Origin of the sequence: Brevibacillus gelatini, from assembly GCF_003710935.1 — a bacterium.
Lineage (GTDB): Bacteria > Bacillota > Bacilli > Brevibacillales > Brevibacillaceae > Brevibacillus > Brevibacillus gelatini.
Genome location: NZ_RHHS01000020.1, coordinates 56,916 through 101,491, shown reverse-complemented (window position 1 = coordinate 101,491; position 44,576 = coordinate 56,916). Strand labels below are relative to the sequence as shown.

General features: G+C 47.5%; 41 protein-coding genes, 2 tRNA genes, 5 pseudogenes and 2 riboswitches (1 of these 50 only partly in view). Of the genes and pseudogenes, 43 read left to right on the top strand and 5 right to left on the bottom strand.

Annotation, left to right across the window (positions count from 1 at the left end):
* Positions 1-58 precede the first annotated feature (58 nt).
* The 7 genes and pseudogenes from EDM57_RS09535 to EDM57_RS09505 all read left to right on the top strand — a co-directional run.
* Positions 59-310 carry a transporter gene (locus EDM57_RS09535; RefSeq protein WP_170163420.1) on the top strand — a complete coding sequence of 84 codons (252 nt, stop codon included), beginning with the start codon at positions 59-61 and terminating at the stop codon, positions 308-310.
* Positions 307-609, top strand: a complete 303-nt coding sequence (gene merT, locus EDM57_RS09530) for a mercuric transport protein MerT (RefSeq protein WP_122904531.1) — start codon at positions 307-309, stop codon at positions 607-609. The genes EDM57_RS09535 and merT overlap by 4 nt, the downstream gene beginning before the upstream one ends.
* A 21-nt stretch (positions 610-630) precedes the next feature.
* Positions 631-981, top strand: a complete 351-nt coding sequence (locus EDM57_RS09525) for a heavy-metal-associated domain-containing protein (protein WP_122904530.1) — start codon at positions 631-633, stop codon at positions 979-981.
* A gap of 91 nt (positions 982-1,072) precedes the next feature.
* Positions 1,073-2,722, top strand: a complete 1,650-nt coding sequence (gene merA / locus EDM57_RS09520) for a mercury(II) reductase (RefSeq protein ID WP_122904529.1) — start codon at positions 1,073-1,075, stop codon at positions 2,720-2,722.
* Between the two features lie 24 nt (positions 2,723-2,746).
* A complete protein-coding gene (merB, locus tag EDM57_RS09515) occupies positions 2,747-3,394 on the top strand; it encodes an organomercurial lyase MerB (RefSeq protein WP_122904528.1) in 648 nt (215 codons plus the stop codon).
* Between the two features lie 58 nt (positions 3,395-3,452).
* Positions 3,453-3,902, top strand: a pseudogene (locus EDM57_RS09510) (mercury(II) reductase); the annotation flags it as partial.
* 80 nt (positions 3,903-3,982) lie between these two features.
* Positions 3,983-4,618, top strand: a pseudogene (locus EDM57_RS09505) (IS256 family transposase); the annotation flags it as partial.
* 169 nt (positions 4,619-4,787) lie between these two features.
* On the opposite strand, the gene EDM57_RS09500 reads toward EDM57_RS09505, so the two are convergent.
* On the bottom strand, positions 4,788-6,488 hold the full coding sequence (locus EDM57_RS09500) for a multicopper oxidase family protein (protein WP_122904527.1): 1,701 nt from the start codon (positions 6,486-6,488) through the stop codon (positions 4,788-4,790).
* A 271-nt stretch (positions 6,489-6,759) separates the two neighbouring features.
* Here EDM57_RS09500 and EDM57_RS09495 point away from each other — a divergent pair, with 271 nt between their 5' ends.
* The 9 genes and pseudogenes from EDM57_RS09495 to EDM57_RS23275 all read left to right on the top strand — a co-directional run bounded on the left by EDM57_RS09495 (position 6,760) and on the right by EDM57_RS23275 (position 15,016).
* Positions 6,760-7,815, top strand: coding sequence for a cell wall-binding repeat-containing protein (locus EDM57_RS09495; protein WP_170163419.1), 1,056 nt, complete (start codon positions 6,760-6,762; stop codon positions 7,813-7,815).
* Between the two features lie 250 nt (positions 7,816-8,065).
* Positions 8,066-9,136 (top strand): F510_1955 family glycosylhydrolase, encoded by a 1,071-nt coding sequence (locus tag EDM57_RS09490; protein ID WP_122904525.1) that lies wholly within the window; start codon positions 8,066-8,068, stop codon positions 9,134-9,136.
* A 6-nt stretch (positions 9,137-9,142) separates the two neighbouring features.
* Positions 9,143-9,667: a thiol-disulfide oxidoreductase ResA gene (resA, locus tag EDM57_RS09485; RefSeq protein ID WP_122904524.1), complete on the top strand. Its 525-nt coding sequence runs from the start codon at positions 9,143-9,145 to the stop codon at positions 9,665-9,667.
* Positions 9,668-9,679: 12 nt separating this feature from the next.
* Positions 9,680-11,311 (top strand): cytochrome c biogenesis protein ResB, encoded by a 1,632-nt coding sequence (gene resB, locus EDM57_RS09480; RefSeq protein WP_122904523.1) that lies wholly within the window; start codon positions 9,680-9,682, stop codon positions 11,309-11,311.
* 27 nt (positions 11,312-11,338) lie between these two features.
* A complete protein-coding gene (locus EDM57_RS09475) occupies positions 11,339-12,235 on the top strand; it encodes a cytochrome c biogenesis protein (protein WP_246005778.1) in 897 nt (298 codons plus the stop codon).
* A gap of 71 nt (positions 12,236-12,306) precedes the next feature.
* The gene (gene istA / locus EDM57_RS09470; protein WP_122904522.1) at positions 12,307-13,548 is read left to right on the top strand and encodes an IS21 family transposase; all 1,242 of its coding nucleotides are present in this window, start codon (positions 12,307-12,309) and stop codon (positions 13,546-13,548) included.
* Positions 13,545-14,330, top strand: a complete 786-nt coding sequence (gene istB / locus EDM57_RS09465) for an IS21-like element helper ATPase IstB (protein WP_029099487.1) — start codon at positions 13,545-13,547, stop codon at positions 14,328-14,330. Before istA ends, istB begins: the two co-directional genes overlap by 4 nt.
* Before the next feature lie 36 nt (positions 14,331-14,366).
* Positions 14,367-14,774 (top strand): annotated as a pseudogene (gene ccsA / locus EDM57_RS09460) (cytochrome c biogenesis protein CcsA); the annotation flags it as partial.
* A gap of 80 nt (positions 14,775-14,854) precedes the next feature.
* A complete protein-coding gene (locus EDM57_RS23275) occupies positions 14,855-15,016 on the top strand; it encodes a hypothetical protein (protein ID WP_170163418.1) in 162 nt (53 codons plus the stop codon).
* Between the two features lie 136 nt (positions 15,017-15,152).
* On the opposite strand, the gene EDM57_RS09455 is transcribed toward EDM57_RS23275, so the two are convergent.
* On the bottom strand, positions 15,153-15,923 hold the full coding sequence (locus EDM57_RS09455; protein WP_246005777.1) for a hypothetical protein: 771 nt from the start codon (positions 15,921-15,923) through the stop codon (positions 15,153-15,155).
* 428 nt (positions 15,924-16,351) lie between these two features.
* Here EDM57_RS09455 and EDM57_RS09450 point away from each other — a divergent pair, with 428 nt between their 5' ends.
* The 4 genes from EDM57_RS09450 (at position 16,352) to EDM57_RS09435 (ending at position 20,242) form a co-directional block, all read left to right on the top strand.
* Positions 16,352-18,769, top strand: a complete 2,418-nt coding sequence (locus EDM57_RS09450; RefSeq protein WP_122904521.1) for a heavy metal translocating P-type ATPase — start codon at positions 16,352-16,354, stop codon at positions 18,767-18,769.
* Between the two features lie 74 nt (positions 18,770-18,843).
* Positions 18,844-19,050 carry a copper chaperone CopZ gene (gene copZ, locus EDM57_RS09445; RefSeq protein WP_035301135.1) on the top strand — a complete coding sequence of 69 codons (207 nt, stop codon included), beginning with the start codon at positions 18,844-18,846 and terminating at the stop codon, positions 19,048-19,050.
* An 89-nt stretch (positions 19,051-19,139) separates the two neighbouring features.
* The gene (locus EDM57_RS09440; RefSeq protein ID WP_122904520.1) at positions 19,140-19,625 is read left to right on the top strand and encodes a putative iron-sulfur cluster-binding metallochaperone; all 486 of its coding nucleotides are present in this window, start codon (positions 19,140-19,142) and stop codon (positions 19,623-19,625) included.
* Complete coding sequence (locus tag EDM57_RS09435; RefSeq protein ID WP_122904519.1) at positions 19,622-20,242, top strand: NAD(P)/FAD-dependent oxidoreductase; 621 nt, start codon at positions 19,622-19,624, stop codon at positions 20,240-20,242. The genes EDM57_RS09440 and EDM57_RS09435 overlap by 4 nt, the downstream gene beginning before the upstream one ends.
* Before the next feature lie 383 nt (positions 20,243-20,625).
* Here EDM57_RS09435 and EDM57_RS24155 read toward each other — a convergent pair whose 3' ends face one another.
* The gene (locus tag EDM57_RS24155) at positions 20,626-20,964 is read right to left on the bottom strand and encodes a four-helix bundle copper-binding protein (RefSeq protein ID WP_122904518.1); all 339 of its coding nucleotides are present in this window, start codon (positions 20,962-20,964) and stop codon (positions 20,626-20,628) included.
* A 141-nt stretch (positions 20,965-21,105) separates the two neighbouring features.
* Between EDM57_RS24155 and EDM57_RS09425 the strand changes: the two genes are divergently transcribed.
* From EDM57_RS09425 to EDM57_RS09385, 8 genes are all read left to right on the top strand, one after another.
* Positions 21,106-21,855, top strand: coding sequence for a cytochrome c biogenesis CcdA family protein (locus EDM57_RS09425; RefSeq protein ID WP_122904517.1), 750 nt, complete (start codon positions 21,106-21,108; stop codon positions 21,853-21,855).
* A gap of 32 nt (positions 21,856-21,887) precedes the next feature.
* Positions 21,888-22,592: a response regulator transcription factor gene (locus EDM57_RS09420; RefSeq protein WP_122904516.1), complete on the top strand. Its 705-nt coding sequence runs from the start codon at positions 21,888-21,890 to the stop codon at positions 22,590-22,592.
* Positions 22,589-24,013: a sensor histidine kinase gene (locus EDM57_RS09415; RefSeq protein ID WP_122904515.1), complete on the top strand. Its 1,425-nt coding sequence runs from the start codon at positions 22,589-22,591 to the stop codon at positions 24,011-24,013. Before EDM57_RS09420 ends, EDM57_RS09415 begins: the two co-directional genes overlap by 4 nt.
* Entirely contained in the window at positions 24,010-24,219 is a 210-nt protein-coding gene (locus EDM57_RS09410) for a hypothetical protein (RefSeq protein WP_044900472.1), read from the top strand. Before EDM57_RS09415 ends, EDM57_RS09410 begins: the two co-directional genes overlap by 4 nt.
* A gap of 98 nt (positions 24,220-24,317) precedes the next feature.
* Entirely contained in the window at positions 24,318-24,572 is a 255-nt protein-coding gene (locus EDM57_RS09405; protein WP_122904514.1) for a hypothetical protein, read from the top strand.
* 227 nt (positions 24,573-24,799) lie between these two features.
* Positions 24,800-25,192: a rhodanese-like domain-containing protein gene (locus EDM57_RS09400; protein WP_122904513.1), complete on the top strand. Its 393-nt coding sequence runs from the start codon at positions 24,800-24,802 to the stop codon at positions 25,190-25,192.
* Between the two features lie 589 nt (positions 25,193-25,781).
* Positions 25,782-26,984, top strand: a complete 1,203-nt coding sequence (locus tag EDM57_RS09390; protein ID WP_122904512.1) for a multicopper oxidase family protein — start codon at positions 25,782-25,784, stop codon at positions 26,982-26,984.
* Positions 26,985-27,220: 236 nt separating this feature from the next.
* Entirely contained in the window at positions 27,221-27,520 is a 300-nt protein-coding gene (locus EDM57_RS09385; protein WP_122904511.1) for a DUF2933 domain-containing protein, read from the top strand.
* Positions 27,521-28,343: 823 nt separating this feature from the next.
* Here the strand turns inward: EDM57_RS09385 and EDM57_RS09380 are convergent.
* Together EDM57_RS09380 and EDM57_RS09375 are read right to left on the bottom strand one after the other, a co-directional pair.
* Positions 28,344-29,261, bottom strand: a pseudogene (locus tag EDM57_RS09380) (hypothetical protein).
* 500 nt (positions 29,262-29,761) lie between these two features.
* On the bottom strand, positions 29,762-30,247 hold the full coding sequence (locus EDM57_RS09375) for a helix-turn-helix domain-containing protein (protein WP_281274229.1): 486 nt from the start codon (positions 30,245-30,247) through the stop codon (positions 29,762-29,764).
* On the opposite strand from EDM57_RS09375, the pseudogene EDM57_RS23700 reads away from it, so the two are divergent.
* The 15 genes and pseudogenes from EDM57_RS23700 to purB form a co-directional block, all read left to right on the top strand.
* A pseudogene (locus EDM57_RS23700) lies at positions 30,163-30,351 on the top strand (ATP-binding protein); the annotation flags it as partial. The gene EDM57_RS09375 and the pseudogene EDM57_RS23700 sit on opposite strands and share 85 nt — an antisense overlap.
* Positions 30,352-30,354: 3 nt before the next feature.
* On the top strand, positions 30,355-30,711 hold the full coding sequence (locus EDM57_RS09370; protein WP_246005779.1) for a magnesium chelatase subunit ChlI family protein: 357 nt from the start codon (positions 30,355-30,357) through the stop codon (positions 30,709-30,711).
* A 530-nt stretch (positions 30,712-31,241) separates the two neighbouring features.
* The gene (locus EDM57_RS09360) at positions 31,242-31,583 is read left to right on the top strand and encodes a YolD-like family protein (protein ID WP_122904507.1); all 342 of its coding nucleotides are present in this window, start codon (positions 31,242-31,244) and stop codon (positions 31,581-31,583) included.
* A gap of 13 nt (positions 31,584-31,596) precedes the next feature.
* Positions 31,597-31,905 (top strand): hypothetical protein, encoded by a 309-nt coding sequence (locus tag EDM57_RS09355; protein WP_122904506.1) that lies wholly within the window; start codon positions 31,597-31,599, stop codon positions 31,903-31,905.
* A 374-nt stretch (positions 31,906-32,279) separates the two neighbouring features.
* A tRNA-Gly gene (locus tag EDM57_RS09350) sits at positions 32,280-32,355 on the top strand.
* A gap of 49 nt (positions 32,356-32,404) precedes the next feature.
* Positions 32,405-32,481: transfer RNA gene (locus EDM57_RS09345), tRNA-Arg, on the top strand.
* A gap of 230 nt (positions 32,482-32,711) precedes the next feature.
* Positions 32,712-33,665: an AAA family ATPase gene (locus EDM57_RS09340; RefSeq protein ID WP_122904505.1), complete on the top strand. Its 954-nt coding sequence runs from the start codon at positions 32,712-32,714 to the stop codon at positions 33,663-33,665.
* A 14-nt stretch (positions 33,666-33,679) separates the two neighbouring features.
* Positions 33,680-34,885, top strand: a complete 1,206-nt coding sequence (locus EDM57_RS09335; protein ID WP_122904504.1) for a DUF58 domain-containing protein — start codon at positions 33,680-33,682, stop codon at positions 34,883-34,885.
* Positions 34,886-34,889: 4 nt separating this feature from the next.
* Positions 34,890-37,124, top strand: coding sequence for a transglutaminase TgpA family protein (locus EDM57_RS09330; RefSeq protein ID WP_122904503.1), 2,235 nt, complete (start codon positions 34,890-34,892; stop codon positions 37,122-37,124).
* 20 nt (positions 37,125-37,144) lie between these two features.
* Positions 37,145-37,247: riboswitch (purine riboswitch) on the top strand.
* 227 nt (positions 37,248-37,474) lie between these two features.
* On the top strand, positions 37,475-39,013 hold the full coding sequence (guaA, locus tag EDM57_RS09325; protein ID WP_122904535.1) for a glutamine-hydrolyzing GMP synthase: 1,539 nt from the start codon (positions 37,475-37,477) through the stop codon (positions 39,011-39,013).
* A gap of 89 nt (positions 39,014-39,102) precedes the next feature.
* A riboswitch (purine riboswitch) is annotated at positions 39,103-39,205 on the top strand.
* 122 nt (positions 39,206-39,327) lie between these two features.
* A complete protein-coding gene (locus tag EDM57_RS09320; protein WP_122904502.1) occupies positions 39,328-40,704 on the top strand; it encodes an NCS2 family permease in 1,377 nt (458 codons plus the stop codon).
* 236 nt (positions 40,705-40,940) lie between these two features.
* On the top strand, positions 40,941-42,479 hold the full coding sequence (locus EDM57_RS09315; protein WP_122904501.1) for a M1 family metallopeptidase: 1,539 nt from the start codon (positions 40,941-40,943) through the stop codon (positions 42,477-42,479).
* Between the two features lie 182 nt (positions 42,480-42,661).
* The gene (gene purE / locus EDM57_RS09310) at positions 42,662-43,150 is read left to right on the top strand and encodes a 5-(carboxyamino)imidazole ribonucleotide mutase (RefSeq protein WP_005834709.1); all 489 of its coding nucleotides are present in this window, start codon (positions 42,662-42,664) and stop codon (positions 43,148-43,150) included.
* The gene (gene purK, locus EDM57_RS09305) at positions 43,147-44,304 is read left to right on the top strand and encodes a 5-(carboxyamino)imidazole ribonucleotide synthase (RefSeq protein WP_122904500.1); all 1,158 of its coding nucleotides are present in this window, start codon (positions 43,147-43,149) and stop codon (positions 44,302-44,304) included. The genes purE and purK overlap by 4 nt, the downstream gene beginning before the upstream one ends.
* A gap of 2 nt (positions 44,305-44,306) precedes the next feature.
* Positions 44,307-44,576: the beginning of an adenylosuccinate lyase gene (gene purB, locus EDM57_RS09300; protein ID WP_122904499.1), read on the top strand. It continues 1,026 nt past the right edge of the window; 270 of the gene's 1,296 nt are visible here — the first part of the coding sequence; its start codon is at positions 44,307-44,309; its stop codon lies beyond the right edge, outside the window.

The window sequence follows — 44,576 nt, the reverse complement described above, 5'->3', positions numbered from 1 at the left end:
AATTTAGTTTAGCAGTTACACATTGAAACATTATTGGAAAAATAAGGTGGTCAACATGATGAGAGACACATTGAAAGGTGTTGGTTGGTTTCTTGTCGCGTTAGTGACTTGTCCTTGTCATTTGGTTTTGATTCTTCCGTTACTGGCAGGTACAGCTTTGGGAGCCTATTTCATGGCTTATAAAACAGTAGCCATCATTGCTTTCATGTTGCTGTTTGCCTTTTCCCTGTATATGGGATGGAAACGAATGACTCAAGATCATTCGTCTGTGGATTGCTGTACTCCTAAACAGAGGGGTGAAGGCGAATGAAAGAAAAATGGAGCAGCCTAGTGTCCGTAGTGACTGCTTTTATCACTGCGGGTTGTTGCTTGGGACCGCTCATTTTGATCCCTCTCGGTCTATCCGGGTTTGCTGGAACGCTTGCCATTTTTGCGACAAAGTATCAAGGGATCCTGGTAGCGGTCACTCTGGGATTTCTCGCGTTTTCGTTTTACTTGGTCTATGGTCGTGGTTGCCGTAAAAGGAGTACCGTGATCACGCTATGGGTCTCCACCTTTTTTGTAATTTCTATGTTAACTTACACAGCAATTGTAAAAGATTGGTTTTAACTGATAATAGGAGGACCAACAATGATAAAAAAAGGCTCTCTCTTTTTTCTAGCTGTGCTGATTGGAATACTGGTTGTGTCCGGATGTTCTGCAACCCCATCTGCTTCAGGAAATTCTCAATCGACGCAAGTCACGAACAAAGGAAACCTAACTAAGACCACCTTGAAAGTCAACGAGTTGACCTGCGGAAGTTGTACGTTTACGATCCAAAGCGCCTTGGAAAGATTAAAAGGGGTGCAAAGTGTAAAATGGGGTGCGATCAATGGAACTGAAGGAACTGTGATTGTTATTTACGACAAAAATGTAGCTGATAAAGAAGAACTGAAGAAAACTGTTTTAGACTTGGGATACGGAGTCGAAAAAATCGAGTAAATAACTGTAAGGGAATTCAACTATTAGGAACGGGCAAACTTTTTTAATAAGTAATAAGCTCAACGAATGATGAGGAAAGAAGGAAAAACGAATGGCCAAAACAACAGTTCACATTCGTATACCGGTTCAGGGAATGACATGTACGGGTTGTGAAGAACATGTGATAAAAGCAATCAAAAAAGCTGGTGCCAAACATGTAACAGCCGATTTTAGAAAAGGAGAAGCGACTTTTCAAATCGATCTACAAAATGAAATTGAAAATGTGAAACAAGCGATTGCCAAAATCGGATACAAGCCGGGTGATCCGGAAATAGCTTACGTCGATACTCCTGAATCGACTAAAGAGGGAGATTATGATTTACTGATTATCGGATCAGGTGGTGCCGCGTTTTCCGCAGCTATTGAAGCTTCTAAACATGGAGTGAAGATTGCCATGGTCGAACGGGGCACGATCGGCGGTACTTGTGTCAATATTGGCTGTGTTCCTTCAAAAACCCTCTTGCGTGCTGGTGAAATCAATCACTTGGCTCATCAGAATCCGTTTGCAGGTCTTCAAACATCGGCAGGCCCTGTTAACTTAGGACAATTAATTGAACAGAAAAATGAACTGGTTTCCAAGTTGCGGGAACAAAAGTATGTGGACTTAATCGATGAGTATGGATTTGAGTTAATCCAAGGAGAAGCCCGGTTTGTAGATGAGAAAACGGTTGATGTAAATGGACGAAAAATTACAGCCAAGCGTTTTATAATATCTACAGGCGCTTCACCTTCTGTTCCCAATATTCCAGGTTTAAAAGAAGTCCATTACCTGACCAGTACGACGGTACTCGAATTAAAAGAAGTACCGAAACGCTTAGCAGTGATCGGATCAGGTTATATCGCTCTCGAACTCGGTCAATTCTTCCGCCACTTAGGAGCGGAAGTAACTTTAATGCAGAGAAGTTCCCGGATTTTAAAAACATATGAACCAGAAGTATCCGAAGCGGTTACTCGAATGTTAGCTGAGCAAGGAATCCGCTTGATTACCGGTGCTACCTTTGAACGCGTTGAAGAAAATAACGGCATAAAGTCTGTTCATCTTATTGTGAATGGCGAGAAACAAGCCGTCGAAGCGGAAGAAATCCTGGTAGCAACTGGGAGAACTCCGAATACCCAAGCATTGAACTTAGAAGCAGCGGGTGTTCAGCTTGGGTCCCGTGGAGAAATTGTGGTCGATGAATATCTGCGAACCAGCAATTCCAGAATCTATGCCGCCGGAGATGTAACTTTAGGACCCCAATTTGTGTACGTGGCCGCCTATGAGGGTGCCATTGCCGCAAGTAATGCATTAGGTGTATCTAGGCGGAAGGTTGACCTTCGAGTAGTCCCTGGTGTCACGTTTACAAATCCCTCTATTGCCACTGTTGGTTTAACAGAGGAAGAGGCGAAAGCCAAAGGGTTTGAAGTGAAAACATCGGTGTTACCGTTGGATGCGGTTCCACGGGCTCTGGTTAATTATGAGACAACGGGTGTATTCAAATTGGTGGCGGACGCCAAAACGCAAAAAGTACTGGGAGTCCATATTGTAGCGGAGAACGCGGGAGAAGTGATTTACGCAGCCACCTTAGCAATTAAATTTGGTTTAACGATCGAGGACTTACGGGAAACTCTTGCGCCTTATTTAACGGTGGCAGAAGGGCTGAAATTAGCCGCTTTGACCTTTGATAAAGACGTGTCCAAGCTTTCCTGTTGTGCCGGTTAAAAGACAAAGGAGGAAGATACAATTATGAAAAGTGACATTCAGCAACTAGCGAACCAGCTTAACAAACAGTTTGATCAAGGAGAGGCAAGTTCTATGAAGTGGCTTTTTCAGCCTTTATTAGAATTGTTGGCAAAGGGGGAACCTGTCAGCGTTGAAGACATTGTAGAGACAACTGGAAAGTCCGTCGAAGAGGTGGAGAATATTCTTTCGGAATTACCCAGTGTGGAACGTGATGAACAAGGTCGGGTAGTCGGTTATGGTCTTACCTTAATCCCTACCCCTCATCGTATTGAAGTAGATGGGAAGCCATTATATGCGTGGTGTGCTCTTGATACTCTTATGTTCCCGGAACTCATCGGGCGTACCGTTCACATCGAATCACCCTGCCATAGAACTGGAGAGATTGTAAAATTGACGGTGGAACCGGATCGGGTTGTGAGCGTGGAACCGTCGACGGCCGTTGTTTCAATCGTAACACCGGAACAGATGGCTTCCGTCAGGACGTCCTTTTGTAACGAAGTCCACTTCTTCAGCTCGGAAACTGCAGCTAAGGATTGGCTTGACAAACATCCGGAAGGAAAAGTAGTACCGGTTGAAGATGCCTTCAAACTTGGCCGTCTTTTAGGAGTACGTTACAAGGAATCCGGAAATGGTTCCTGCTGTGGTCTATAATTTTGGGTAACCTCATTTCTAATCTAATAATGTTATGGGGGCAGAGGAGGAGCACGTGGTTGATGAATATCTGCGAACGAGATTCCGAATCTATGCCGCAGGAGATGTAACCTTAGGACCCCAATTTGTGTACGTGGCCGCCTATGAGGGCGCCATTGCCGCAAGTAATGCATTAGGTGTATCTAGGCGGAAGGTTGACCCTCGAGTAGTCCCAAGTGTCACGTTTACGAATCCCTCTATTGCCACTGTTGGTTTAACAGAGGAAGAGGCGAAAGCCAAAGGGTTTGAAGTGAAAACATCGGTGTTACCGTTAGATGCAGTTCCACGGGCTCTGGTTAATTATGAGACAACGGGTGTATTCAAATTGGTGGCGGACGCCAAAACGCAAAAAGTACTGGGAGTCCATATTGTAGCGGAGAACGCGGGAGAAGTGATTTACGCAGCCACCTTAGCAGTTAAATTTGGTTTAACGATCGAGGACTTACGGGAAACTCTTGCTCCTTATTTAAGAGTCTATAAACTATTTTGTGTAAACTCCTAACCTTCAAAATAGGGTACAATGAATTCAAAGAAAGGTTGGGAGAGCCCATGAGCCTGATGTCCAAAGAGCAACTCAAGCAGTGGATCAAGGAAAAGAACATGCAATCGGTGGAAGACATCCAGTCGGCCTTGAAGGAGTTGTTTGCCGAGACCCTTCAGGAAATGCTGGAAGCCGAACTGGAGACGTCACTTGGCTACGCCAAGCACGACACGAAAAATAAGAAAACCACCAACAGCCGGAACGGCTACAGCAAGAAAAAGGTGCGTTCCGAGTACGGCGATGTGGACATTCAGGTTCCGCGTGATCGGGCCGGTGAGTTTGAGCCGACCATCGTCAAAAAGAACCAAACGAACGTGACGGGTATCGAAGACCAAATCATTGCCATGTATGCCAAGGGTGTTTCTACCCGCGACATTCAGGATCACCTGCAGCAGCTCTACGGCATCGAGGTTTCTCCTACCCTCATCTCCAACGTGACCAACAAGATCGTCCCGCTGATCAAAGAATGGCAAAACCGTCCCTTACAGGCGGTATACGCGGTGGTGTTCCTGGATGCGATTCACTTCAAGGTGAAACAAGACGGTGCCATCATCAACAAAGCCGCCTACATGGCCATTGGCATTGACTTGGAAGGCCACAAAGATGTGCTTGGCAACTGGATAGGGGGAAACGAATCGGTAAAGGTTTAGTTTAAACGAAAAAAGAACCGGGGAGTGCATTTATGGACAATTTTGACGGCTTCTCCAAAGCCCGGGGAAATTAATAAAAACGGGACCTTTACACCTATAGGTTATGTCCAAACCTCGTACATATACAAAAGGGCAGGAACAATTGTTTCTGCCCTTTTTCTTGTTATTCCGGCATATTGTTTGCTGTAGGGTCAACAGTAAAGTCAGGCTTAAATCCATCGTACTTCACTTCCGTTACCATCCCTTGGGAAGCGTGGCCCAAATCATGGCAGTGGAACATCCAGTTCCCCGGATTGTCAGCCTTGAAAGCAACGACGTATTCTTCACCTGGCAAGATGTTCAGTGTGTCCTTCACCAGTGGAGATCCCGAAACAGGTTTACCATTCTTACTCAATACCTGGAAGAAGTGGCCATGCAAATGCATCGGGTGAATGTCTTTTGGAGACTTGTTTACCAACTTTACTTTTACCAGGTCGCCTTCTTTCACGTTTAGGGGATCAGTATTCGGGAAAGTCTTACCATTGATCGTAAAAGCCATCTTGCCGTTACTCATATCCGTACCCAAGTCCATTGTATATTGGATGTCATACTTGTCTTCCAGAGAGAAATTGCTTTTTGCTGCTTCCCCGTATTTGGTGATATCAACCAAAGGCATATCGCCCGAATCTGTTTTCGGAGAAACATTTTCATATCCTTCATAGACGATGGGAACGGCCAAAGATTTTGCTCCAGGATTGGAGCTGTGTTCGTCCAATAGCCATTTGCCCGGATTATTTGCGACAAATTCGATATCATATCGCTCGCCGGGGGCGATGTTGAGTAATTGTCCATTTATCTTGGGCGGGTTGTTAATCGGCTGTCCATCCGTCGAGACGATTTTAAAGTCATGTCTCGGCAAATGCAGTTTATGGGAGAGGTAACCTGCGTTGATTAGACGGATCCTTACTTTTTCTCCCTCTTTTACTTTCAAGGGTTGGATAGCCGACCCTGTCTTCCCGTTTACAGAGAAGATGGTGTACATCAGCGGCATCATTTCGGCATCGCTCATATTTCTCATGTCCATACCAGAGCTGTTTGTGCTGCTTCCGTGGTTCATATTGCTCATGTCCATGCTGGAGCTGTTGGTGCTACTTCCGTGGTTCATGCTGCTCATATCCATACTTGAGTTACTGGAGTTACCACCATTCTTATCCATTCCTGCACCACCACCGCCGTGCATGTCAGCCATGCTGTCGTCCTTCATCCATTCATCCAAAACAAGGGTGAAGTCTTTGTCAAATGGTTCGGGATTCTTAGGCTCCACTACAATTGATCCATAAAGCCCTTTGTCCACTTGATCGACACTCTTCTGATGTGAATGGTACCAGTAGGTACCGGGTACTTCTACTTTAAACTGATACGTAAAGCTCTCCCCTGGTTTTACCGCATTTTGCGTTACTCCCGGAATTCCATCCATATTGTTCGGAACAGGCAACCCGTGCCAGTGAATGGTAACCGGTTCTGGTAGCTCGTTCTTTAAGACAACCTTGATGGTTTCACCTTGTTTGACACGCAACTGCGGCCCAGGTACGGTTCCGTTATACGTCCAAGCATTTTTCATTGTGTTGTCGTCGAGATGAAGCATACTTTCTTTGGCGGTAAGCGTAAACGTATTTCCAGTCAGCACCTCGATTGGTGAATCCGAAGAGGCAGACATTTGCTTTGGCTGCTGGTCACTTTCTGATTTCATGGAATTCATATTTTCCATATTTGACATGTCATGGCCTTGCATATTTTGGCCACCATTTGTGCAAGCGGAAAGCACAAGCACACCCGTCAGAACGATTGGTAGTGCAACCCACTTCTTCGTGCGTTTCTTAAGCATATTCACTCCTCCTCAACTGCTACTAGGGAAAGCATATCATACGATTATGGAGAAAAAATGAAGATGTAATCGGGCTATTCGTTTTATCAAAGGACCACAATTGATAAGTTACAGAATAAATCCGAGACTTTTCAGCAGGTCATGCGGAAGGGTGTTCTGGCTGTACTGCCAGCCACACAAATCATCCGGATGGATGACGACACGGCTATACCATTAAATGAGGAACTCTTTGTGGGTATCAACACATATGATGCTGGGGGAGGTGACCGAAATGTTCAGCGGAAATACCACTGATACCACGAGAGTTTGGGGAGAAGATGTGTTCTCCGTTATGTTAAATGCTTTTCAGATGGCTTATCCCGGATTCCCTACGGCTAAGGTGCCTTGGAAACCAAATGCAATCACGATGGTACCTTCCTCGCATTTTCCCTTCGCCTTTACCTCTGCTTCCCTGGTGCATGATCCAAATAACGCCCCAGTGATGCTTGTCCCCGAAAGGCTTACTGAGGAAATAAAAAACGAAATCCTTCGATTGTCTCCAGAGGGGAAGAACGTACCAGCCCAGATCTTTTTAGTTGGTCCTGTGAGTCAGTATTTTGAACGTGAGGTTCAGACAATAGGGTTTTCCACCATTCGAATCGGCAATCAAGATCCGTATTCTACTTCGGTGGAAGCCTCTCAATTTCGTTTGACATATCCGCCCCCGTCAGAACAGGGAAGAAAAAACGCCTTCCTCCTATCAGGAGAGACGTTCGAGGAAAGTATGTTCGTACCAAATTACGCCATGCATCAGGGGATTCCCGTGTTACTTACAGAAAAGGATCGGATACCGACTCCAGTACAGCAATTTATCTATTCCCGTCCGAAGATAAATATTTACATCGTCGGTTCTGAAGCAACCATTTCGCATGAGGTTGAGCGGACTTTGCATCGCTTGACTGATGGAAAAGTGGTCCGTATTTCAGGTACATCTTCATTTGATATTTCTGTCCAATTCTCTCAATTTTTTGACGCTGAAACACGTGTAGGGTGGAACCGGAATGAGAAGGGAAGAGGGGATGCATTTTCCTTCGTAAACAGAAGAGATTGGCGACTTGCCATTATATCGGGGCTCTTTTCTCATCTAGGGAAACATGCACCGTTATTGATAACCCGATCAGGTAGGCTGCCAAAAGAAATAAAAGATTATCTCCTATCCCTGCGACCTCCTATCAGAAGGCCACCACAACCTCCCTTCATGCATGGCTTTGTGTTCGGCAATTTTGACTCCATTGCATATCCAACACAAATAGAAATTGAAGAGAGTATTGTCTTTCCTCAGGGGTGATGACGTCGTAATAATCCGGCACCTTCTTAAAGGTGCATTTTTTACTGACTGAATAAGCGTTTTAACTTTCGCGAAGATTCATCATTCAGCACCAGCAATACCTTATTCATATGCATCAATCTATAGGAAATGATTCGACACAAGTCTTTCTTACTTTCATCATAATTTCTTCACAAGTGGCGGTTAGAATAATACAGATTCTTGATATCGTTTCCTGAAAAAGAGAGAAAAAGCGAAAGGAGTTTCATTCATGGGTCTTGCACTGGTAGGTACATCTTTAGTAACTCTTGTGCTGTTTGTTTGGTTTATCGTTACGAAAAGACAAATCCAAACGCTCAAAAATGTGAAGAAACAGGAAGACAGGGAAAAACGTCTGCAGTTGTCCAAAATGCTGCGCTATTTAAAATGGGGCTTGAGTGCAGCCGTCCTTATGGTGGTGACGACTGGAGTGCTTTCTATCTTCGGCATTAATGCGGATAGGGCGATTTATCTTGAGCACATACACGGATTGGGTTTTTCGACAGATGGCAAAAGGGTTTTGATTCCCGCTCACGATGGATTAAAGGCATATGAAGATGGGATTTGGAAAATACCAGAAGGTGAAAAGCACGATTATATGGGTTTCTCCCCGGTTGATAACGGTTTTTACAGCAGCGGTCATCCAGCAGTGGGATCTGATATGAAAAATCCATTCGGAATCGTTAAAAGTACTGATGAAGGAAAATCATTACAGACACTGGCTCTTGAAGGGGAAACAGACTTTCACAACATGGCAGTTGGTTATTCGTCTCATGTCATTTACGTGATGAACCCCCAGCCTAATTCTAAAATGAACACTCCGGGTCTTTACTATTCCATAGACGAAGGCGTTACATGGACAAAAAGTCAAATGAACGGCTTCGGTGAGGAACCGACTGCCATGGCTGTGCATCCTACGGAAGCATCAGTAATAGCTATTGGCACACCTAGCGCTGTCTACCTTTCCAAGGATTATGGCAACACTTTTGAAAAATTGGTTTCGGCTGGACAAGCTACAGCATTATTTTTTAATAATCACGGCGAGTTGTTCATCGGCGGTTACCAGAACAAGGCGTATCTGCAAAAAATGGATATGACGAGTAAGAAGGCAGAAAACCTGCTAATTCCTGCTCTGACCGAAGACGCAGTTGCCTATTTTGCCCAGAATCCTTCAGATGAAGACCAAATGTCATTTGCGACTTTCAAAAACGACGTCTATATCTCAAACGACCAAGGTTTGAAATGGAAAAAAATCGCTGATCAAGGGAAGAGCATTTCTGAAGGGAACGAGGAAGGAAAATAAGCGGCGATGAACACGAAAAACCGAACGTCCGTCCGAATTGCCATTCTCGGCATATTGCTTGTGGCGCTGGTTTTTGCAGTATATTCAAGCTTTGTTAAAGACCCAAATGTCATAAAAGTGGGACGAGACGCTCCCAACTTTAGCCTGGAGCAATTGAACGGAACACCTGTAACCCTTTCTGACCTTAGAGGAAAAGGTGTGGTTCTTAATTTTTGGGGGACCTGGTGTGAGCCTTGCAAAGCGGAAATGCCTGCCCTGCAAAAGCAATATGAAGCCTCTAAGGATAAAGGACTGGTGGTTTTGGGTGTTAATATTGGAGAATCAGCCATTACAGTAGAGCAATTCGTGAAACAGGTTGATGTAAACTTCCCGATTCTAATGGATCGTCAGTCCAATATAACCAAACTGTACCGTATCGGGCCCATACCAACCACTTTTTTTATCGATCCGGACGGAGAAGTACAGGAAATCTTTGTCGGGCAAATGACGGAATCCATTATTGCGGAAAACGTGGCCAAAATCTTACCGTAAGTGAGGAACACTATGGATCAACGTAAATGTGAATGCGGACATGCCAATCCGTTTGGAACGCTTTTGTGCGAATCGTGCGGAAAGCTTTTGGACACGAATCAGTCGATTCAACAGCCACAATTTCCAGATATACGTTATGAAGGCATGGCGCGGCGATCTCAAACATTTGCTTCCACACCGATTAACCTGGTGTGGAACTTCTTTTCATCTGTCAAAGTAGCCATCTATATCATCCTCGTCATCCTGGTTGCTTCTGCCATCGGGACAATCTTCCCTCAGCAGATGTACATTCCCGTTCCGGTGCCTACAGAAGCGGATGTTGCCCGATTTTACAGTGAAACGTATGGGATATGGGGACAACTTTTTTACCGGCTTGGCTTGCATAACCTCTATTCTTCCTGGTGGTTTGTCACGTTATTGGTTATGCTGGGGACCTCTTTGATCATCTGTAGTCTGGACCGGGTCATTCCGCTATACAAGGCTTTGAACAAACCTCGTGTTAACCAGCATCTTTCTTTCTTAAAAGGGCAGAAACTTTTCGGTGAGACAAATTTTGACGGCACGGCAGACTCTAGAGCGTTACTGGAACGTTCCGAGAAATTGCTCAAGAAAAAGGGTTATCGAATATTTCAGAGTGGTGAAGCAATCCTTGCAGAGAAAGGACGCTTCAGTCGTTGGGGCCCTTACGTTAATCACATCGGGTTGATTATTTTTCTCATCGGGGTATTGATGCGCAACATTCCCGGATTTTACCTGGACACGTATGTCTGGGTCAGGGAAGGAGAAACGGTGGCATTGCCGGACACGCCCTATTACATAAAAAACCTTGGTTACAAGACGGAGTATTGGAAGGAGGAAGAAATGGCGGAAAAGTTAGATTTGAAAGGCGGCACAATTCCAAAGAATTACCAAACAGACGCGGTACTTTACCTCAACAAGAACACCGAGCTTCCTGGGGCCAACCCTGATCTTGTAGAAATACAGAGAGGACCGATTGTAGTCAACCACCCTATGAAGTATGACGACATCTCTTTGTACCAATCTGGCGTGCAGGAGATGGAACTGGGCGCACTTAATTTCAGTTTGATCGATAAGCAGGCGGGAAACAAAAAGCTTGGCACAATCAAGTTGGACTTGTATGAGCCTAAACCTGAGCAATTGGTGACCGATGGGGTAAAAGTACGTGTTTTGGACTATTTTCCGAACTTTTATCTAGACAATAACGGTAAGCCGGCTACAAAGAGCAACCTGCCCAAAAATCCCATGTTTGCGATTGAGGTCCAATCCGTAAAAGAAAATATAAGGGAGAAAATGGCGTACCTTAGTGGACAGGTCATTTTGAAGGACAAGAATGGCCGTTTTGGTTTGGAAATCGAAATGCCTGATTTCGTAGATATTTCCGGTATCATGGTACGTAAAGACAGGGCTGTACCGCTGATATATTTCGGCGCGTTCATTTTCATGGTAGGGGTGGTCATGGGCTTTTTCTGGCAGCACCGCCGCATCTGGATCCAACTCGGGGACGGGCACCTGTACCTGGCAGGCCACACCAACAAAAACTGGTTCGGAATGCGCCGGGAAGTTCAGGCTTTCATGGAAGAGATGAAGCTGTCGATTTCATTAGAGGACAAAACAAAGATGTAGGGTAACTAAAGAAGGGAGATGGAGTTGATGCTCGTCCAAGTAAGTGACTGGCTATTGGATATCGCCTTCGCACTCTATGTGATCTCATCGGCTTGTTTCGCCTTTGTATTGACAGGAAAGAACTGGAAAGGAAGAGATCCAAAAGAACATGAACAGCGCATTGGCAGGCTGGCATACTGGATAGCTGTCGTCGGTTTTCTCGCACAGGGGGGATATATTGTTAGCCGGTGGATTGCAGGGGGACACAGCCCTACCAGTAATATGTTTGAATTTATGGCGTTTCTAGACTTTTGTATAATCCTCGCATACCTTATCATTTATCGGATTTATAAATTGACAGTCATTGGTGCATTCGTGCTTCCACTCGGCGTCATTATGCTGGGGTATGCATACGTGTTTCCGAAGGAAGTGACGCCACTTATTCCGGCGCTGCAAAGTTACTGGCTGCAAATTCATGTAACCACGGCTGCTCTAGGAGAAGGGATTCTGGCTGTCGGGTTTGCTGCAGGTTTGATGTATCTGATCCGAACCGTGCCCCAGGATACGGCGACCAAAGGGACACGATGGCTGGAGATCGTGCTGGCTGTCGTATTGATGTTGGTTGGGTTTATTATCATGGATTCAACATTTGTCCGTCTGGATCAAAAAACAGTGTTTGAAATGCCCAAGCAAGAAATGGACAATATGGGGCAACTGACGAATGTGACCGTGGAATATACGCTTCCAGCTATTGTGGCCCCGGCTAACTCCAAGATTGTCAAACCAGGTCCGTTGTCGCCATGGTTCGAGGCCCCCGCTTGGATGGATGGGAAAGACGCAGCGAGGAAACTGAACACGATGGTCTGGTCTATCCTGTCGGGCATAGTGCTCTACGGAGGGCTTCGGTTGTTCTTCCGTAGACGCTTGTGTGAAGATCAGCGATAAAATCCCCAATAGAATCGGTTGAAAATTCCCCATTTTCATCGCAGACTCTCTCCTTGGAGGAGAGAGAAATTATGGTAAAGAATGGGGAGTTTTACATGATTCACGAGATGAGGAAACGTGGCATGAGTATTACTCGGATCGCGCAGGAAATGGGGAGGGATCGAAAAACCATTCGTAAGTGGCTAAACAAGAAGGAACCTGAATCCTATCAGCGAAAGGTCACTCGTCTCGGCAAGCTGGATCCGTTCAAGGATTACGTTCGCCGCCGAATGGAGGAAGGTTGCCTGAATGCGAGAGTTATCCTGGAAGAAATCAAGGCAAAAGGGTATACCGGTGGGATTACCACTCTGCGAGTCTTCATGAAACCGTTCCGGCCCACCGTCATCAGCAAAACCACCGTCCGATTTGAAACAGATCCCGGATACCAAGCCCAAGTCGATTGGGGACGGTTTACGGTGGACTGGCACGGCAAACCAAAACGGCTCTATGCGTTTGTCATGGTCCTCAGCTATTCTCGCATGATGTATCTGGAGTTCACTGAAGATGAGAAGTTGGATACGCTCATCAGTTGTCACCATCGGGCTTTTGAGTATTTTGGAGGGGGTACGGAGGTGATGCTGTACGACAACATGAAGACCGTTGTGAAAGACAGAGATGAACAGGGCCATCCCGTCTGGAATGAGCGTTTTTCCCGATTTGCCAGCCACCACGGCTTCCTTCTTACGAGCTGCCGGCCCTATCGCGCTCGCACTAAAGGAAAGGTCGAAAACGGAATTGGCTATGTTCGCAAGAACTTTTGGCCGCGCGTTCGGGCATTTACCGGATTGGACGATCTGAATCGCCAAGCACGCGAGTGGTTGAATCAAGTAGCTAACGTGAGGATTCATGGAACCACGCACGTCAGGCCGGTTGACCGCTGGCATGAGGAAAAGCTGAAACCCATGAACCCAACGCCGTTTGCGGTCGTCGACCGTCATGCTCGGAAGGTATCAGCCGACTGCCTGGTATCGTTTGAGGCCAACCGTTACTCCGTTCCCTTCCGTTTTATGGGGCAAATCGTGCATGTCCAGGACGACAAGAACGGACGCATCCGGATTTACAGTGGAGACACACTCATCGCTGAACATCCCAAGGCCGTCCAAAAAGGGCAGCTGGTCATCAACAAAAAGCACTTCGAAGGACTGCGCCCAACCGGTCAACATCGAGTTCCTGCCCTAATGCCCAAACTTGTTGACCGACCAGCCCCTGAAGTGCTGGAACGAAACTTATCCGTGTATGAACAATTCCTCGACGAGGCGGTGAGGCTCCAATGATTGGGCTGCAAGAACGTCTTGAGGATGCCTTCCACCAATTCGGATGGACTCGCATTCCCGAGGTGCTTCACCACCACGCCGAAGAAGCTTCCAAACACAATATATCGTATCTGGAATTTCTGGACAAGCTGCTGCAGGAGGAGTTGGCGGCAAAATGGGATCGGTATATCCGGACCCGGACACGTCTAGCCAACTTGCCCTTTCACAAGACCCTGGATCAATTCGACTTTCGTTTCCAACCATCCATCGATGAACGGCGAATCCGGGATCTGGCGACCCTTCGGTTTATCGAGCACCAGGAGAATCTCATTTTCCTCGGCCCGCCCGGTGTGGGGAAAACACATTTGGCCGTTGCACTGGCTTTGGAGGCGATTAAGCAGCGGTATACGGTGTATTTTACAACCGCCCATGATCTCGTGCAAACGCTTCAGCAGGCCGATCAGAACCATACGATCAAACAAAAAATTCGCATGTACACCAAGCCGCGTCTGTTGATCATCGATGAGATCGGCTATCGCAAGATGGACGAACCGGCAGCCCATTTCTTCTTCCAAATCATCTCCGAACGATACGAGACCGGCTCTATCATCCTGACTTCCAACAAGTCGTATGGTTCATGGGGAGAAATCTTTGGAGACTCTATACTGGCCACAGCCATCCTGGATCGTTTGCTGCATCATTCCACCACAATCAATATCAAGGGGGAAAGTTACCGCATCAAAGAAAAGAAAAAGGCGGGTTTCTTCCGACCAGAAGGGCATGAAGAACACCCAAAGGAGTAGTCCTTGTTTCCGCCCCCTAAGGGGCGTATAAAATAACTCTTACTGGGGAATTTTCGATTGATTTTTTTGAGGAGCTTTCTTTTGATCTTGACATTGGGATCGGTGATGCAGCCTTCGCTTGCAGGTATTGATCCAGAATTACTGGATGAGATCAGTTACCGTGCTATCAGCATCGGTTACCCGGTGTTCACGCTCGGTGCTCTCATTTTCGCGATGATATGGGCAGAGGAAGCGTGGGGCCGTTTTTGGGGATGGGACCCCAAAGAAGTATGGGCTTTGATAGTATGGTTGTTTTACAGTGCCTACCTTCACTTGCGACTGTCCCGTGGCTGGATCGGAGCCAAATCAGCGTGGATGTCAGTCATTGGTTTCGTCATCATCCTAATCACCTTGGTGGTTGTCAATCTTGTCATTGCTGGCCTACACTCCTATGCGGGTATGTAGTGGAAACCAGTTCTTCATATTCTCTACACAATCTTTGGGTATGATTATCCCCAAGATTACTTTCCGAGGGGGATTACTGCATGAAAAAGGTTGTTTTTGCATCGCTTCTCATCCTTTCGCTAGTGGTAAGCGCGTGTTCAGCATCTGATAAGCAAAACGGGGATATGCAGAATATGGACCATTCCAACATGCAAAATATGGATCACTCCAACATGAACAACAATGATACCTCCAAGAAATGAGAAAAGGACTCCTCGGGTAAGGACCCGGGGAGTCTTCATTTTATCTACCATATTTGTTTTTGGAAGCACTTTTAATAACCAAGGACCGGCACCTCAGAACACGGACTCAGCAGAGTGTCAGTGATATGGGATATTTCTAGGGTACCTCCACTACAAATGGTACGACGAATACTTTGTTGTTTTGTTGAAACTGTCCCCAGATCTTATAGACGCCGGAGTTGGGAAACAAAGTTCCAAATTTGGCTTCAGGTCCCGTTGTGTTTTCTTCCAACGGATGATTATGGATGTACTTCTCCACATCGGAACTGATGATGACCACATGACCGATGGCTCCCAAATACGGTTGCAGATTGGTGATTGGCTGCTTGCTGGCTGCGTCTCTAAAAGAGAATGTCATCGTCGCTTCTTGTCCGGACTGCAATTTGTCAAAGGATAACGTAACTTCTTTTCCCTCTACGATTTTGGTCAGATTCATTTCCGGCTGAAGTGGACGAGGGGAGGGAGCTTGACCGGATACGGTAATCCACTGGCTCTCCGGTTTAGGTTCTCCGCCGCTCGGAATAAAGTCTGCGATCAGCTTGTAATCGCCACCCGTAGGGAAAGTCATCGTAACGGTGAACAATCCTTTCCCTCTGTTCTCGGAATGAAGATGTTGAAATGTGGATAGGTCTTTACTGACCACAATCAAATGCATCTCTTTTTCATGGTTAATCTCAAATTTTTCGATTGGTTTTCCCGTGTTGTCTTGTATCTGAATGGATATTCCTTCTTTCTGATTGCTTTGAAGTGATTGGTTGCTAAACTCAGACCGCCTGTACTTGTGAACTGTTGGTCGTCTCGTTACCCCCTGTTGCTGGTTGATTATGCTGGGCGTGGTCTTGTGCCGGTTGTTGCGGTTGGGCGGCATTGGGGGTACATGCGCCTAGGGCAAGCGCATAAGCATAGATGACAATACATGTGAATTTATTCATTGGACTCAACCTCCATACTTCACTTTCTTGTTCGCATTTAGCATGGTCGTATTCTGGTGTTTCATTCCCGGTTAGGGGGAGCAAGAGTGGATAAAACATGGAGGGATGGGAAAAGTAAAAGTAAAAATGGAGATGTTGCTGCTTGGATGAATTGTTGTATCTGATCGCATTAGTGGTCGGAAGCACAGTTACTTATTACATATATCGTTATCAAAAGGAAAAACGAATGAATGCGAAAGAAAAGGGTAAACGGTAGGTTGTAACCCCAGATAAAAAAATTAAAAGAACTTATGGTATTGAATACCCTACTGGGGTATTGTATTATTAAGGCACAATCGTTTTGCCAATGGAGGTGTTGACCTGTATGAGCACGGCAACCACGGCCAAAGAGGCGAATGAAAGAAGTGCAACATTGAATATCGAGGGAATGACCTGCGCTTCCTGCGCAATCCGAATTGAAAAAGGGCTTGCCAAGATGGAAGGAGTCAAGCAAGCAAACGTCAACTACGCAATGGAAAGAGCAACAGTCACGTACGATCCGTCAAAGGTAGACGTGACCGCCCTACAAGCAAAAGTGAATGACCTCGGGTATAAAGTATCGACTGAGAGAGTGGATTTGGATGTTACAGGCATGACCTGTGCGGCATGTGCAGCTCGTATTGAGAAAGGCTTAAAGAAGCTACCTGGCGTGATCGATGCAAACGTCAACTTAACGATGGAAAGGGCGACAGTCCACTACAATCCGGGTGAAATCAGTCCCGGACAGATGATCGAAAAAATCAAGGATTTGGGGTACGGAGCCAGTCAGCGTGAAGAAACAGGCATAAAAGAAGACGAACGGGGAAAAGAAATCAAGATTCAAAAGACGCGCTTCTTTGTCTCGGCTGCATTGTCTTTGCCGCTTCTCTATACCATGGTAGCTCATCTAGGGTTGCCTGGCTTTTACATGCCGCATTTCTTAATGAATCCATGGGTTCAATTTACTCTAGCCACACCGGTGCAATTTATAATCGGATGGCCCTTCTATAGAGGAGCCTACAAGGCGTTAAAAAACGGCAGCGCTAATATGGATGTCTTAGTGGCATTGGGTACCTCTGCCGCGTACTTCTACAGTTTCTTTGCCAGCCTTGCCGGACGAACGGATAAGCTGTATTACGAAACGAGTGCCGTACTGATTACGTTGATTATCCTTGGCAAACTTTTCGAGGCGCTCGCAAAAGGGCGGACATCGGAAGCGATCAGAAAGCTGATGGGGCTTCAAGCTAAAACAGCTACTGTGATCAGGGACGGGAAGGAAATGGTGATCCCCCTTGAAGAAGTCGTGGTAGGAGACAGCATCCTAGTCAAGCCCGGCGAGAAGATTCCGGTAGACGGGGTGGTAAAGAGCGGTACATCCGCTGTCGACGAATCAATGCTTACAGGCGAAAGTGTCCCTGTCGACAAAAAGGCAGGAGACCCAGTAATCGGTGCCACGATAAACAAAAATGGCGTATTGACGATTGAAGCGACAAAGATCGGTAAAGATACGGCGCTGGCCCAGATTATTAAAGTGGTGGAGGAAGCACAAGGCTCAAAGGCACCCATTCAACGGATGGCCGATAAAATCTCGAGTATTTTCGTTCCCATCGTGGTGGGGATCTCAGTCATTACCTTTATTGTTTGGTATTTCTTCCTGGAGCCAGGTAACTTTACGGCAGCACTCGAACCAGCGATTGCTGTATTGGTGATTGCATGCCCCTGTGCGCTTGGATTGGCCACTCCTACTTCTGTAATGGTAGGTACCGGAAAGGGGGCTGAACTTGGAATCCTATTCAAGGGCGGCGAACATTTGGAGGCAGCCCATAAACTGAACACGATCATTCTCGACAAAACTGGTACCATTACCAAAGGAGAGCCTTCGTTAACCGATGTGATCGCTCTCGGTAACAATTCTGAGTTGGATCTACTGACTTTGGTTGCTTCTGCTGAAAAAAATTCCGAGCACCCACTGGCCCAAGCTATCGTGAAAGGGGCCGAAGCCAGAGGAGTGACATTGTCTCCTGTGACCAACTTTGAAGCGATCCCTGGTTTTGGTTTGCAAGCACAAGTGAACGATCAACGTCTCTTGATCGGAACGAGAAAATTAATGAAGCGTTATGACATTGATACCTCTTCGGTGGAAAATCAGATGCAGCACTTGGAAGACCAGGGAAAAACCGCGATGCTGGTTGCAATAAACGGCGCGTTGTTCGGAGTTGTTGCAGTTGCTGATACATTAAAAGAAAGCTCGAAAGAAGCGATCGCCCAGCTTAAAAATCTCGGGCTTGAAGTGGTCATGATTACGGGTGACAACCAACGGACAGCTCGTTCTATTGCACAACAGGTTGGAATAACTCAGGTTCGAGCGGAAGTTCTACCTGAGGACAAAGCGAAAGAAGTGGAAGCATTCGAGCAGCAAGGCAAAAAAGTGGCGATGGTGGGTGACGGGATTAACGATGCTCCCGCCTTGGCAACGGCTGATGTCGGAATGGCTATTGGGACTGGTACTGATATTGCCATGGAGGCAGCCGATATCACATTGATGCGCGGCGAACTCACAAGCATCCCGCAAGCCATTACACTTAGCCACAAAACAATGCAAAACATTAAACAAAACCTGTTTTGGGCACTTTTCTACAATAGCGTCGGCATCCCGATTGCAGCAGCAGGTCTGTTAGCACCTTGGGTTGCAGGTGCAGCAATGGCTTTCAGTTCTGTCTCCGTTGTCCTAAATGCATTACGACTAAAGCGGGTAAAGATCTGACGAACTTTATAGTCGGCAGCATACTGCAATTCAAGTGTTTATAAACCTCATTAGATGAAAAGGAGAGATTGATTATGAGCACAGTTACTTTGAACGTACAAGGAATGTCTTGCAATCACTGCGTGAACTCTATCGAAGGGGCACTCAATAAACTGGAGGGTGTACAATCAGCAAAAGTTTCCCTTGCAGATAATCAGGTAACCGTTACATTTGATGAATCTGCTGTCTCGTTGGATAAAGTTAAGGAAACCATTGAAGACCAAGGGTATGATGTTATCTGATGCAGAGATGGAGGAAAGGCTGCGGTTTTTAATCGCGGCCTTTCTTCACAATAAAGACGATCTATTCTGTAAACAGGAGTTGACTGATTGTGGAAAGCTGCTGTCAGCCCACTACACAAGCGAATTCAAGAGTTACTCTTTGCCCAACCTGCCATGAAAATGGTCGAAGTGTTCCTATCATCACGTTGAAATCATTGCTTAAGCCTGATGCGCTTTCCATGCTGCATCCAAAGTTGAAATATTTCTTTTGTTCCACGTCAACCTGTGAAGTGGTGTATTACAGTGAAGCCAACACTTTCAAAACCCAGGATATGAAAGTACCTGTGTTCCAAAAGGATAATCGAGTACAAGTACCTGTCTGTTACTGTTTTGAATGGACGAGAGAACGCTTGAACCATGCAGTCGAAGAAAAAAACGATCCTATCCAATTTATACGTGAGCAGGTCAAAGCCGATCGCTGTGGTTGTGAAGTGAATAATCCGCAAGGGGCCTGTTGTTTGGGCAACGTCACATCTTTTATCCGGGAAATTGAAAAAAATGAAAACACTATCATGTCGGGGAGGCATTACGAATGAATCGTGTAAAGTTCGCAGTCAGTCCTGAAATCAGGGTAGGAGGCGCTGTTTTTACTCCAAAGGATATGGTGGCTATCGGAGAGATTGTAGGGGAAGACGCACAAATCGAGCTGACGACCTTTCAGCAATTGATTGTAGAAATGAGTGAAGAAAAGGCTGATGAGGCCAAACAGGCGCTGCGAGATTTTGGTTTATGTGTGTATGAAGTCGGTTCTGTCGTAAAGAACTTGTCAGTTTGCACCTTTTGTAAAGGTGCAGAGGTTGAGGGGCTTCAGGCAGCAAGAGATCTGAACGAAACGATCGCAGGAATGCCGGTACCCTTCACGATGAGAGTTGGCTACACAGGTTGTCCCAATGCCTGTGGGGAACCGTTGGTTAAAGATATTGGGATTGTGAAGCGGAAAGATATGTTTGAAATTTACATTGGCGGTCAGTCAAAATCAATGGAAGCGAAAACGGCTGATCTGTTGGTTGATCAAGTTCGAGAAGAAGAACTATCAACGGTAGTCAAAAGTGTGATTACTTTGTATCAAGAGAAAGGAAAGAAACGGGAGAAGTTTTCCAAGTTTGTACAGAGATACGGGGTAGATAACATTCGTAAAGAATGCGGCCTGTAAACGGTATTGTTATACGATGAATATATGTGAAGCAGAAATCCATCACTTAAATGTGATAATAAAATCAGAACATAATAAAGTATTTCGTGAATAAAAACCTAAAAAAATTACACTTTGGCGATTGGGGAAAGCCACAGAATACGGTCATGCGAATTGCCTTTCCATCCAATTTATTACTGGATGGTTTTGAAACAACGACATATAACATGAACGGGCTGCTGTCATACTTAATGAGAGTTGCAGGCTTTGTTTAAATAGACGAAATGCTCCATTACAATATAAATTACATTCTCTCTATAACGGGGAGGAAACCATAAAAATGTCTGTTCAAAGGATAGAAATTGTGTTCAAGGGGAAAGGAACATTGCCTTTCCCCTTTTCGATTATCCTGCCATTTTGCGGCAATGCTCTGCACACTCTCTGCAGACTTTGGCACACTCCTGGCAGTGGGAATCCTTGAACATCTCACAATGGGTAGCACACTCTTCGCAGATCGTGGCACAAATGCTGCACATCTGCTTTGCGTATTGGCTGTTTCGTGACATAAATTGCACGGAAAGAGCGCAGATATCGATGCAATCGCGCAGAGTTTGAATGCACCTGGTTCTGTTTTGGGCATCTGGCTCTTGAAGGCAGGCTGTGAGGCATTGTTCACAGGCTTGAAGACATTTCATACACGCCTCAATGCATTGTTGATACGTGTTCGAAATGGTAACGGGCATGATTAAACACCTCCTTTCCGGGATTCAAATGTAGTATGAATCAATCTTGAGGATGTATACCGGTGTTCTTCATAATTCCCTCACAAAAGGATCGTAAAATACCTGGATAAGAAAGTTATCGCATAGGGCGGAGGGAAAGATATGGATTGGTATTTGTATTTGTACCAACTAGGCTCCTGGTTTGCCAAGCCATTTACTAGCTTATACTTTGGAATGGGGGAACAAGCACCATTGATCGGAGCGCTATTACTCGGGATCATTGGAGCATTTGCCCCTTGCCAGTTGTCGGGGAACGTCGCTGCTTTCACCGTGTTTGGAAAAAATCTGATTAATAAAGGTACATTCGGCTATAATCTTGTGCTGTTTATTCTAGGAAAAATCGTGGTCTACTCAGCCTTAGGCGGGATCGTGTACATGTTTGGGGAGCAGCTTTCTACACAAGCCATTCCAGTATTCCAGTGGGCAAGGAAATTACTCGCCCCATTGTTCCTCCTGATCGGTTTGTTTATGCTGGGATGGATTCGATTGCCTTTTTTCCGGACGCAATCGTTCTTAAAAAAAATGGAGCAGTTTACAGATCGTTTTCATGGAGGAATGCAGTCGTTCCTTCTTGGCTTTACGTTTTCGCTAGGATTTTGCCCGACGATGTTTTGGCTGTTTTTTGGTCTTGCGATGCCGTTAATGCTTTCCAGTTCAGTTGGGCCTCTGCTTCCTGCTGTTTTTGCCGTTGGGACCACTATTCCCTTAATGATTGTCCTGCTTACATTCGCAGCAGCGAGTGACAGACCGATTATTATGAAACAGTATAGGAAAATGGGTTCTCTCACTCAAAAGCTCGCCGGCGTGATCTTTATCCTATTGGGAATCTCCGACTTCTTTACGTTTTGGTGATTTGGGAGAACTTTAACAAATGAGGGATACGCATGAAAAAAGTACAAGTACTTGTCGTTGATGATGAATGGAACATGAGGAATCTCCTCCGTATCTATCTTGCAAAGAATGGATTCGAAGTGACGGAAGCAAAAAATGGGAACGAGGCTGTAGCGCTGTCCACCCAGCAATCATTTGATCTGATCATTTTAGACATTATGATGCCAGATATGGACGGGTGGGAAGTCTGCCGGAAAATACGTGAAAAGAAAGATACACCAATCATCATGTTGACAGCACGAAACGAAACTAAGGATAAGGTAAAGGGCCTACAGATTGGTGCAGATGACTATCTGGTCAAACCGTTTGAACCGGAAGAATTGCTTGCCCGGGTGTTTGCTCTTCTACGAAGGGCGAGTATAACGGAAATGATCCCAGCAAGAAGAATGCTTGTTTACCACGACCTGTCGATTGATCCGGAAGGAAGGCAAGTGCTGATTCAAGGAAACACAGTTGATTTTACGCCTAAAGAATTTGACTTGCTTTTTTCCCTTGCTAGTCAGCCAGGGCGCGTATTCAGTCGAGAAGTACTTTTAGAAAACATATGGGGGCATGATTTTTTGGGGGATATACGAACGGTTGACACACACGTGAAAAACATCCGTGAAAAGGCAAGAAATGCAGGATTATCCTTTAACCCGATCCATACAGTTTGGGGTGTGGGCTACAAATTTCAGGGAATTGATGGACGAAAATGATTGGAAGTCGAATTGTTGTCAAGTTAGGCGGAACTATTATTTTGCTGTTCCTCATTGTGCTTTTGCCCGTTGGGTTCGTTATCGAAAGGATTTTCTCTGGATTCTACTACAATGAAGTATGGGAACAAAATGTCGGTTTGTCAACCCAGTATGCAACTATAATTGCCAATACGAACAATTCCAGTGTAATCCCCATGATTGAAATGATGGCCGGTTTTTCCCAAATCAAATTGTATATCGTCGACAGTCGCGGTCGAATCATCGCAAACTCCGGTATACCGGACCTTGTAAAAGGGACTCTTCTGCCAACGGAAGAGATATTTCCTCTTTCGCAAGGAAAAGCGATTGAAAAAGTTTACATGGAACCGTCAACCGGGAAACGATATCTTGTTTCTGGACAGCCAATCATAAATGAACAGGGTTTTTTGGGCGGAGTTTATGTGATGTCATCTATCGAAGGAATTGATCAATCTTTGCAAAATGTAAGGGCCATGCTGCTGTTATCGGGAGTTGGCGCTTTTTTCCTTGCCCTTGGGTTTACCTACATCCTATCCAAGAAATTATCACATCCGTTAATACAAATGGAAAAAGCAGCTCGCAAGATAGCTAAAGGGGATTTGGATACACGGGTAACAGTAAGGAGCACATCAGATGAGATTGGATCGTTGGCGCAGGCGATTAATGATTTAGCCTTCGATTTACAACGCGTTCGGGATTCACGCAGGGAGTTTTTTGCAAATATCTCTCATGAACTGCGAACTCCGATCACTTACGTGGAAGGTTATGCAAAAGCGTTGAAAGACAAGATGTATCAATCAGAGCAAGAAAAAGAACAATACTTGGACATCATTTATGAGGAGTCTGTTCGGCTTTCCAATATGATTGGAGATTTGTTTGACCTTTCAAAAATGGATGAGGGAAAAATTTCATTACAGATGGAATGGGTTGATTTGTCCGAAGTGATGGAAGGGGCCATTCATAAATCAGTTTTTCGAGCGAGAAAGAAGGGCCTAGATATTGAGTATAGCGTCCAGGATAGACTACCACTCGCCTATTGCGATGGAAACAGGATGACACAAGTTTTTATCAATTTGCTGGATAACGCAATCCGGTATACAGAAAAAGGACGAATATCTGTTACGATGTGGCAAGAAGAAGATGGAATCAAGATTGCCGTTACAGATACCGGGATGGGAATTCCCGAAGCAGAACTTCCATATATTTTTGACCGTTTTTATCGTGTAGAAAAGTCACGTTCACGTCAATATGGTGGAACAGGGCTAGGTTTGGCAATCGTGAAGAACCTGGTTGAACTTCAAGGAGGGACGATTTTCGTTACCAGCAAGTTAGAAAAAGGAACTCGGTTTGAGTTGACGTTTCCAAATGTGGCTGAAACCGAGACAAGGGGGGAAGACAGGTGAGATGGATTGATTGGATCATGGTTTCCCTTATGATAGTAATCGGCCTGTCCTGCCTGACGATGTCGGCTACTTGGATGGCGAGTCCGGATTCCATTTTTGCTTACGTAAAAACACTTTTTAAAATTTGCTTCTGGATTAGTGTACCAGTCATTACCGCAGCCATTTTTTATGTACTGATGAAAACGAAAAGAAATCAAGACGATTAACAGCTGCGTCACCATTTCTTCAAAAATTCCTCAAGGTTTGAACAAACCCTTCCCCTATACTAACCGTGTAGCTATCAATCCACAAGGAGGAATTCATAATGCAAAAGAAGACGAAACTGATCTTGGTGTTCTCTACACTAGCTCTTCTGATCGTAGGTCAAGTTTCTTTTGCTGCCGAATCCGACATCGATAACCCGTCCATGATGAACGGCATGACGAATATGATGAAGATGATGGATGAACAAAGTATGATGAATATGATGAATACGCCCGAAGGACAACAGATGATGCAAAGTTGCAACAAGTTCATGGCAGCGTATAACGCCAAGAAAGATGAGGGAATGAAACAGTAAATGTAGTAGTGAAAAAACCAGTATCCATTTGTGAAATCGGATACTGGTTTTTTGCTCTCATCCTTAAAACAATTTATCGGGCTTCTTTTATTTGTTTGTTCTCCATAATTTCTTCATTACTTAATTGTATGCTATATTCCGGTTCAGCAAATGGAAGCATTTTATCCATTGTACCGGTAATGAAATAATCCACATAATGGAATATGTTTTGGGAGGTACGATAAAGTGTGAAAAAAGTTTGGTTAGTTTCACTCGTTGCTCTTGTCGCCGCAGTAAGTATTTTCGTGATGTACCTTTTTAACATGCAAGAAAAGACATTGCAGGTGATCAGTTCTGAAACATTGACAGAAATGTTAGAAAAAAAGATGGATATGGTTATCGTCGACCTTCGGGAGCCGGAACTATTTGCAAAAGGGAGGATACCCACCGCTATTAATATCCCTTTCGTAGATATTAAAACGAAGTATACAAGCATTCCTAAAGATAAGAAAATTGTGTTTGTTTGCCATACTGGACGTATGGGAACAGAAAGTGGAAATTTTTTACTGCAAAATGGTTATAAGGATGTTTATAACCTTGAGGGCGGCATGGCTAAATGGAAGGGGCAAATCGAGCAATGATTTGTTATGAGATGGGAACGTGAAAGCGTGACCATCTTTTTTTATGAAAATGGCGAGGTGTGAAGTACAGGATAAGGCTTCAGTTTATCGAGCATCAGAAGAACCTCATTTATCTTGGCCCACCAAGCGGGGGAAAACACACTTGGATGTCACACTGGGGTTAGAAACGACAAAATGTTTTCCATCATCGCAAATCCCCTGACAAGAAAGTGTGGAACCGGAAACACAACCTTAAGAAGACGAAAATTTTTTGTTCGGACTCTCGGTCCGATAACATGTGCTGTTAAGGTTATCCAAACAGTTTTATTACCAGAGTCGAACCACCGCAAAAAAACCACGTACTGGCCGATTCCACTTCAGTATGAAGGATATTATAGATCAAACAAGAAAGGCTATTAGCTCGTGACTGGATACAGTCAAGAGTGTTTAATTACCTTGCGGAACAGATGCATAACAGCTTACATGTGAAAATGTGGAATGAAAAGATCGAATTTATTGAATTACGTTTCCACTCCCCTCTGAACATATCGTATACATAGTTTGTCTTCTTACGCAAAAAATACAAGTAACACTACAGGGAGGAATACGCATGAGAAGACTTGCTATACCCTTCACCGCCCTAACTGTTCTGGTAATGTGGGGATGTGTGCCAAATGCAATGCAACCGTCAGATCAAACAAAGATCGCTGCAGAGAATCAGGCGCCAGCCAAGACAAATCCTAATAATGAAATTCTTACTACCCAAAAACTAAGAAAGCTGCCTGTACTTACGGAAACAGATGCCATTCGGCCAACAGGGCATGTCCACGAATACAAAATTGAGGCCAAGCCTGCTCGTTGGGAGCTTGTGTCCGGAGTACAGACGGACGCTTACACGTTAAACGGAACGGTTCCCGGTCCTACCATTCGCGCCAAGGAAGGGGACACCATCCGTGTCATTCTCAAAAATAGTCTGCCGGAAGAAACTGCCATTCATTGGCATGGTTTGCACGTTCCCAACAAGATGGACGGGGTGCCATCCTTCACCCAACACGCTGTGAGACCGGGTGAGACGTTTACCTACGAGTTTGTAGCCAATCACGCGGGAACCTATATGTATCACTCACATTTCAACAGCATCCCGCAGATTGACAAAGGTCTGTACGGATTGTTGATCATCGACCCGCAGAACCAGGGTCCGTTGAAACACGACCGGGAGTTCACCATGTTGTTTGGAGGGTGGAACGTCCCGAACAAGTCTGGGGGACAACAACATCAAACCAAAAACGACCATATGACAGGAATGTCTAAAGGAGAGCCAAACGGGCAAAAACATAAAGGTAACGTCAGAAGCATGATGCAACATGGTAGTAAAAACAAAGACCAGCAGAAAAACCCTCATGAGGGGATGATCATGCCACCGACAGAATCCCCGAAAGACAACTCAGGCAGTACAGTTATGGGGATGGATTACAATTACTGGACCATTAACGGCAAGTCGTTTCCAGACACCGATCCAATTGAGGTAAAAATGGGAGATCTAGTTCGTATACGTCTGGCTAACATCAGTAATGGCATCCATCCAATGCACTTGCACGGCCACGATTTTCGCATCATCGCAAAGGATGGACATCCTATTGCCAATCCCCTCATTGCGAACACGATTACGGTAAATCCGGGCGAGACCTACGACATCGATTTTATTGCCGATAATCCTGGAGAATGGGTTTTCCATTGTCATGAACTTCACCACACGACAAACGCCGATGTGGAACCGGGGGGACTGATGGTTCTCGTCAAATACGTCAAATAACATCAAAAGAGACACTTTGTTTCCGCACAAGGTGTCTCTTCCTTCTGCGCAGGATAAATTTTCATGAAAAGGATTGAAATATCGATACGAAATCGTGGTAGCGCCTTTTGTTTACCCGTGTAATCGCGATTGTCCCCGCAGTAATTGTGACATCAATTTATGGTGTCTTCATATTTTCCTCACAACTTGAGGTTACAATGAAGACCAAGGTACTTTAGAAAGGAGTGTTCGATTACATGGAATGGTTGTCTATATTGACCCTATTGGCTTGTCCGTTAATGATGCTTATTTGCATGAAGGGTATGAATCACAATCATAAAGGGCATGTGAGCTCTATAAAAACGGATGATCCGATAAATGTAAATGAATTGCAAATGCAGATAAAAGAACTGACGGAAAAGAATCAACGATTGTATCAGGAGGTTCAAGCCTTAAAAGGACAAAAAACTGAAATATCTGCTACATCCAGTGATATTAGAGGAGAGGGGAATGAATCGGTTTTCGTACAAATTAAACACCACGGACAAAATTTTTAAATTTGAAGACTGATGTAGCAAATGCTCCATAATTGTTTTTGACAAGCTTGCTTCTATTTACGATAGGTGCCAGCTTGTTTTTTGTAAAGGCATATCAATGTCATCGAGATGTAATTGCTCGGGCGCGCCGAAAAAAGAATAGCCCCCCTTAGCTCTCCATCAGTTTGATGACAGCGAAAATCTCATCGGAGGGAAAGACATAATGTTAAGGAAGTGGAATAGTAATATCGTTACATAGGCAAGATTATTTGTAAAAGCGCCCGTCAAACGGGACATTCTCGCTATACAGTTAGTCAGAATTTTCGATCAGATGGTATTTCTGAAAGGGAGCTTCGCAGTTCTTATAACTCGAAGCTGGAAACAAAGGGCAAAGTCGAGTCCAATATGTGACAGTGAATAGGAATTATGACAACATGCTTCCAGGATTGAAAGGACGTTTATCTATATCGATGGAAATTACAGAAAATATTAAACCAAAAGCAAAAAGCTGCGTAGTACGTTAGTGGAATCCGCACGTGCAGCAGCAAAAAGAAAGAAATCTATTAAGCAACTCATTACCATCGAGTTGGTCACCCAATGAGGAAAAAATCGGGTTGTTTTTACACTATCTTACGAGCGATTATTGTAATGATGACATGTAAGCAAACCTACATCGAACTAGGACCAGAATACTTTGAGACATACAACTCAATATAGGCCCTACGTTTAAAAAAATATTTATTAACGGTTTGGAATCTGATTTGGAACAGTATGTTTCTACAAGATGCCTGCGAAGAGTGGGAATTGGCTCCCTTTCGATTACACGAATTCTTTTCCATCTCCTTCACATTTGCATTACCTTTCCTCTTCGCTTCATCTCCAATTTTTTATACATTAACACCAAAACAAACAGGAATACACACGTAATCAACGAACCTAGCGGCAACATCGCGACGATATAATCAGGGAAGACAAACGGGAGTAGTGGAAAGGCGTACACTGCTGGAATACGGATGCCAACAATGCGTAACAGAATAAGCATCAAAATCATATCGAACAGCGTTACCAATATCCACGAATCGATAGCAAAGTACAACATCGTTCCGACAGTCGCAGATATTGTCAACACAAGTCCTTGTTTAAACGCCATTTTTCCGTTGTACAATGGCTTCTGAAGTGACTCAAACACAACAACGAGAATCGGCGGAATAACTGCCAGTTGGTAGCCAACGAGCCCACATAATCCAATCCACATGAAAATCAGCACTAAGAACACCAACATGTACTTGTACTGTATCTTTACTTTCTTCTCAAGTCCTTTATTCAACTTAAATACGAGTACCCCAAGCATTAATATGAAGGTAAAAATGAAAACTGAAATAATAAAAGACCATTCGTTTGCATTCGTGACCACCGGTAGTAAGCCCGTTGCAATTGACGGTCCCAAGTTCGATTAAATGATCCGTAAAAAAAGCATCATCAGTATGAGGGTAAGGCTTACTTTGCCTATATAAGTAATGTGTAATTGATTCACCACGAAACCGATTGCAGCAGTGATGGACGGAGCAAGAAAAATCTTCGGCGGTTGCCTGATCCACCCCGCTTCTCGGTACACCCACATGGCAATCGCCATTGCCGCAACTTCCGGCAAAATAATTTCGGGATCTTTCAACATCACCGAAGCCGTAATCATTGCAATGATGAATGTAAAACTAATGATATATGAAAGAATGGTTACTTTCTTTGAAACTGCTGAATCCATGTTTATATGCTCCTTTAGTTCGTATTATTTTCATCATAAAGTTTTTATTATTAGGTAGTAATCTAATAGAAATCAACAATGTTGCTAATGAATATCTCAGCTTTCGCAACTCAATTGTGCGACAAAACCCTTCTAAACTGGGTAAACTCGAATCTCATTGCTGGACAAATGATAAAAATAGGGTATCCTTGCCCATGAGTTCACCAACAATGGCCACCAGCATCGCTTATATTTCCGTCATTTTCAAGTTCCTCCATCCGATAGACTTAAACGGGACAATTTCAAGTTCCAGGAATTCTCCATTCATCTAATCCACCTCGTCATAATATACCCAGATGATGGTTTACCCAGTCAGCTCTTACCCACATCATAGCATACCCCCGTATGGTATGTAAAATCTTCGGTGTTGTTGACATATCTTAGTCGATTTCCCAACCTGCTTAGCAGTTGCTATAGAATGGACTTCAAAACAAAAGGTGCGTGGTTGGATTCATCGTGAATCATAGCGAAGGAAAAATAGCTAAGAATTTATCAAGACGTTCCATATATTTTTCGGAAGGCCGGTAGACATCTTTTTCCCACCACAAAATCATTCGAGTGCTTACCCCCAATTTCTTTCCGAACTCCCTTTTGTTGTACCCATGATAGAGTCGTGCCTTTTTGATTCGTTGGCCAAGTGTATGTTCCGGAAGGTTCTCAAAACAACCGAGGTAAGCGATTGACATCCCCAATGCCTCAGACAACTTTCTGAGGTTAGGTGGGCTTACTGTTAACTTGTTCTGTTCGGCCAGACGAAGAGATCGGACACTAAGACCGGTTGCAGCAGCAAGCTCGACAAGTAACATGTTTTTCTCTAATCGTGTACGTCTGATACGTCCTCCGGGTGTGTCATCTTCCGGCAATGCAGGAGACAGCGATGTTTCCTTGTGAATCGAAATTTCTAGGTTGTTATCTTCACGCTTGTCCCTGCGGCTTCTATGGCACACGTGACCAGCGCGAATGCACCTGCACGCCACAGCAAATCCAAAAATACCGCTCCAAATTGTCAGGTCCGCTGCTTGACCGGATCGACCTGCATCTGGAAGTCCCTCGGGTGCCGGTCCAACTCCTTCACGAACGAGCGGCGGGAGAGGCGTCGGAGACGATCCGCAAGCGGGTGGAGAGGGCGAGGGAGATTCAGTTGGAACGCTACCGCGATCGTCCGGTTTGCCCGTTCAACAGTGCCATGAATGGCCAGGAACTGCGCCTCTATGCTCAGGTGGACAAGGAAGGGCAGGAACTGCTTCGCCTCGCTTTTGAGACGCTCGGTTTAAGCGCGCGTGGTTACGACCGGATCGTCAAGGTGGCCCGCACCATCGCCGACTTGGATCAGTCCGAACGGGTGGAAGCAGCCCACGTAGCGGAAGCGATCCGCTACCGGGCACTGGATCGCGGGAGGATGGGGGAATGAGTGATTGGCTCCTCCCTTCTCCTAACGCTTGAATTTTACCAGTACAATATTTGCAAACGAAATAAGTATCTTCTTCACGGAGAATGGAGCACTGCTGTTGGGTTAGTTTGTTTAGTTCCCATAAATGGATTTTTTTACAATAATCATATCTATCTAAATCATTGTCTTCGTCCATTTAGTATTCCTCCTAAAAAAGGGGCAATACGTCATTATCTATGTGGTACAACAGAATTGCTTCCGTACGCACAGGGTTGGAGTATGCTGCCTATAATGGTTAGTTTTGAATTCATAGTGTATTCCTTTCAACAGCGAGCTATAATCCAGCAGCATCTCACCCAGATCATGTACCTTGACAGCAACGGCAATACAACGCAGCGTACTTTGCGGCCGCGTGAGATCGTGGGTGATCGACTGATAGCATACTGCTCACCCGAAGAGCGCCTTGTGACTTTACCATACATCGAGTGGGACCGCATGCAGCCGGACAAGATCGAGCTGTTGGAAGCATGGGAAAGGGGAGTACATCATCCATGGCAAGTAAGATAGAAAATATGTGGGCTGCGTCCCGTTTTGTCCTGCCCGAACAGCGGGAGCTGTATCTGCAGCACAGGGAGGATATGAAGCTGGTAAAGATGCCGGAACTCGAGCAAGACGAGCTTGAGTCATTTCATTACCTGATCCGAGACTCAGCCCGCGAGGACTATGCAATCACCATCACCTGGTGGCAACCAGTCAAAGAGGACTTGGGCAAAACCTGCAGCATGTGGGGCGTGATCAAGTGGATGGATCAAAACAGCCGGCGGGTTAAACTGGTGAACGATGAGGAGAGCCGGTGGATTCAGATGGATGCAATCATTGAAGTAATTCCATAAAGGGGAGAGCAACGTGTCAAATGTACTTACCTCATTAGATTCAATGGATGTAAGAAGTAGGATCATTGGAGCTATTTTTATTGTTTTTAAAAAACCAGAAGCGATAGCACAATTTGTAGATGAGAGTACTGGGACCACGTACGTTGTTACTTACAACCGAAAAATATTGAAAATTTCGGTTGGTAACGGTGATTACCAACAGTTTGACAACTTACTCGTATTTTTGACATCTCAGATAGGGCCCCCAGATAAAATTTACACCAAAGAATCAAGGCTTGATCCCGGACAGATGATTTCGTATATGGAGTGGCTCAACAAATAAGAAGCTGTAGACCCGTCTCTGCATTAAATCGGAGACGGGTCTTTGCCTTCAATATCGATCCAAATAATCCGCCGTATGCATATTTAATGCCGTATGCATATTTAATATAGAAGAAATCCGAGGGACACTTGGGGACGCGGGGACGAATTGGGGACCAAATCGAACAGCAGGTTTCATTTTTTGCCCTTCCTTACCATAAACAGTTTGCACAAAACCCTTGACCCATCAGCATTCGACATGATACACTCTTATCTGTCAGATGGCCTCGACCAGATTTAGGTTCTGGCGGGAGACCGTGGGGGTTCAAGTCCCTTCACCCGCACCACATAAGCAGAAGGTATTGTAGCCAGAGCAAACCTTTTACCATGTCACATGCGGACGTAGCTCAATTGGTAGAGCGTCGCCTTGCCAAGGCGAAGGTCGCGGGTTCGAGACCCGTCGTCCGCTCCATAGTTGTTCTGCCAGCTTTCAACCGTTTCAGGTTGACCCGCAAAAAAATGTGCCCTTAGCTCAGCCGGATAGAGCGTTTGACTACGAATCAAAAGGTCGGGAGTTCGAATCTCTCAGGGCACGCCATTACTTCATATGAAATCGAAGAGTAGGATCAATTCCTACTCTTTTTTGCATAATCAAGGCTGCATTCTTGCAATTTCCAAGCAAGTTTTCCTTGTATCTCCTATTTCCATCTATTACTTTAAAGTTACACTGCTGTATTCCAGATAGACGGTACAAGGGAAATCGGGCAATATAGACGTTTTTGTTACATGCTTGATGGAAGATTAAGATGGAACAGGAGATGTATGAAAATGAACCCAATTAAATTGGAACAAATGCACCCTGCAATTGCAAAGTTGATCGATAATATAGAGAAAGTTCTGATAGGGAAACGCTCCGTGATTGAGATGATGGTCGCGGCTGTTTTGGCAAACGGACATGTTTTGCTGGAGGATGTTCCGGGTGTGGGAAAGACGATGTTGGTACGTGCTTTGGCCAAGTCGATCGGGGGCGAATTCAAGCGTATCCAGTTCACGCCTGATTTGCTGCCGACAGATGTAACAGGGGTAGCAATCTTCAACCAGCAGACGATGCAGTTTGAGTTTCGGCAAGGACCGCTTTTTGCAAACGTTATTTTGGCGGATGAAATCAACCGGACTTCTCCGAAGACCCAGTCAGCCTTGCTGGAAGCAATGGAAGAACGGTCTGTTACCGTAGATGGCGCGACTTATCGGCTGGCCGATCCGTTTTTTGTGATGGCTACCCAAAACCCGTTGGAATACGAAGGGACATTTCCACTGCCAGAGGCGCAGTTGGACCGCTTCCTGATGCAATTGCGCCTGGGCTATCCGACCGTGGAAGAAGAGATGCGCATGCTCTCCAGATTTTCCGAGGTGAACCCGCTCGCTCAGCTTGAGCCGGTGATGACGGCAACTGACTTGGTGCAGCTGCAAAAAGAGGCAGCATCCGTCAAGGTTTCCGAGGGAGTCAAAGAGTATATTGTACGACTGTGCCACCGCACGCGTGACCACCATCATATTTACCTTGGGGTCAGTCCAAGGGGTTCTCTCGCCCTCTACAAAGCCGTTCAGGCACTGGCTTTTGTGCGGGGAAGGGATTACGTCATTCCGGACGATGTCAAGGAACTGGTGCCGGTCGTATTCGCCCATCGGATGATCGTGAAGCCGGAAGCACGTCTGGAAGGAGCAACCGTTGATCGGGTATTGACTGTCATTTTGGCCGAAACCCGCGTTCCGGTGAGCTGAGGCGGTGACTGCGAATGAAACAACAAAGATGGGGTAAGCTCAAAGCGCTCCTGCTTGTGGCAATCACCTACGTGTTTGCCAAGTTTCAGGGTGGCTTTTCCAGTTGGTTTCTCTTTTACAGCAGTCTGGTGTTCCTCGTTTATGAGGTTCCGGCCTATTTTCTGATGTTCTCGACGCTGGAGGTAGAGCGGGTGATCGACCGCAATCGGTTGCAGGACGGCGAGGATGTCGTGGTAACTGTGCGCCTGCGTCGAAAAATCCGTTTTCCGCTGGGCTGGCACATGATCGTGGAACCTTTGCCAGAGCGGCTGGCAGGGGTATATGAGCCGCATAGGCAACTGATTTTTCCCTGGTTTAAAAAAGAAATGGAGTTTCGCTATGTCATACCGAGTCTTCCGCGAGGATTTTACCGGCTGGATCAGTGCGTAGTGAGCGGCGGAGATTTTTTTGGGTTCTGCGTGCGGCGCAAAGTCTTTTCGTTTCCCCAGGAAATTCTCGTTTATCCGCGGTATAAGGAAGTGACGCACTGGGCTTTGGGAGACGGCAGCTTTAGCGGCAACGTTCACGTGTCGCACCGACGCTCCGATGATATTGCTGCCGTGAGGGGTGTGCGCGAATATCAGCGCGGTGATCGCCTGAGTCAGATTCATTGGCGCGCATCTGCAAGGGGAACAGGCTTGAAGACGAAGGAATTTGAGCATCAGGCGATGAACCAGGCCGTTTTTTTCCTCGATGTGGAAAAGGAGAGTTATCAAGGGCAGCCGACGCAGTTGTTTGAGACGGCGGTAAAGCTGACGGCGAGCCTGATTGCCTATGCCAATCGCAACCAGTATCAATACGGGCTGGTGTACAAGCAAAATGAACGCATTTCGATTGCTCCCGCACTGTCTCATCCCCATTTTCTTCGCGTCTTCGATCAATTGGCTCGGGTTATGCCTACGGGCAGCGAGCCGTTTTCGCGGGTTGTGGGACGTGAGGCGCTGGAGCAGCAGCAGGGCGTGACGCTGATCGTCGTGACGCCGAGCGTGGAAAAAGACCTGGTTCACCGTTTGATTGCTTTGGCGCAAAAAGGCAGAAGAGTGCAGTTGTTCCATGTACATGCTGAAGCCGTCATTTCGCAAGAGCACAGACGTGCCTTGCAATTGCTGAGCGGAAGCAAAGTTGTGTGTACGTCTGTCCATATCGAAGAACATGAGCGGAAGCAGATGGGAGGTGCGTAGAGGCATGAGTGTGTGGAAGCGATCGACGATATGGCAATGGATCTCGGCCCTTTTGCTGTTTTTCATGCTAAGAGAGTGGCTGCTCCCGTTACAGGAGTTGACGGATACGGGTGTGTTGTGGCCGTTCCTGGTCATTGTGGCGGGTGTGCTCGTGATCGACGTAGCGATTCCGCACAGGTGGGCTACGTTGCCGCTCAAGGTGCTGGGTCTGCTTTGGCTGCTGCATGCTACGCTATTCGATGCACCGCTGTTTGCCACGGATTGGCTGGCGGAGCTGTATCGGCACATCGTGCATGACCTTCCGCTGGCGTTCCGGCAGGACTGGGGGGCCATGTCCATTTTGTCGCGCAACGCTTTGTTTGACACCATGCTGCTTGTCTTGATTACCATGCTCACCTATCTCGTGCTGGAGCAAAGACAAGGGCTGTGGTTTGTATTTTTGACCGAGCTGTACCTGGCGGTGCTCGATACGTTCCTGCCTTACGACGCCAGCGCTGGAATTGTGCGGACGCTGATCTTTGGCTTTTTGCTGCTTTCTGTCAGCCATCTGATGAGAATGACCAGCATGGCGACGGTGACAGAAAAAAGAAGCCGCATTCTGTTCGGTTCTCTGCTGGCCTCTTTGCTGGTCATTATGATTAGTGTCGGTATCGGGTATGCAGCACCCAAAAAAGCCGCAAGCTGGCCTGATCCAATCGCCTTTTTGCTGGGAAGTGGCATGGAAGGCTCGCCTGCTGTCATGAAAAAAGTCGGCTACGACAACAATGACGAGCGATTGGGCGGCCCTTTCCAGCAGGACAATACACTCGTGTTTACGGCGACAACCAATGAACGCAGCTATTGGCGCGGGGACTCCAAGGACGTCTACACAGGCGTAGGCTGGGAAAAGGGAGAGCGCGAGTACGAGGCGATTCTGGACCCGCAAAATTACGAGTGGAAAAACGAGCTGTTCCGCGGCCTGGAAACGAAAAAGGTCGAAGCTACTTTGCAGTTCAATGGCCCGCAGCAGTTTGCTACTGTCTTTTATCCCGGCCAGCTGAACAAAATGAGCAATTACGCTCCGCCAAATGCTACGGTCGTCTACGACAAGCAGAACCAGCAGCTTGAGGTCCGCGCAGGAAAAATCAATTTAATCAGGGCGACGGGCGAAAATGGACGGAAAGAGTACGGACCGAATACGCTGCTGCTCAAGCTGAATCAGTACAAGCTGGACGCAGAGGTGCCGATTGTCAGCGAAAAAGCTGTCATCGCGGCCGGAACCGATTATCCGGACGAGATCAAGGAGCGCTATTTGCAGCTTCCCGCGAATTTGCCGCCGCGTGTGAAGGAACTGGCACAAAGCGTGACCAAAAATGCCAAGACTCCTTATGAAAAAGTAAGGGCGATCGAGAATTACTTGCGAACGAGTGGAAAATATAAGTATGAAACAAAGGATGTGCCTGTCGCTGCAGAAGGGCAAGATTTTGTCGATCACTTTCTGTTTGAAAGCATGCGGGGATACTGCGATCATTTTTCTACCTCGATGGCGGTCATGCTCCGCTCCCTCGACATCCCGACTCGTTGGGTAAAAGGCTTCGCTCCAGGCCAGAGAGTGGGCAGCGACGAGAAAAACCGCGACATCATGGAAGTTCGCAACAAAGACGCCCATTCGTGGGTAGAGGTGTATTTTCCGGGGTACGGCTGGATTCCGTTTGAAGCAACCAGCACCTTTGTCTCGCCTGTACGCTTCAACTACGATTTGCGGACATCGCAGCCGCAGCTTCCGATTCCGGTGCCCGATCTGGGGAATCAAACTTCGCCAGACCGGGGAGACGGACGGTTTGACAGGCTGGAAGAGGGGGACGCGATTCCGCAGAAACGCTTTTCGATCCCTTGGCAGGTAAATGTGGCGCTTTTGGGAGTGGCGGCGGGCGCAGGCTTCCTGGCTTGGCGGCGCAGAAAAGAGATTCAAATATGGTGGCTCCGAAGACAGATTGATCTGGATAAAAGCAACAAGTATACGGATCGCTTCAACTTGCTGCTCCGCGTGATGGAGCGGGTGTACACAAGACGGCAGTCCGGCGAGACTCTGCGGGAGTACGCGAGCAGAATTACGATTCCGGCAGACAAGCGGCAAGACCTGCGCTACCTGACGGAAATGTACGAGCGGACCGTTTACGGCTACAAGGAACTGGAGCAGAAGGCACGGTCAGTGGCAGAGCAGCTGATCGAGAGATTGCTCCGTCAACTGAAGCCTTGAACAAAGCCGTCCCATCTGCTAGAATGACGATCAATGAGTCTCGTATAATTATCAGGAATATGGCCTGAGAGTTTCTACCGCTAAACCGTAAATTTGGCGACTACGAGGAGAGCACTTCGGATTTTTGTACATGCAACCGCACATGTGTACACAAGCTGGGACGCTGCCTCCGTATGAAAGATCGGAGTCACCGTCCCGGTTTTTTTGCAAAGATGCGACAATTTTCGCGGATATGCCTGTATGCAAGAACCGAGGGAAGCGGAAACTGCTTTATCATGCATCGAGCGAGGATGTCGGCAAAATGGGGCCGGCACCTGCAAGTCCTGTTGGTACAGGAGAAGGGGGATATGATGGACAAGTCATTGGAAATGGTCGTCGTACTTGATTTCGGAGGCCAGTACAATCAGTTGATCGCACGTCGCGTTCGCGATCTGGGTGTCTACAGCGAGCTCATGCCGTTCAATACGCCTGTAGAAAAAATCAAGGAAATGCAGCCAAAAGGGATTATTTTCTCCGGTGGACCTGCGAGCGTGTACGAAGAGGGAGCGCCAAAGGTCGATCCGGCCATTTTTGAGCTCGGTCTGCCAATCCTGGGCATTTGCTACGGTATGCAGCTGATGAGCCACATGCTGGAAGGAAAAGTAGAGCGTGCGGGCAAACGCGAGTATGGAAAAGCCGAACTGCGCCTGCAAAATGCGCACAGCCTGTATGAAAAATGGGATGCGAACGAAATCGTCTGGATGAGCCACTCTGATAAAGTAGTGGAGCTGCCGACCGGATTCCAGGTGGATGCGGTAAGCGACAGCTGCCCGGTAGCGGCGATCAGCCATCCTGAGCGCAAGCTGTACGGTGTGCAGTTTCACCCGGAAGTACGCCATACCGTCAAAGGAAACGAGTTCATCGGCAACTTCCTGTTCAACGTGTGCGGCTGCAAGCCTACGTGGAGCATGACGACGTTCATCGAGGACGAGCTGGTGCGCATTCGCGAAACAGTCGGCGACAAGAAAGTGCTGTGTGCGCTGAGCGGCGGCGTTGATTCCTCTGTCGTTGCGGCACTGATTCACAGAGCAATTGGCGACCAGCTGACTTGCATGTTCGTAGACCACGGTCTTCTGCGCAAAGGCGAAGCGGAAAGCGTCATGGAGACTTTCGCTGAGAAATTCTCGATGAAAGTAATCAAGATCGACGCGCGCGAGCGTTTCCTGAACAAGCTGAAAGGCGTCACTGATCCTGAGCAAAAACGCAAAATTATCGGGAACGAGTTCATCTACGTTTTCGATGAAGAAGCAGGCAAACTGACAGACATGGACTTCCTCGCCCAAGGTACGCTGTACACGGACATCGTGGAGAGCGGAACGGCTACCGCGCACACGATCAAGTCGCACCACAACGTAGGCGGCTTGCCGGAAGACATGAAGTTCAAGCTGATCGAGCCATTGAAAACGCTGTTCAAGGACGAGGTTCGCAAATTGGGTACCGAGCTTGGTCTGCCTGACGAAATCGTTTGGCGCCAACCGTTCCCAGGTCCTGGTCTGGGTATTCGCGTTTTGGGTGAGGTTACAGAAGAGAAACTGGAGATCGTTCGGGAATCCGATGCAATTTTGCGCGAAGAGATTGCCAAGGCAGGTCTTGATCGGGAGATTTGGCAATACTTCACAGCTCTGCCGAACATGACGACAGTAGGCGTAATGGGCGATGTGCGCACCTACTCCTACACAGTCGGGATTCGCGCCGTAACCTCCATCGACGGCATGACAGCCGACTGGGCACGCATTCCGTGGGATGTTCTCGAAAAAATCTCCACGCGCATCGTGAACGAAGTCGACAACGTAAACCGCGTTGTGTACGATATTACCTCCAAACCACCAGCAACAATTGAGTGGGAATAAGATAAATCCGGATGTTCGTCTAAAATAAAAAATGAACGTTCGTATTTTTCGTTGACATTCCATATGTCACCTGATACACTTCTCAATGTGACAGGTAAGATAGGAAGGTTCGTATATTCTTGAGAATATGGCTCAAGAGTTTCTACGAGGTCGCCATGAAACGACCTGGCTACGAACAAAATGTCGACGGGATACGAATTTGTTATCATTTTTGAAATTGTTCCCGGAGTGTTTTGTGAAGAGGCCAGGCGCATACTAGTAGCGTCCGGGCCTTTTTTTCATTACCTTATCCATAAGCATAGGGGGACTTTTCGGTGCGAAAGTATTTCGAGTTTGACAAACTGGGCACCAACTATCGCCGCGAAATCATCGCGGGCATCACTACCTTTTTGGCCATGGCGTATATTTTGGCAGTCAATCCATTCATGCTCAGCGGAGCGGATTTGCCAGCGGATTTGAAAGCAAACTACCCTGAGTTTGGCGCTGTGTTTACCGCAACAGCTCTGGCGGCGGCGATCGGTACGCTGCTCATGGGGATTCTCGGACGCTTGCCGATTGGACAGGCACCGGGGATGGGGCTGAATGCATTTTTCACCTACACCGTTGTATTGACCATGAACATTCCTTGGCAGCAAGCTTTGGCTGGGGTGTTTGTCTCTTGTACGATCTTTTTGATTCTGTCTTTGACCGGGGTTCGGGAAGCCATCATCAAGGCGATTCCGAAAGGGCTGAAATATGCCGTATCTGCGGGGATTGGGCTGTTCATCGCGTTCATCGGTCTGAAAAACGCAGGGATTGTAGTGGCAAACGACGCGACGTTTGTGGCGTTGGGCCATTTGGCTTTTTACAATGAAAACATGAAGCCGGAAGAAGTATTGGCAGCGAAAAATGCGCTGCTGGCGATTTTCGGTCTGATTGTCACCGTTGTTCTTTTGTCTCGCAAAGTCAATTCCGGTATTTTCATCGGGATGATTGTCACAGCAGTAGTCGGCATGATCTTCGGTCTGGTCAGCCTGCCGGAGCAAATCGTGTCCACACCGCCGAGCCTGGCGCCGACATTCGGTGCGGCGTTCCAATATCTCGGTGATCCTTCTGCCTTGTTCACTGTGAACATGCTGATTGTGGTACTGACATTTTTGTTCGTGGACTTTTTCGATGCGACAGGCACGTTGCTCGGTGTAGCCAGCCAAGCGGGACTTCTGAGAGAAGACGGCAACCTGCCGCGTCCGGGAAAAGCGCTCGCTTCCGATGCGATTGCCGGTATGGCTGGTGCGGTGCTCGGTACTTCTACGACGACCGCTTATGTTGAGTCGACAGCGGGGGTAGCAGCAGGCGGCCGATCCGGTTTTACCGCGGTTGTGACCGGGATCATGTTCCTGTTGGCCTTGTTCTTCTCGCCGTTGCTTTCGATCGTGACTCCGGCAGTTACCGCGCCTGCGCTCATCATTGTCGGCGTACTGATGGCTTCGCACATTGCACAGGTGGCCTGGAACGACCTGGACGAAGCGTTCCCGGCATTCCTGACCATCCTCTTGATGCCGCTGACTTACAGTATCGCAACAGGAATTGCCGCTGGCTTCATCGTCTATCCGGTGATGAAGGTTGTGAAAGGGAAAGCGCGTGAAGTGCATCCGGCGATGTACGTTCTGTTCTTTGTCTTCCTGGCCTACTTCATCTGGCTGCGCGAATAGGGTTTTTTGGAAAAAGGCTTCCCGTTTATTGGACGGGGAGCTTTTTGCTGTATTCGGACGTATTTGCCGAACAACAGGAAGGAATGCTATGGGAGGAACTTTCAGGCAAGGAACCTGTACATGGCACGTAAGATAGTAACAGGCTGGCAGTGGACTCGGGAACGACCGATTGCAAGGGATCTCGCTGGAACGCCAGCGTGACAAACAGCGAAAGCAGGCGAAGGCAGGGGATTGTCATGTGGCGCAAGGGTTGGGTGGTCAGCATGGTAGTGGGGATGGCTCTTGCAGGCATATTGTGGAGCAGCCCGTGGGCGGGACAAGCCGGGGCAGATGTAGCGGCGATTGCAAGTCCGGAGCAGACGCCAGCAGCGGTCACGTACAGCGCAGAGGTGTGGCTGGATATGAACGAGCGGGTCGTGACGGGCGTGCTTGCGGCCCGTTTTGTCCCGCAGGATGACAAAGCTTTTTTTCATCTGTATCCGAATGCTTTTGCCAAACAGGCGGACCTTGGCTCTGCAAACTGGGAGCATGTGCTCGGCAAGCAGCGAGAGCCGGGCGGCATCACCATCACAGCCGTCAAGGTGGATGGACGGGCGACGGGTGTTCACTACGAAGGACAGACGAACACACTGCTGCGCGTGCCGCTCCCTGAGAAAAAGCCGTCCGCCGGAACTGTCGTGGAGCTTGGCTTCCGGCTGCAGGTTCCTTACAACAACGGACGGCTTTCCTACCATGACCACGCGCTGTGGCTGGGGAACTGGCTGCCGATCCTCGCAGTCAAGGATAGCGGCGGCTGGCGGCTCGATCCGTACACGGCGATTGGCGATCCTTTTTACAGTGAAGTAGCCAACTATCATTTGCGCGTGCATTTGCCGGAAGGGTATCAGCTCGCTACGACGGGGCTGGAGAGTGCAGCCGTCGTCACGCAGACAAGGCCGCAGCGGCAAAGCATATATGAGCTGGATGCATGGAACGTTCGTGATTTTGCCATGGTCGTTATGGACGGCACGTACCAGTCGGTGGCCGGCAAGGTCGGGGAGACGATCGTTCGGACGTGGTCACAGCAGGGAGACGATCCGGAAGCGGTGAAAAGCTTGCACGAGACGGCCATGAAGGCGCTCGACTATTACGGGAAGCAGTTTGGCCCCTATCCGTACAAGGAGTACGATGTCGTCAAAACAGGCGGCTTTTTCGGGGGCATGGAGTACCCGAGTCTTGTCTTCATCGAGGAGGAATTTTTCAATACGCAGCACAACATGGGAGTCGCTGTCGTTGCGCATGAAACGGCCCATCAATGGTTCTACGGCATCGTCGGCAACGATGAGGTACGCGAGGCGTGGCTCGATGAGAGCTTGACTGACTACGCGACGATGGCGTTTTTGCAGGAAAAGGACCCGCAGCGGGCGCAGGCGTACATTCGGCTGAGACAGGGCCAGTCCCGCGCTGCCGAAGCGTATGCCAGACGAGGGATTTCCGCCGCGATGAGTGTGGCGGCCTTCCCGGACTGGAAAAGCTACGACGAACTTGTGTACGGGCGCTCCGGCGTCATGTGGTGGACGCTGCGGGAAGCGTGGGGGGCCGAGCGAGTGAATCGGATTTTGCGGCAGTACGTGAGCGAGCACCAGTACAAGCTGGCGAGCGGCGGCCAGATCAAGGAGCTGGTCTCGTCGGCAGCCGGGGCAGATGCAACGCCGTTTTTCGACTATTGGCTGAACGTGCGGCTGGACTTGGCAGCGGCAGCAAAAGAGTGGCTGGAAAAAGGGAAACACGAATGATGATAATAACCCCATTTTTAAATGTTCGGAATCGAGGTTGACAGGCAAACTTTCTCCCTGCTACACTGTGTATGTTGATAGCAAACGAGTACGAATAGCCCAGGCGATGAGTACGGCCGCGAACGCCGTTAGTCGGTTGGGTTTTCTTCTGAATGATACAAAACGTAGGGGGCGAATGGTTCATGCTACAGCCTTTGGTGGGCGTCATTATGGGCAGCACGTCAGACTGGGAAACGATGAAGGAAGCATGCGCAATTCTCGATGAACTCAAGGTGCCGTACGAAAAGAAGGTCGTTTCGGCGCACAGAACGCCTGACTTGATGTTTTCGTATGCCGAAAGCGCAAAAAGCCGCGGTCTGGAAGTCATCATTGCCGGAGCGGGGGGCGCAGCCCATTTGCCAGGCATGGTGGCGGCGAAAACGGAGCTGCCTGTGATTGGCGTGCCTGTGAAGTCGTCCAACCTGAACGGACTGGATTCGCTTTTGTCCATCGTGCAAATGCCAGGCGGGGTGCCTGTCGCTACTGTCGCCATCGGCAAGGCGGGCGCGATCAATGCGGGGCTGCTCGCTGCGCAAATTTTGGGGATCAAATACCCGGATGTGCAAGCGCGCTTTGTGGCAAGACGCGATGAGGTACGCAAAAAAGTGCTGGAGGCTGGCGAACTGGAATGACGACCAAACAGAGCAAGCAAATCAAACCAGGATCGACTCTCGGAATACTCGGCGGCGGACAGCTGGGCCGCATGATCGCTCTCGCTGGACGGGCGATGGGCTACCGCTTTGTAACGATGGACCCGACAGCAGATGCTCCGTGCGGCCAAACGGCGGACAAGCAAATTGTCGCCAGCTACGACGACGTGGAAGCAGCGATGCAGCTCGCCTCTGTGAGTGATGTCATCTCCTACGAATTTGAAAATGTAGACGCGCAGGTTGCGGAAGTGCTGGAAACCCACGCCTACGTGCCGCAGGGCAGCCGCCTGCTGCGGATTACGCAGAACCGGATCTCCGAAAAGACAGCGATTCGGGAAATCGGGATTCCGGTTGCAGCTTTTCGCGTAGTGAACAGCTTGCAGGACTTGCAGGCGGCTGTCGCTGAGCTGGGGCTGCCGGCTGTAATGAAAACGGCGACAGGGGGCTACGACGGCAAAGGGCAGTGGGTTTTGCGCAGCGAGGACGAGCTGGCGGAGGCGTACGAGACGCTGGCCAAGGCAGGAACAGAGCTGATCGTGGAACAGTTCGTGCCTTTCCAGATGGAGCTGTCCGTAATCGCCGCGCGCAATCCGGACGGGGAGCTGGCTGTGTTTCCGGCCGCGGAAAACATTCACCGCGAAAACATCCTGCACCTGAGCATCGTGCCAGCCCGCGTCCCGGCAGAAGTAAAGGCACGCGCAGAAGAAATCGCCCGCACGATTGTCGAAAAGCTCGACGTCGTGGGACTGATCGCGGTAGAAATGTTTTTGACCGCAGACGGACAACTGTACGTCAACGAGCTGGCGCCACGCCCGCACAACTCCGGCCATTACACGATGGACGCTTGCGTGACCTCGCAGTTTGAGCAGCACGTCCGGGCCGTTTGCAACTTGCCTTTGGGCTCGACAGAGTTGCTCTCTCCTGTCGTGATGGTTAATATTTTGGGAGAGCATCTGCAGCCTGTGCTGGAGCAAATCGACAAGCTGCCGCGCACGGCCAAGCTGCATTTGTACGGAAAGGCCGAGAGCAAGGCGAAGCGCAAGATGGGGCATATCAACGTGCTCGCCCCTACTGTGGAAGAAGCACTCAACCACATTGATGCACTGAAAATCTGGACGAATCCATCGGAGGTATAATCATGATCGAACGTTATTCCCGCCCGGAAATGCGCGCCATTTGGACGGAAGAAAGCAAATTCAATGCATGGCTGAAAGTAGAAATTCTCGCGTGTGAAGCATGGTCCAAGCTGGGTGTCATCCCGGAAGAGGACGTGAAAAAGCTGTGGGAAAAGGCCAGCTTTGACATTAACCGCATCTACGAGATCGAGGAAGAGACTCGTCACGACGTAGTGGCGTTTACCCGTGCCGTTTCTGAAACATTGGGCGAAGAAAAGAAATGGGTACACTAC

What these genes read in the sequence shown, in the direction of transcription:
- EDM57_RS09535 (WP_170163420.1), top strand. Translation starts at nt 59, where the DNA reads ATGAGAGACACATTGAAAGGTGTTGGTTGGTTTCTTGTCGCGTTAGTG.
- merT (WP_122904531.1), top strand. Translation starts at nt 307, where the DNA reads ATGAAAGAAAAATGGAGCAGCCTAGTGTCCGTAGTGACTGCTTTTATC.
- EDM57_RS09525 (WP_122904530.1), top strand. Translation starts at nt 631, where the DNA reads ATGATAAAAAAAGGCTCTCTCTTTTTTCTAGCTGTGCTGATTGGAATA.
- merA (WP_122904529.1), top strand. Translation starts at nt 1,073, where the DNA reads ATGGCCAAAACAACAGTTCACATTCGTATACCGGTTCAGGGAATGACA.
- merB (WP_122904528.1), top strand. Translation starts at nt 2,747, where the DNA reads ATGAAAAGTGACATTCAGCAACTAGCGAACCAGCTTAACAAACAGTTT.
- EDM57_RS09500 (WP_122904527.1), bottom strand. Translation starts at nt 6,488, where the DNA reads ATGCTTAAGAAACGCACGAAGAAGTGGGTTGCACTACCAATCGTTCTG.
- EDM57_RS09495 (WP_170163419.1), top strand. Translation starts at nt 6,760, where the DNA reads ATGTTCAGCGGAAATACCACTGATACCACGAGAGTTTGGGGAGAAGAT.
- EDM57_RS09490 (WP_122904525.1), top strand. Translation starts at nt 8,066, where the DNA reads ATGGGTCTTGCACTGGTAGGTACATCTTTAGTAACTCTTGTGCTGTTT.
- resA (WP_122904524.1), top strand. Translation starts at nt 9,143, where the DNA reads ATGAACACGAAAAACCGAACGTCCGTCCGAATTGCCATTCTCGGCATA.
- resB (WP_122904523.1), top strand. Translation starts at nt 9,680, where the DNA reads ATGGATCAACGTAAATGTGAATGCGGACATGCCAATCCGTTTGGAACG.
- EDM57_RS09475 (WP_246005778.1), top strand. Translation starts at nt 11,339, where the DNA reads ATGCTCGTCCAAGTAAGTGACTGGCTATTGGATATCGCCTTCGCACTC.
- istA (WP_122904522.1), top strand. Translation starts at nt 12,307, where the DNA reads ATGGTAAAGAATGGGGAGTTTTACATGATTCACGAGATGAGGAAACGT.
- istB (WP_029099487.1), top strand. Translation starts at nt 13,545, where the DNA reads ATGATTGGGCTGCAAGAACGTCTTGAGGATGCCTTCCACCAATTCGGA.
- EDM57_RS23275 (WP_170163418.1), top strand. Translation starts at nt 14,855, where the DNA reads ATGAAAAAGGTTGTTTTTGCATCGCTTCTCATCCTTTCGCTAGTGGTA.
- EDM57_RS09455 (WP_246005777.1), bottom strand. Translation starts at nt 15,923, where the DNA reads ATGCCGCCCAACCGCAACAACCGGCACAAGACCACGCCCAGCATAATC.
- EDM57_RS09450 (WP_122904521.1), top strand. Translation starts at nt 16,352, where the DNA reads ATGAGCACGGCAACCACGGCCAAAGAGGCGAATGAAAGAAGTGCAACA.
- copZ (WP_035301135.1), top strand. Translation starts at nt 18,844, where the DNA reads ATGAGCACAGTTACTTTGAACGTACAAGGAATGTCTTGCAATCACTGC.
- EDM57_RS09435 (WP_122904519.1), top strand. Translation starts at nt 19,622, where the DNA reads ATGAATCGTGTAAAGTTCGCAGTCAGTCCTGAAATCAGGGTAGGAGGC.
- EDM57_RS24155 (WP_122904518.1), bottom strand. Translation starts at nt 20,964, where the DNA reads ATGCCCGTTACCATTTCGAACACGTATCAACAATGCATTGAGGCGTGT.
- EDM57_RS09425 (WP_122904517.1), top strand. Translation starts at nt 21,106, where the DNA reads ATGGATTGGTATTTGTATTTGTACCAACTAGGCTCCTGGTTTGCCAAG.
- EDM57_RS09420 (WP_122904516.1), top strand. Translation starts at nt 21,888, where the DNA reads ATGAAAAAAGTACAAGTACTTGTCGTTGATGATGAATGGAACATGAGG.
- EDM57_RS09415 (WP_122904515.1), top strand. Translation starts at nt 22,589, where the DNA reads ATGATTGGAAGTCGAATTGTTGTCAAGTTAGGCGGAACTATTATTTTG.
- EDM57_RS09405 (WP_122904514.1), top strand. Translation starts at nt 24,318, where the DNA reads ATGCAAAAGAAGACGAAACTGATCTTGGTGTTCTCTACACTAGCTCTT.
- EDM57_RS09390 (WP_122904512.1), top strand. Translation starts at nt 25,782, where the DNA reads ATGAGAAGACTTGCTATACCCTTCACCGCCCTAACTGTTCTGGTAATG.
- EDM57_RS09385 (WP_122904511.1), top strand. Translation starts at nt 27,221, where the DNA reads ATGGAATGGTTGTCTATATTGACCCTATTGGCTTGTCCGTTAATGATG.
- EDM57_RS09360 (WP_122904507.1), top strand. Translation starts at nt 31,242, where the DNA reads ATGGCAAGTAAGATAGAAAATATGTGGGCTGCGTCCCGTTTTGTCCTG.
- EDM57_RS09340 (WP_122904505.1), top strand. Translation starts at nt 32,712, where the DNA reads ATGAACCCAATTAAATTGGAACAAATGCACCCTGCAATTGCAAAGTTG.
- EDM57_RS09335 (WP_122904504.1), top strand. Translation starts at nt 33,680, where the DNA reads ATGAAACAACAAAGATGGGGTAAGCTCAAAGCGCTCCTGCTTGTGGCA.
- EDM57_RS09330 (WP_122904503.1), top strand. Translation starts at nt 34,890, where the DNA reads ATGAGTGTGTGGAAGCGATCGACGATATGGCAATGGATCTCGGCCCTT.
- guaA (WP_122904535.1), top strand. Translation starts at nt 37,475, where the DNA reads ATGGACAAGTCATTGGAAATGGTCGTCGTACTTGATTTCGGAGGCCAG.
- EDM57_RS09315 (WP_122904501.1), top strand. Translation starts at nt 40,941, where the DNA reads ATGTGGCGCAAGGGTTGGGTGGTCAGCATGGTAGTGGGGATGGCTCTT.
- purE (WP_005834709.1), top strand. Translation starts at nt 42,662, where the DNA reads ATGCTACAGCCTTTGGTGGGCGTCATTATGGGCAGCACGTCAGACTGG.
- purK (WP_122904500.1), top strand. Translation starts at nt 43,147, where the DNA reads ATGACGACCAAACAGAGCAAGCAAATCAAACCAGGATCGACTCTCGGA.